Annotated in this window: 47 protein-coding genes; 23 read left to right on the plus strand and 24 right to left on the minus strand. The window is 68.7% G+C overall.

The window, feature by feature from the left end; all coding sequences use genetic code 11:
• A partial coding sequence (locus VEC04_RS11310) for a hypothetical protein (protein WP_324776883.1) occupies positions 1–251 on the plus strand: 251 nt, incomplete at its 5' end.
• Positions 252–255: 4 nt separating this feature from the next.
• Here VEC04_RS11310 and VEC04_RS11315 read toward each other — a convergent pair.
• The 4 genes from VEC04_RS11315 to VEC04_RS11330 form a co-directional block, all read right to left on the minus strand.
• Entirely contained in the window at positions 256–714 is a 459-nt protein-coding gene (locus VEC04_RS11315) for an HK97 family phage prohead protease (protein ID WP_324776885.1), read from the minus strand.
• A 32-nt stretch (positions 715–746) separates the two neighbouring features.
• Positions 747–974, minus strand: coding sequence for a hypothetical protein (locus VEC04_RS11320; protein WP_324776968.1), 228 nt, complete (start codon positions 972–974; stop codon positions 747–749).
• A complete protein-coding gene (locus VEC04_RS11325; RefSeq protein WP_324776887.1) occupies positions 974–2134 on the minus strand; it encodes a phage portal protein in 1161 nt (386 codons plus the stop codon). The genes VEC04_RS11320 and VEC04_RS11325 overlap by 1 nt, the downstream gene beginning before the upstream one ends.
• 224 nt (positions 2135–2358) lie before the next feature.
• Positions 2359–2886: a YcgN family cysteine cluster protein gene (locus tag VEC04_RS11330; protein ID WP_324776888.1), complete on the minus strand. Its 528-nt coding sequence runs from the start codon at positions 2884–2886 to the stop codon at positions 2359–2361.
• On the opposite strand from VEC04_RS11330, the gene VEC04_RS11335 reads away from it, so the two are divergent.
• From VEC04_RS11335 to VEC04_RS11365, 7 genes are all read left to right on the plus strand, one after another.
• Positions 2885–4726 carry an ABC-F family ATP-binding cassette domain-containing protein gene (locus VEC04_RS11335; protein ID WP_324776890.1) on the plus strand — a complete coding sequence of 614 codons (1842 nt, stop codon included), beginning with the start codon at positions 2885–2887 and terminating at the stop codon, positions 4724–4726. The two genes, VEC04_RS11330 and VEC04_RS11335, sit on opposite strands and share 2 nt — an antisense overlap.
• Positions 4727–4898: 172 nt before the next feature.
• Positions 4899–5780 carry an alpha/beta hydrolase gene (locus VEC04_RS11340; RefSeq protein ID WP_324776892.1) on the plus strand — a complete coding sequence of 294 codons (882 nt, stop codon included), beginning with the start codon at positions 4899–4901 and terminating at the stop codon, positions 5778–5780.
• Positions 5781–6352: 572 nt separating this feature from the next.
• Entirely contained in the window at positions 6353–7393 is a 1041-nt protein-coding gene (locus VEC04_RS11345; protein ID WP_324776894.1) for an ABC transporter substrate-binding protein, read from the plus strand.
• The gene (locus VEC04_RS11350; RefSeq protein WP_414642675.1) at positions 7386–8162 is read left to right on the plus strand and encodes an ABC transporter ATP-binding protein; all 777 of its coding nucleotides are present in this window, start codon (positions 7386–7388) and stop codon (positions 8160–8162) included. Before VEC04_RS11345 ends, VEC04_RS11350 begins: the two co-directional genes overlap by 8 nt.
• Positions 8159–8911, plus strand: a complete 753-nt coding sequence (locus tag VEC04_RS11355) for an ABC transporter permease (protein ID WP_324776897.1) — start codon at positions 8159–8161, stop codon at positions 8909–8911. Before VEC04_RS11350 ends, VEC04_RS11355 begins: the two co-directional genes overlap by 4 nt.
• A gap of 81 nt (positions 8912–8992) precedes the next feature.
• Complete coding sequence (locus VEC04_RS11360) at positions 8993–9862, plus strand: hypothetical protein (protein ID WP_324776898.1); 870 nt, start codon at positions 8993–8995, stop codon at positions 9860–9862.
• Entirely contained in the window at positions 9859–10965 is a 1107-nt protein-coding gene (locus VEC04_RS11365; protein ID WP_324776900.1) for a DUF2336 domain-containing protein, read from the plus strand. Before VEC04_RS11360 ends, VEC04_RS11365 begins: the two co-directional genes overlap by 4 nt.
• 63 nt (positions 10966–11028) lie before the next feature.
• Here the strand turns inward: VEC04_RS11365 and VEC04_RS11370 are convergent, their stop codons facing one another.
• From VEC04_RS11370 to VEC04_RS11390, 5 genes are all read right to left on the minus strand, one after another.
• Positions 11029–11460 carry a MucR family transcriptional regulator gene (locus VEC04_RS11370; protein WP_324776971.1) on the minus strand — a complete coding sequence of 144 codons (432 nt, stop codon included), beginning with the start codon at positions 11458–11460 and terminating at the stop codon, positions 11029–11031.
• 158 nt (positions 11461–11618) lie between these two features.
• Positions 11619–12839, minus strand: coding sequence for a DUF2336 domain-containing protein (locus VEC04_RS11375; RefSeq protein ID WP_324776902.1), 1221 nt, complete (start codon positions 12837–12839; stop codon positions 11619–11621).
• Between the two features lie 58 nt (positions 12840–12897).
• A complete protein-coding gene (locus tag VEC04_RS11380; RefSeq protein ID WP_324776905.1) occupies positions 12898–13770 on the minus strand; it encodes a hypothetical protein in 873 nt (290 codons plus the stop codon).
• A 123-nt stretch (positions 13771–13893) separates the two neighbouring features.
• Entirely contained in the window at positions 13894–14880 is a 987-nt protein-coding gene (gene cysK / locus VEC04_RS11385) for a cysteine synthase A (RefSeq protein ID WP_324776907.1), read from the minus strand.
• Between the two features lie 136 nt (positions 14881–15016).
• Positions 15017–18382 carry a matrixin family metalloprotease gene (locus tag VEC04_RS11390; RefSeq protein WP_324776909.1) on the minus strand — a complete coding sequence of 1122 codons (3366 nt, stop codon included), beginning with the start codon at positions 18380–18382 and terminating at the stop codon, positions 15017–15019.
• Positions 18383–18710: 328 nt separating this feature from the next.
• Here VEC04_RS11390 and VEC04_RS11395 point away from each other — a divergent pair, with 328 nt between their 5' ends.
• From VEC04_RS11395 to VEC04_RS11410, 4 genes are all read left to right on the plus strand, one after another.
• Positions 18711–19928 carry a DUF418 domain-containing protein gene (locus tag VEC04_RS11395; protein ID WP_324776911.1) on the plus strand — a complete coding sequence of 406 codons (1218 nt, stop codon included), beginning with the start codon at positions 18711–18713 and terminating at the stop codon, positions 19926–19928.
• 69 nt (positions 19929–19997) lie between these two features.
• Positions 19998–21338: a flagellar protein export ATPase FliI gene (gene fliI / locus VEC04_RS11400; RefSeq protein WP_324776913.1), complete on the plus strand. Its 1341-nt coding sequence runs from the start codon at positions 19998–20000 to the stop codon at positions 21336–21338.
• Between the two features lie 13 nt (positions 21339–21351).
• Positions 21352–21762: a flagellar export protein FliJ gene (locus VEC04_RS11405; RefSeq protein WP_324776915.1), complete on the plus strand. Its 411-nt coding sequence runs from the start codon at positions 21352–21354 to the stop codon at positions 21760–21762.
• A complete protein-coding gene (locus VEC04_RS11410) occupies positions 21752–22840 on the plus strand; it encodes an endo-1,4-beta-xylanase (protein WP_324776916.1) in 1089 nt (362 codons plus the stop codon). Before VEC04_RS11405 ends, VEC04_RS11410 begins: the two co-directional genes overlap by 11 nt.
• On the opposite strand, the gene VEC04_RS11415 is transcribed toward VEC04_RS11410, so the two are convergent.
• Positions 22837–23601 (minus strand): competence/damage-inducible protein A, encoded by a 765-nt coding sequence (locus VEC04_RS11415; protein ID WP_324776918.1) that lies wholly within the window; start codon positions 23599–23601, stop codon positions 22837–22839. The genes VEC04_RS11410 and VEC04_RS11415 overlap by 4 nt on opposite strands.
• A gap of 104 nt (positions 23602–23705) precedes the next feature.
• On the opposite strand from VEC04_RS11415, the gene map reads away from it, so the two are divergent.
• The 8 genes from map (at position 23706) to VEC04_RS11455 (ending at position 29003) form a co-directional block, all read left to right on the plus strand.
• Positions 23706–24527: a type I methionyl aminopeptidase gene (map, locus tag VEC04_RS11420; protein ID WP_324776920.1), complete on the plus strand. Its 822-nt coding sequence runs from the start codon at positions 23706–23708 to the stop codon at positions 24525–24527.
• Positions 24528–24593: 66 nt separating this feature from the next.
• A complete protein-coding gene (gene radC / locus VEC04_RS11425; protein ID WP_324776922.1) occupies positions 24594–25367 on the plus strand; it encodes a RadC family protein in 774 nt (257 codons plus the stop codon).
• A gap of 89 nt (positions 25368–25456) precedes the next feature.
• Positions 25457–26362 (plus strand): N(4)-(beta-N-acetylglucosaminyl)-L-asparaginase, encoded by a 906-nt coding sequence (locus tag VEC04_RS11430; protein WP_324776924.1) that lies wholly within the window; start codon positions 25457–25459, stop codon positions 26360–26362.
• Complete coding sequence (locus VEC04_RS11435) at positions 26359–26877, plus strand: GNAT family N-acetyltransferase (RefSeq protein ID WP_324776926.1); 519 nt, start codon at positions 26359–26361, stop codon at positions 26875–26877. The genes VEC04_RS11430 and VEC04_RS11435 overlap by 4 nt, the downstream gene beginning before the upstream one ends.
• An 82-nt stretch (positions 26878–26959) precedes the next feature.
• Complete coding sequence (locus tag VEC04_RS11440; protein WP_324776928.1) at positions 26960–27214, plus strand: BolA family transcriptional regulator; 255 nt, start codon at positions 26960–26962, stop codon at positions 27212–27214.
• 3 nt (positions 27215–27217) lie between these two features.
• Entirely contained in the window at positions 27218–28135 is a 918-nt protein-coding gene (locus tag VEC04_RS11445; RefSeq protein ID WP_324776930.1) for an aldo/keto reductase, read from the plus strand.
• Positions 28136–28218: 83 nt separating this feature from the next.
• Positions 28219–28575 (plus strand): Grx4 family monothiol glutaredoxin, encoded by a 357-nt coding sequence (grxD, locus tag VEC04_RS11450; RefSeq protein ID WP_324776932.1) that lies wholly within the window; start codon positions 28219–28221, stop codon positions 28573–28575.
• Entirely contained in the window at positions 28575–29003 is a 429-nt protein-coding gene (locus VEC04_RS11455) for an acyl-CoA thioesterase (RefSeq protein WP_324776934.1), read from the plus strand. Before grxD ends, VEC04_RS11455 begins: the two co-directional genes overlap by 1 nt.
• Positions 29004–29007: 4 nt before the next feature.
• Here VEC04_RS11455 and VEC04_RS11460 read toward each other — a convergent pair whose 3' ends face one another.
• The 11 genes from VEC04_RS11460 to VEC04_RS11510 form a co-directional block, all read right to left on the minus strand.
• Complete coding sequence (locus tag VEC04_RS11460; protein ID WP_324776936.1) at positions 29008–29397, minus strand: hypothetical protein; 390 nt, start codon at positions 29395–29397, stop codon at positions 29008–29010.
• Positions 29398–29633: 236 nt separating this feature from the next.
• Entirely contained in the window at positions 29634–30251 is a 618-nt protein-coding gene (gene rpsD, locus VEC04_RS11465; RefSeq protein ID WP_324776938.1) for a 30S ribosomal protein S4, read from the minus strand.
• 147 nt (positions 30252–30398) lie between these two features.
• Positions 30399–31340, minus strand: a complete 942-nt coding sequence (locus VEC04_RS11470) for an MBL fold metallo-hydrolase (protein WP_324776940.1) — start codon at positions 31338–31340, stop codon at positions 30399–30401.
• 82 nt (positions 31341–31422) lie between these two features.
• Positions 31423–32037, minus strand: coding sequence for a superoxide dismutase (locus VEC04_RS11475; RefSeq protein ID WP_324776942.1), 615 nt, complete (start codon positions 32035–32037; stop codon positions 31423–31425).
• Positions 32038–32195: 158 nt separating this feature from the next.
• On the minus strand, positions 32196–32468 hold the full coding sequence (locus tag VEC04_RS11480; RefSeq protein ID WP_324776944.1) for a hypothetical protein: 273 nt from the start codon (positions 32466–32468) through the stop codon (positions 32196–32198).
• Positions 32469–32488: 20 nt separating this feature from the next.
• A complete protein-coding gene (locus VEC04_RS11485) occupies positions 32489–32623 on the minus strand; it encodes a hypothetical protein (RefSeq protein WP_324776945.1) in 135 nt (44 codons plus the stop codon).
• Complete coding sequence (locus VEC04_RS11490) at positions 32605–32739, minus strand: hypothetical protein (RefSeq protein WP_324776947.1); 135 nt, start codon at positions 32737–32739, stop codon at positions 32605–32607. Before VEC04_RS11490 ends, VEC04_RS11485 begins: the two co-directional genes overlap by 19 nt.
• A gap of 42 nt (positions 32740–32781) precedes the next feature.
• Positions 32782–33615 carry an S-formylglutathione hydrolase gene (fghA, locus tag VEC04_RS11495; protein ID WP_324776949.1) on the minus strand — a complete coding sequence of 278 codons (834 nt, stop codon included), beginning with the start codon at positions 33613–33615 and terminating at the stop codon, positions 32782–32784.
• Between the two features lie 48 nt (positions 33616–33663).
• Entirely contained in the window at positions 33664–34047 is a 384-nt protein-coding gene (locus VEC04_RS11500) for a VOC family protein (RefSeq protein WP_324776951.1), read from the minus strand.
• Positions 34048–34121: 74 nt separating this feature from the next.
• Positions 34122–34496: a VOC family protein gene (locus VEC04_RS11505; protein WP_324776953.1), complete on the minus strand. Its 375-nt coding sequence runs from the start codon at positions 34494–34496 to the stop codon at positions 34122–34124.
• A gap of 15 nt (positions 34497–34511) precedes the next feature.
• Positions 34512–35618 (minus strand): S-(hydroxymethyl)glutathione dehydrogenase/class III alcohol dehydrogenase, encoded by a 1107-nt coding sequence (locus tag VEC04_RS11510; protein WP_324776955.1) that lies wholly within the window; start codon positions 35616–35618, stop codon positions 34512–34514.
• 165 nt (positions 35619–35783) lie between these two features.
• Between VEC04_RS11510 and VEC04_RS11515 the strand changes: the two genes are divergently transcribed.
• On the plus strand, positions 35784–36674 hold the full coding sequence (locus VEC04_RS11515; RefSeq protein WP_324776957.1) for a LysR family transcriptional regulator: 891 nt from the start codon (positions 35784–35786) through the stop codon (positions 36672–36674).
• Positions 36671–37405: an NAD-dependent deacylase gene (locus tag VEC04_RS11520; RefSeq protein ID WP_324776959.1), complete on the plus strand. Its 735-nt coding sequence runs from the start codon at positions 36671–36673 to the stop codon at positions 37403–37405. Before VEC04_RS11515 ends, VEC04_RS11520 begins: the two co-directional genes overlap by 4 nt.
• 132 nt (positions 37406–37537) lie before the next feature.
• On the opposite strand, the gene VEC04_RS11525 is transcribed toward VEC04_RS11520, so the two are convergent.
• Genes VEC04_RS11525 through VEC04_RS11535 form a run of 3 tightly spaced genes read right to left on the minus strand, consistent with a single transcriptional unit; the run spans position 37538 to position 39959 of the window.
• Positions 37538–38314: an RNA methyltransferase gene (locus VEC04_RS11525; protein ID WP_324776961.1), complete on the minus strand. Its 777-nt coding sequence runs from the start codon at positions 38312–38314 to the stop codon at positions 37538–37540.
• Between the two features lie 7 nt (positions 38315–38321).
• On the minus strand, positions 38322–39344 hold the full coding sequence (locus tag VEC04_RS11530) for a S1/P1 Nuclease (RefSeq protein ID WP_324776963.1): 1023 nt from the start codon (positions 39342–39344) through the stop codon (positions 38322–38324).
• Between the two features lie 30 nt (positions 39345–39374).
• Positions 39375–39959, minus strand: coding sequence for a glutathione S-transferase family protein (locus VEC04_RS11535; protein WP_324776964.1), 585 nt, complete (start codon positions 39957–39959; stop codon positions 39375–39377).
• Between the two features lie 218 nt (positions 39960–40177).
• On the opposite strand from VEC04_RS11535, the gene VEC04_RS11540 reads away from it, so the two are divergent.
• A complete protein-coding gene (locus VEC04_RS11540; RefSeq protein WP_324776966.1) occupies positions 40178–40789 on the plus strand; it encodes a 3D domain-containing protein in 612 nt (203 codons plus the stop codon).
• Positions 40790–40905 lie beyond the last annotated feature (116 nt).

Here is a 40905-nt window from a genome sequence, read left to right on the forward strand (position 1 = left end):
GAGTCTACGTCCGGACCCGCACCGGCGAGGCGCTCCAGCTGACCGGCCCCGCCGCCTGCCTGGACGCGGCCAGTGACTCCACCATCGGCCTGCGAGCCCTTGGCCTGGATAGCGCCGAGGTTTGCATCGGCGATCCGGCAACTCTGGATATCCGCAGCCACGCGACCATTCTTCGCACCTGCAACGTCCATGTCGACCGGGTGGTGCCGCAGAGCGAAATCGTCCAGTTGTCCGGCCGCCGCGGTCCGTAGTTCGTCACCTCGACCGCGAAGGGCGCCCGCCCGTGCTTTTCACGCCGAACCGGGCGCCCGGCAGCATGGGAAACGTCACCAGCGACACCTCCCACAACTCCACCTCGACCAGCACTCTCAGCCGGCCTTCCCGCCGGGCGCGCTGGCTGCGGAATCCGATTGACAGCCCGTCCAGAGCCCCGGCCCTGGACAGCGCCTGGGCGAACCGCGCTTCGGCGGACCAGTCCATGATTCGCCCGCGCACCCACAGGCCACGCTCATCCTCGCGCATTTCGTCCCAGACGCCGACGGGCGACCGGCTTTCGTGCTGGTGCAGCATCCGCACGCCCGGCGCTCCCGTCCCCGCCAGGGTCTCGCCGAAAGCGCCCTTCGCGACCACGTCGCCGGTCAGGTCGGCGACGCCCCATAACGATGCATAGCCCTCGATCGGGAGACCGCCCTCCCGGCTCGGGACGGGGTCCACAACAACCGATCTCGTCCGGGCCCCGTCCCCGGTCACCGTCCGCGCTCCAGCCGCATCTCCATCCGCTCGACGGCGGCCCGCGTGGCCTTGCTCTGCTCCTCCAGTCGCGCCAGCCGCTCCGCCACCTGCCGATGTTCGCCCATCCGGCCCTCAAGGACCGAAATGCGCGCCGCCGCACCGCCGGCCCAGACCAGCGCCCCCGCCGTCTGCACCGCCAGCGCCGCGATCACCGCCACGGGAACCTTCTTCAGTATCTCCATCACGCACCCACTCCGGCCATGCGCCGCCGTTCCTCGTTCGTCAGGAAGCTGGCCACCTCCAGTCGCGCCCACAGGGCATCCCTTTCCGGTTGCAGCGCCGGTACGCCGTCGAGGTCGGCCTCGATCCTCGCCCCCGGGAACCGGCTGCCCAGCCATCCCGTCAGCGCCGCTGCGGTCTTCCTGACCAGCGGGGCCACCGTGCCGCGCCAGAACGCCCCGTTGGCCTCCCGATAGTTTGAATAGGTGGCGTCCCCGGGGATCCCCAGCAGCTGCGGCGCCACGCCAAAGGTCAGCGCGATCTCGCGGGCCGCCGCATGCTTCCCGGCGATGAAATCCATATCCGCCGGCGTCCAGCTCATGGGCTTCCAGTCGAGCCCACCCTCCAGGATCATCGGCCGTCCGGCGTTGAGAGTCCCGGCATGGGTGTCGTCGATCTGCGCGCGCAGGGCCTCGAACTGCTCGGCGGTCAGCCGCTCGCCGTCCTTGGCGCCGTAGACGAGCGCTCCGCTCGGCCGCGCCGAATTGTCCAGAAGCGCCTTGTTCCAGGCGCTCGATGCGTTGTGCACGTCGATGGCGGACGCCGCCGCCTCCAGCGGTGAAAAGCCGTAATGGTCGTCGGTCGGATGAAACAGCTTCAGCTGCATCACCGGCATCCACCCGTCGGCCTGACGAGCGATCCGCAGTGATCGGCCGTCGACGGAATACTCATAGGCCTCGGGCCAGCCGGCGCGGCCCGGCACGACCTTCACCCGGTCCGGCCGCAACGCCCAGAGCTCCGCCGGCGCCTCGTCGCCCACCGCTTCGGCATAGGCGTTCCCCGCCGTCTGCAGGCCGCCGTACAGCGCCTCCAGCCATTCCGTCCCCGACTGCTCCGGGTTCGGTTGAACCAGCAGCAGGGCGAGTGGGTGATCGTCCCGCCTCACCCCGTCGATGAACACCGCCAGCGGCGTCGAGGCCGCTGCCTCGGCGACCATCCGGACGCATCGGTAAGCGACCGGATTGCGGCCGAATCCCTCCGTCGCCAGGCTGGCGTAATCCCTGGGCGTCCAACGCGGTCGCCCCGCGCTGGTCAGGGCGATCAACGGGCCGGTCCGGCTGTCCTTGATCTCGGGCGCGCCGATGCGCCGCCGCTCCCCGAAGGGGCGCCGCCAGTTCAGCATGGTGATCTCCGGGAGGGGCCGGCGAAGCCGACGGTCGCGTCAGAATTCGCTGGCTGAGCCGCGCGCCTTGGCGGGGCCGCTCACCTGGTTTTCCGACGTACCCACATCATACCCCCGCAGCGCTATCCGGCGGAAAGATAGGTTTGAGAAATGTTCAAGACGCTGATCGGGCGGAAAACTTTTCCAGCAATCGGACTATAAGTCCCCGAAATGCCAGCACAGCGTCACGCCCCGCCGCCCCGCTCGGCGCTCCACTCAGGCGCTTCGAAGTCCAGCGCGTCCTCGGGGTCCTTAAGGGCCAGCTCCGAGACCGTCTGCCCGCGCACCGAGACACCGGCCTCATGCACGCTCTCCGAAGACCCGGAAACCAGCGGGTGCCAATCGGCCAGCCCGCGTCCCTCGTGGATCCGGCGATAGGCGCAGGACTTCGGCATCCACTCCAGCGCCTCGATATTCCACGGCGTCAGCTTGATACAGTCCGGAACGTGCTCTCGCCGGTTGGCGTAGTCGGAACAGGTGCAGCGCACCGGGTCGAACAGGCGGCAGTGCACCCGCGTCGGCACGACTTCGCCCGTATCCTCGTCCTCGAAGCGCACCAGACAACACAGCCCACAGCCGTCGCACAGGCTCTCCCACTCCGCGCGGGTCATCTGTTCGAGACGTTTGGTCTGCCAGAAAGGCTTGGTCGCCGGGTCGGTACGCTCTACATCCACGCGCTCCCCATACTCCGCCTTCCACCCGAAAGCACCCATGGCCGCGAAAGCCTCGGCAAGACCTCCTCTCGTCGCCCTCAAGGAGGTCCGACTTCAGGATGGTCCGCGCCCGCTGTTCGACGGTGTCGATCTCGCTATCGAACCTCGCACCCGCGCCGCTCTCGTCGGCCGCAACGGCGCCGGCAAGTCCACCCTGATGAAGCTGGTCATGGGTCTGGTCGAACCCGACGCCGGTGACCGGACGGTGCAGGCAGGCACCCGTTTCGCCTATGTGCCGCAGGAGCCGGTCATCACCGGCGAAACCCTGCTCGACTACGCCGTCTCCGGGGACGCCCCGCCATGGATCGCCGAAGCCTGGCTGACCACCTTCGGTCTCGACCCCGCCAAGCCAGCGGTCAACCTCTCGGGCGGCGAGATCCGTCGCGCCGCCCTGGCGAGAGCTTTCGCTGAAGAGCCCGACCTCCTGCTTCTGGACGAGCCCACCAACCACCTCGACATCCTCGCCATCGAGCTGCTCGAGAACGAACTGCTCAGCGCCCGCTTCGCCGTGCTGGTGGTCAGCCACGACCGCGCCTTCCTGAACCGTACCACCCAGGCGGTGCACTGGCTGGAAGGACGCCGCGTCCGGACTCTCAACAAGGGTTTCGCCGCCTTCGACGAATGGGCCGCCAAGGTCATGGAAGAAGAGGCGGAGTCCCTGCGTCGCCTGACCAGGAAGATCGAGGCCGAGACCTACACCTTCTACCGCTCCATCACCGCCCAGCGCACCCGCAACGAGGGCCGCGCCCGCGCCCTTCAGGCGATGCGCGCCGACCGCGCCGAACGGGTCCGCGACCTGCCGCGCGACCTCAACCTCGGCGTCGATTCCGGCGTGGCTTCCGGCAAGCTGGTGGCTGACCTCAAGGGCGTGACCAAGTCCTTCGGCGACCGGACTGTCATCAAGCCCTTCACCACGCGCGTCATCCGCGGCGATCGCCTCGCCATCGTCGGTCCCAACGGCGCGGGCAAGACCACGCTGGTGAAAATCCTCCTCGGCGAACTCCAGCCCGACAGCGGCACGGTCCGGCTCGGCGCCAATCTCGATCCCGTCTACCTCGACCAGTCCCGTGAGGGCCTGCGCTCGGACATGTCCCTGTGGGACGCGCTGACGCCCGGCGGCGGCGACTCCATTCTCGTCCGGGGCGTGTCGAAGCACGTCGCCGCCTACGCCAAGGATTTCCTGTTTCAGGAGGGCCAGCTGCGCCAGCCGATCTCGACCCTGTCGGGCGGCGAACGCAACCGCCTGCTCCTCGCCCGCGCCCTGGCGAAGCCCGCCAACATGCTGGTCCTCGACGAGCCGACCAACGACCTCGACATGGACACTCTCGACAAGCTCGAGGAACTGCTCGAGCAGTACGACGGCACCCTGATCCTGGTCAGCCATGACCGCGACTTCGTCGATCGCCTTGCGACGTCCACCGTCGCCATGAACGGGCGGGGCGACATCGTCGAGACGCCCGGTGGCTGGACCGACTTCATCCGCCAGAACCCCGGTTTCCTCCAGCCCGGCGCCAACCCACGCCCGCAGGACAAGGAGGCCGCCCGCCGCGCCGAGGCACAGCCTGCACCGGCGTCGCTCACACCCGCCGTCCCGAAGAAGCCGGCGAAGCTCTCCTTCAAGGATGCGCATCGGCTCAAGGAATTGGAGGGCCTGCTCGCCACGCTCCCCGCCGACATCGCCCGCCACGAGGCCACCCTCGCCGACCCCGATCTCTACACCCGCGACCGCAAGGCCTTCGACCGCGCCACCGCCAACGCCGAGCGCGCCCGCACCCAACTGGCCGCCGCCGAGGAGGAATGGCTGGAGCTGGAAGCAAAACGGGAAGCATTGGCGCGCTGACCTGACGCGTGGCGTTGTCCATCCGCTCCGGTAGACTCGCCCCATGACACTGGCGGTCCATGCCCTATCGCTCACACCCGGCCAAATGCGAGCGGCGGGGCGCGTGAACGCGGCTCTCGCGTTGGCGCCCCGACTGAAGTTGGCTGGATGGCGGCTGGCTCTCGGGCAACGCTTGAACGGTATCGCCGGCAAGGCGGCCGGGGCAGTCACTGAAGCGGCGTTGAAACGGCGAGGTGTCCGGATCTCCTCCGAAAGCGTCCCGACCGCGGCCGGTGCTTTGGGCATGAGGCTGCTCCAGCCCCCCGGATCCGCTCAAGCCCTCGTTGTGGATCTGCATGGCGGAGGTTGGGTGGTCGGCAGCGCGGCCCTCAATGATCGACTGACCGGTCATCTGGCTCGGGCCGGTTTCGCTGTCGCCTCGGTCGACTACCGACTGCTGGACGAGGCGCGAGGCATCTGGATGCACGACGCCGTCGAAGACTGTTCGGCGGCCCTCCGCTGGGCCCTGGACGAAGGAGCGCGGCGGTTCGCGACCGACAAGATCTTTGTCATCGGGGAGTCCGCCGGAGCGCATCTGGCGGCCCTCGCCGTCTTGGCGTTACGGGATCAGGATGCCGGCGTCCGGCCCGCTGGCTGCATTTTTGTGCAGGGCGTCTTCGATCTCTCCGCCACGGCCTCGGCCAGATCAGCGGGGCGTGACGCTCTGCTTTTCGACGGACCAAATCTGGCGCGCGATCTGGCGCGGTTGGCGCCCGGTCGCGACGAGGCCGCCCGCAGGCTCCCGGACGTCTCGCCGCTCTACGCGGATCTGTCCGACATGCCGCCCGCCCTGTTCGTCATGGGCGAGATCGATCCGTTTCGCGACGACAGCCGACTGATGGCGGAGCGTTGGGCTGAATTCGCACCAACGACCCGACTGGATGTGCCGGCGGCTCCGCACGGCTTTCAGCACTTTGGCGCGCCCACAGCCGGGCTCGCTCAAGCCTTCGTTCGCGACTGGATAGCGCACCAACTGGAGAATCGCCCGCTTTCTGTGGAAAACGCAAGCTCCTGATCCGCCTTCGGGAATTCCAGCCGCCCACAGATATGCACAGGGTTATGCACCGGGGCCGGGGCGGTTCCGCACAGCCGGCCAGATTCGGGCGCTTGCCGTCTAACGGATTTGGCGCGAACGTCAACAGGCCGAGGGACACGGCGGCGCGGAAATCCGGGGAGACCCGGGGCTCAAAGCGGACCGGCCCGGCTCTCTGACCCGATGCTACCGGGGGGTTTTCGGACCTTAACGAGCGGGGGGCAGGATCAAGGCCCAAAGGACTGTTCGAAGGCTTCGGCCCCGGAAGACCCTGAGGGAACCGGATCGGGATCGATGGACGGCGCGGGGCTCGACCTCGCGGAACGCCGGAGACCAGGAGCGCGACAGAATACAGCCGACCATCACCGGGGTTCGCCTCGCTGATGCTGAGGCCAGGGTTCTGAACCTCAATGGCCAAGTCCAACCCGGACTTGGCGAGGGGACGAGGAAAACCGGTTCGCCGGGGCTCTTCGTCCCCTCGCTCAATTCCGGAGCCTGCTTTGGGGCGCTCGCTCTCCCTTCCCTTCCCCACGAGCCGGCCGTAAACCAAGGCCATGAACCGTCGCGGGAATCGCCCCTCATCGCCTGACCGCCGCGCCCTGATCGCCGCAGCCGGAGCGCTGGCGGCGACCGGCGCCCTCGCCGGCTGCGGACGATCCGAAGCGCCCGTCGACGACGACGGACGGGTTCGGCTCCGCTTCGCCACCGACTGGCGCGCCCAGGCCGAGCACGGCGGCTTCTACCAGGCTCTGGCCTCTGGGGCCTACGAAAAGCGCGGTCTGAACGTGCAGATCATCCAGGGCGGTCCGACCGTGAACGTGCCGCAGCTGCTGGCGTCCGGCGCTGTCGAGCTGGGCATGGGCTCCAACAGCTTCATCCCGATGAATCTGGTCGCCGAAGGCGCGCCGGTGAAAGCGGTCGCCGCCTTCTTCCAGAAGGACCCGCAGGTTCTGATCGCCCATCCCGACCCGACCCTGAACTCCATCGCCGACCTGCGCGACCGGCCGATCCTGCTCGCCACCGCCTCGCGCGACGCCTTCTGGGTCTGGTTGAAGGCGAAATACGGCTTCACCGACGACCAGGTGCGGACCTACAATTTCAACGTCGCCCCTTTTCTCGCGGACGAGCGGGCGGTGCAGCAGGGCTATCTGACCAGCGAGCCGTACACGATCGAGAAGGAGGCGGGCTTCACGCCCAAGGTCTTCCTGCTCGCCGACGAAGGCTATCCCTCCTACGCGACCATGGTGCTCGCGCCCGACGCCTTCGCCCGCGACAACGCCCGTGCCCTGCGCAGCTTCATCGCCGCCTCGGCCGAGGGCTGGCGTGATTACATCCAGGGGGACGGCAAGGCCGCGAACGCCCTGATCCGGCGCGACAATCCGGATATGACCCAGGACGTCCTCGACCAGGCCCGCGCCAAGCTGAAGGCCAACGGCATCGTCGACGGCGGCGACGCGGCGCTCTACGGCCTGGGAACCATGACCGCCGAGCGCTGGCGGGCCTTCTTCGAGGTTACCTCGGAAGCCGGCGTCTACCCGCCGAACCTCGACTGGCGCCAAGCCTTCACGACCCAGTACCTGCCCGGCCGTGGCTGAGACCGGCCCGGCGGTTGCGGCCGCGCTGCGGAACGTCATCGTCCGCTATCCGGGAAGGGCCCCGCTTGGACCGGTCGACCTGACCGTCGCCCCCGGCGAAATCGTCGCACTGGTCGGCCCGTCAGGAGCCGGCAAGTCCACCCTGTTGCGGCTTCTCGCCGGCCTCGAAAAGCCTTCGGAAGGAACGGTCTCCGGCGGAGCCGGACACGGCCGTACCGCCTTCGTTTTCCAGAACGCCACCCTGATGCCGTGGGCCCACATCCAGGCCAACGTGGCGTTGCCGCTTGAGCTGACAGGCCTGCCCCGGGACGAGGCGCGGCGTCAGGCGGGGCAGGAGTTGACCGGCGTCGGTCTGGGAGACCGGCTGTCGGCGCGTCCGCGGCAGCTGTCCGGCGGCATGGCGATGCGGGTCTCGCTGGCCCGGGCTCTCGTCACACAGCCGGACCTGCTGTTGCTCGACGAGCCGTTCGCGGCCCTCGACAGCGTCACCCGCCGCCGGCTGATCGAGGATTTGCACCGGCTCTGGGCCGGCCGGTCGCCCCGGCCCGCGATCGTGTTCGTCACCCATGACGTCGAGGAAGCCGTCTATCTCGCCCATCGCGCGGTGGTGCTCGACGCGGCCACGGGAAGAGTCTCGGCGACGCTGGATCTGCCCGGCTCCTTACCGCGCGAGACGGGCTGGCGGTCTGAGCCGCGCTATCTAACGGCTGTCGAACGCCTCGCCGCCTCCCTGGCGGGGGCGATGGGCGTGACCGGGTCGGCCCCATGATGCGCCTCGTTCCTCCCGTCGCCCTCGGTCTCCTCCTCCTCGCCGTCTGGGAGATCGCCTGCCGCGCTCTCCAGGTCCCGTCCTACCTGTTGCCGCCGCCGAGCGCCGTCGCCGTGGCCTTGGTCCAGCGCGCCCCGCTGCTGCTCTCGTCCGCCGGCATCACCTTCTGCATGGCCTTTCAGGCGTTGGTCGTGGCTTTCGTGCTCGGCGGCGGTCTCGCGCTGGCGGTTTCGCTCAACCGCTCCGCCGAACAGGCCGTTCGGCCGCTCGCGGTCGCCCTGCAGGTCACCCCCGTGGTAGCCATCGCTCCGCTCGTCGTGATCTGGGCGGGACTGGACCACGCCGACCGGGCCGTAGTTGCACTCGCCGCGGCTGTGGCCTTCTTCCCACTGTTCTCTGGCGTGCTGACGGGTCTCAAGTCGGCTGACCCTGATCTGGAACGGCTGTTCGACCTGTATGACGCCTCGCCTGTCCAGCGTCTGATCCGGCTGCGCCTGCCGTCCGCCCTCCCTTTCATCCTCGAGGGCCTCCGGGTCGCGGCGGGCCTGTCGGTGATCGGCGCCGTCGTCGCGGAGTTCGTCTCGGGCTCCGGAGCGACACAGGGGCTGGCATGGCGGCTGCTCGAGTCGGGCAACCGCCTGCGCACCGCTGACATGCTCGCGGCCTTGCTCTGCCTGATGATCATGGGGCTGGCCCTGCACGCCGCCGTGGGCGCCGCCGAGCGCGCCGCGCGTCGTCTCCTGGCCTGAACCGCGAGCCGCCCGTTAGCAGCGGGTTAAGCCCCGCCCCGCTACCGTGGCGCTCCAAGTTCCCGCGCCCGGAGCCCGCCATTGCGCCGCGCCTCGACCCTCGCCGCCGTCCTCGCCGCTGCTGGCGGCCTGCTGCTGGCCGACGCCGCCGTGGCCCAGTCCAGCCCGCGCACCCTCTCATGGCCCGGACGCGGCGAGGCGACGCCTCCGGGCAGCCGCGTCCCCTCCGGACCGGCCCCGGCCGCCCGCAATCTGCGCCGGCCCAATCCCGTTATTCCGCACGGCGGCGCCGCTGCTCCGGAAGCCCCTCCGCGGGGTTTGGCTCCCGCACCCGGACCAGCCCGGCGAACCCTGACTCCCGCCAACGCCTGGCTCCGCCCGTCCGCGCCGCCGACGGAGCTTGCCCCCGCTCCGGCTCCGACCATCGACGCGGCTCCGCCTCCGGTCGCCGCCCCGTCGCGGCCCGGGCCCGAATACCTGCCCCAGGGTGGAGGCGGTCAGCCTGTGCCCGCTGAGGTGATCTACCCAGCCCCGGCTCAAGGCGATGACGCCGCCGCCGTCGCCGATCCGATGGCCCCACGCCGCGATGCGCTGATCTTCCAGATGCAGCAATCGCCGCCCCCGCCCCCGCCCCAAACCGCGCCGCAATCGCCTCCGGCGCCTCGGGCCGAGGCCGCGCCTCAAGCGCGCGCCGTCATGGAAGTGGCGCACTCCGGCGACGGTCCGACGCGCCAAGGCGGTCGCTACTATTCGGTGCACCGCCAGAACGGCCGTGAGCCGGACACGCTGACGATACCGGAACCGACCTATGTCGACGGCATCGTGGCGAGCGGGATCGAGACCATCGCCTCGCAGGATCTCGCGGCGCCGGAGCAGGGGCCGACCCTGATCCGCGATCGCAACGGCAATATCCGCGCCGCGCCGGCCCCCTCGGACGGGGACCACCAGTGACCGACACGCCGGCCCTGTCGCGCCTGCCAGACCTCATCGCCCTCGCGGAGGAGGAATCCAGCGAGAAGCGGCGGACGCTGTTGCGCGAGCTCACCGAGCATTTCTTCGGCGGCTCGGTCCGCACGCCGGCGGAGGACAAGCTCTACGACGCCGTTCTGGTCAAACTGGCGGACGATATGGAGTCCGCCGTCCGCGCCGAACTGTCCGCCCGCTTCGCCAGCGCCCCGGACGCTCCCCACACCCTCATCCGGCGCTTGGCGAACGACGAGGCCGCCGTCGCCGGCGCGGTTCTGGCCGCCTCGCCGGTGTTGAGCGACGAGGATCTGCTCGGCGTGGTTCGCCGCCACGGCCAGGACCATCTGCGCGCCGTCTCGGCCCGCCCTTCGGTGTCGGAAGCGGTCTCCGAGGTGATCGTGGAACGGGGCGACGACGAGACGCTCGGAACACTGCTGCGCAACGACGGCGCCCGCCTGTCGCGCAAGGCCTCCGAGGTCGCGGTGGAACGGGCCAGGAGCAATCCCGCCCTGCACGAGGCCACGGTTTCGCGCGCCAGCCTGCCGCCCGATCTTCTCAATGACATGTATTTCGTGGTCGAGGCGCGGCTCCGCACCCGCATTCTCGAACAGAACGCCAGCATGGACACGGCCCTGCTCGAAAGCGCTCTGGCGGCGGGTCGGGCTCGCGTAGCCACCGATGACGGCGCCCTGCCGGCCGACTACGCCGAATGCTCCGCCTATGTGGAGGAGCTCCGGGCCGCCGGCCAACTGACCCCCCAGATGCTCGCCCGCTTCCTGCGATCCGGTGACAAGACCGGTGGTCGGACCTCATTCCTGATCGCCCTGGCGCAGCTCGCCGACATCGACTTTCACACCGCCCGCCAGATCGTCGAGCGGCGTGAACTCGACGCCCTGGCCGTGGTGTGCAAGGCCGCCGATCTCGACCGGGCCCTGTTCCTGACCTACGCGGTGGTGCTGCTAAACGATGACGGGGACGCTATGGCCAAGGCGCACTCCTACGCCCGGATGTATGCGGAACTGACACGCGGGGCGGCGCTGCGCACCCTGCGCTTCTGGCGCATGCGCCGGGGAGCCCAGGCGGCCTGACCCCAAACGGAAAACGCCCACCCCCGGTGAGGGGCGGGCGTCCCGGCCAGTCCTGAGGACGGACTATTTCTTGGCGGCGCGACCAGCGCGGGCGGGTTTGCGGCCGCCCTGGCCGAGGCCCATCTGCTTGGCCAGGTCTGAACGCGCCTTGGCGTAGTTCGGCGCGACCATCGGATAGTCCTTCGGCAGACCCCACTTGGCCCGGTATTCTTCGGGGCTCATGTTGTACTTGGTGCGCAGGTGACGCTTCAGCGACTTGAACTTGCGCCCGTCTTCCAGGCAGATCAGGTAGTCCGGCGTGATCGACTTGCGCACCGGAACCGCGGGCTCCTTGGGCTCGGGCTCCGGCTCGACCGCGCCGCTCGAAACCTGCGACAGCGCCGCATGAATGCTGGAGATCAGTCCCGGGACTTCCGCGGCTTGAACATTGTTGTTGCCGACATAGGCCGACACGATGTCGGCGGTCATCTCGAGCAGTTGCGAGTTGTCTTCCATGCGCGGCCTCACCTTGTGATCTGATCGTTTCAGCCGAACGTTGACCGTCAGCCCGTCGCACGGGTGAATAGAGCCGAACATCGATTCACGCAATAGCGTATTCGTCGGTTCGGCGGGCTTCACTTATCAGACTAGACGGCCGTAATTCGACGCGTAGATCAGCGGCCGAAGTTCTCCGCCAGCGCCAGCATCGCCGCCCTCTCAGGCGCCGAATACTCGTCCACGTCGTCTTCCTCGCCGTGACGGATCGCCCTGAGTAGAGCGGGCGTCAGCGCAGATGACAATGACCAGTTCCAGTAGCGCAGCACCGTCTGGGCCCGATCCACAGCCAGCATGTCATAGGTGACCTGAACCCGCTCCCACACCGGATCGGGCGAGCCGTCCTCCGCCGTCTCGGGGCGGCGCATCGAACGCCACAGGCCGGCCAGGTCCGACTTGGCCAGCCCGGTGGCCTTGCACAGGATGGCCAGCGGCTCGCCGCCCGGATCGCCAAGGATTTTTGCCCCGGTGATGGGCTTTACGCCAGAGAGATAGGCGATCTCCGTCGCCACTTCCCGCGTCAGGCCGTTGCGGGCGGCCGCCTCGACGGCCTGCTCCAGCCCGCCGTAGGGGCTCTTGTCGATCGCGGCGCGGTTTCTCTGCCGGCGCTCGATGAACTGCAGGGCCTTGCGGGAGACCGGGTCCTGCCAATTCTCCTCGGCGGCCATGGCGAAGACGTCCTCCACCACCTCCTGCATCACCTCGCGCGACACTGCGAACCTCTGCAGGATCGTGCGCCGGTCGTCAGGGCCCGACCACCAGAACATCACATAGGCTCCCGACGGGCGCAGTTCGGGTCGCTTCAGCAGGTGGGCGCATAGTTGGCGTTCGGTTCGGCTCAGGCTGACCACGCCCTCGACCGCGACCTGGCTGAGCCGGGCGGTGCCGTTTCTCAACACCGCCTCGATCACCTGGCTTTCGCCGAAGCTCATCAGCGTTTCCGTGACGACTTCCGAAAGGCCCCGTCGATTGGCCATCAGGAAACGGTGCTCGACCGTCGCATCGCGGGCGCAGGCGACCAGATCAGCGTCGGACAGGGAAGCGCACTGCTCGATCAGCAGACCGGCGATGTCGGGCGCGTCCCGCAGCAGCATCCGGGCGATGGCGTTTGGGACCTCCGCCAGGGGCGCCAGACGCGCGGCCACGCGCTTGCGGTCGTCATGAGAGGCGAGCCGCAGCATCTCGACCAGCAGGTCGCCGGTGACGGAGCGTTCGAAGGTGTTGACCCGGCTGCCCGGCAACGACACCAGATCCGCCAGGCGCTTCAGCAGCGCATGGCGCGAGCGAAAGCCGCCTCGCGGGGCGGCCTCCTCCTCGGCTGTGAGAGCGGGCTCGGACATATCGGCGGAAAGGTTAAGTGGTCGCCGGTTAACCGCCTGTGACGGTCAGCAGTCGAACCTACGTCCCCAGCGCCTCCAGCAGATCGGCCTCTGGCAGATTCGGATCAGCGAGGGGATTGGCGCTGACCTGGCCGTACCAGTCGCCCGGCGTCCGCGGGAGCGGCCGGCTGAAACGTATCCAGTCGACTTCCAGCACCATATCGACCCGCGCTTCCCGATCGACAGTCCGGTTGATCGTCTCGGAGTTCTCTGGCCCCGGTCGAATATCGTCGCTGGTGGTGTAGGCGATGAGGCCCACCTGCATCACCGGGTTGTTCTCCATTCGATAGAACCGGTCCCGTACCTGCCAGCGGGGTTCGCCTTCCGGCCGGGCGAGCGCGATCAGAACCATGCCGACCCGGACCAGCCTGAGTTCGACCCAGCCGGTCGGGAACGGCCGCAGCTTAAGCGACGAGTAGCTGTTGAACGTCGACTTGGTCTCGGTCATCGGCTCGCCCGCGACCTGACCCACGCCGGTGGTGAGGAAATGCCAGTTCTCGGATCTGGGCGCCCATCGCTCCGCGGTGGTCCGGGCCGGCACGCGCGCCATCAGTCCGCCCAGCGACCAGGTCCCACCGGGAATTTCACCCTCGTGGCCTCGCACACGGACCCGCGCCCTGACATCGAAGTCGCCAGTCACCTCCCGGAACAGGAACGGCGCATTCAGATCGCGCACCCAGGCCGAGTGATAAGGCTCGATGTGCAGAACCCCCGGCGTGGTCTGGCCGACATCCAGCGCCTTGATCTTGTCGGGCCAGCCGAACGCCTCGTCGAAACGGGTCCAGCCGGTCAGGGCGCCGCTGTTGAACTCGTCGGAGAAGGAGGCCAGTTCGTCCTGCGCCGGCGCCGGCGTGGCGGCGAGCAGGCTTAGTGAGGCGATCAAGGCGCGCATGGCGGCTCCGCAGTTGCAAGCCGCCAATGCGCCCCGTCCTGCGCAGCCTGTAAAGTTGAGCTTCCTTAAGTGAGCGCCCGCGCGGCTCCACAGTTGCGAAACACGCCTGCAACAAGCCCGTGCCTACAGCCCCTCGAACAGCGCCGTCGACAGGTAGCGCTCCGCGAAGCTGGGAATGATCGCCACGATCATCTTGCCGGCGTTCTCGGTCAGGGCGGCCTGCCGGAACGCCGCCACCAGCGCGGCGCCGGAACTGATGCCGACCGGAATGCCTTCCAGCCGCGCCGCCTTGCGAGCCATGTCGAAAGCGTCATCGTTGGAGACCTGCTCGATTCCGTCGATCACCGAGCGGTCGACGTTGGCGGGGATGAACCCGGCTCCGATGCCCTGAATTTTGTGCGGGCCCGGCTCGCCCCCGGAGAGCACCGGCGACGCCGTCGGTTCGACGGCTACCATCCGCACCGAAGGCTTGCGGCTCTTGAGGACCTGCCCGACGCCCGTGATGGTGCCGCCGGTTCCGACGCCCGAGACGACGATATCCACCTCGCCGGCCGTGTCGTTCCAGATCTCCTCGGCCGTGGAGACGCGATGGATGGCCGGATTGGCGGGGTTGTCGAACTGGGCCGGGATCACCGCCCCCGGGGTGCGCTCCTTCAGCTCCATGGCCATGGAGATGGCGCCCTTCATGCCCTTCTCGGCGGGGGTCAGCACGAGTTCGGCCCCGAGCAGCGCCAGCATCTTGCGCCGCTCCATGGACATGCTCTCGGGCATTACCAGGATCAGGCGATAGCCCTTGGCCGCGGCGACGAAGGCCAGGGCGATGCCGGTGTTGCCGCTGGTCGGTTCGATCAGCACCGAGTGCGGCCCGATCCGGCCCGCCTGCTCCAGAGCCTCGATCATCGCCACCCCGATCCGGTCCTTGACCGAGCCGATCGGGTTGAAGAACTCCAGCTTGGCCAGCACGGTGGCCTTCGGCTGATACTCCTCCGACAGCCGCGGCAGGCCGACCAGAGGGGTGTCGCCGATGGTGTCGAGGATGGACGGGTAGATCTTTCCGCGGCCAGACTTCAGATGGCGCGACGGATCGTAGGCGGGGGCTGCGTCGGACATGGCGGGGTCTCTCCCGGGGACGGCGGAAGACTACAAATAGGCGTTCAGACCCGACCGCAAGACCAGTCTATGGAATTTGGCCGTGGACGCCGGGACGGATCGTCTCCATCCCGGCGTCCGCAGCCTTGCGTATCGACTACATCCAGTCGTCGAGGCCATCCGTCGGCTTGAGCAGACCCACGGGGTCGGCGAGGAAACCGCCGTCGTCGTCGAACAGGCTCAGCATCCGGTTGGAACCGCCGCCGAACCGCCCTTGCGGAGCCGCCTCGTCCATCATGAACTCGCTGGGCAGGCCATCGCCCGGCAGGACCAGCGGCTGGTCCGCGGTCTTGGTGACGATGAAGTCGTCGTCGAGGAGTCCTGGCAGAATCTGGGCGTCGTAGTCCTTGGCCGAGGCGGCCATCGGGGCAGCCGGCGTCGCCAGATCGGACAGCAGGGCCGTGGTCCCGTCCGCGAAGCGGACCCGCTCCACGCCGTTGGCCAGATCGACCCCGTCGCGCCCGCCGACACCATCGGTGATCCGGTAGACGCCGTCCGCCTCCTGCACCACCGTATAATCGGCGCGGTCGCCGGACAGCACGGCCAGGTCGTTGCCGGCGCCACCTATCAGATCGTCGTTCCCGCCTCCGCCCCTCAGGACATCGGCGCCGTTTCCGCCGCTGATGACGTTGTTGAGCTCATTGCCCGTGCCGGTGAAATTCCCGGCCCCGGTGTAGGTCAGGTTCTCGAAATTGGCCCGCAGCGCATAGGCTCCAAGCGTCGTCTCGACCGTGTCGGTTCCTTCCCCGGCCGCCTCCACCAGCGTGTCGTTCGTCGTCACCACATAGCGGTCGTCGCCCATGCCGCCCTGCATCTGGTTCGCCGCGCCAGCGCCGCCGATCAGGACGTCGTCCCCGTTCAGGCCCAACAGCACGTCGGCGCCCAGACCGCCGTTCAGGACATTGGCTCCGCCGGCGCCGATCAGGACATCGTTGAACGCAGACCCGGTCACATTCTCGAACCGGCTCAGCGAGTCCGACCCGCCGTCGCCGTCGTTCGAGGCGACACCGGTGTTTAGCTGCGCCCGCATTCCTGCGGCCGCGGCGCTGTAGTCGGCCGTGTCGACACCGGCTCCGCCATCCAGGGCGTCAATGCCGCCGCGGCCGCTCAGCACATCGTTCCCGACGCCGCCGGTGATGGCGTTGGCCCCGGCGTTGCCGACGCCGGTCGCGCCGCCGGCGCGGGTGAGGACGAGGGCCTCGAACTCCGCCTTGAGCGTATACGCGGCTAGGTCTGTCTCGACCGTGTCCACGCCTTCCCCGGCGAATTCCACCAGGGTGTCGCCGGCGAGGCTGACCACATAGCGATCGTCGCCCAGTCCGCCCTGCATCTGGTTGCTCAATCCGCCGCCGCCGATCAGGATGTCATTCCCGGCCAGGCCGGCCAGCACATCGGCCCCCAAACCGCCGTTCAGGACGTTCGCCCCGCCGGAGCCGATCAGAACGTCGTCGAACGCCGAGCCGGTCAGGTTCTCGATCCCGCTCAGCGAATCCGATCCGCCGTCGCCGTCGATGGACGCGGCGCCGCTGTTCAGTTGCGCCCGCATTCCGGCGGCCGCGGCGCTGTAGTCGGCGGTGTCCACCCCGTCGCCGCCGATCAGGACGTCGACCCCGCCGCGTCCGGCCAGGATGTTGTCGCCGGCGTTGCCGGTGAGCCGGTCGTCGCCGTTGCCGCCGGTCGCCCTCTCGATGGCGACGCCGTTGGCGATGGTGAAGCCGGTCCAGGCGCCGAACGCGAAGGACATCCGGCCACCGCCGCCTTCTTCGTACTGAAGCGTGGCCGCCCGCAGATCGATGGTCGCGTCGCGGTCGCCGACGTAGCGGATCTCGTCGTCACCGCCGCCGTCCCAGATCGTCGAATAGAAGTTGCCGGCCTCGTTGACGTCCGAGATCGTGTAGACGTCGTCGCCGGTCGCCCACTCCTCGTTGACGCCGTATTTGTCCTGCAGCACGGCGATGTCGAGCGCGGCCAGGGTACCCATCCAGCCGAAGTGGTCGGCCTGCATCTGGAGACCGCCGGAGCGGGGGCCGCCGTGGCCGTCCGGCCGGCCGCCGACGCCGTCGGTGTCATTCCAGCCGTCGTTGTAGGACATGATGGTGTAGACCTGCTGGCTCAGGTCGAAGTCGCCGTGCTGGCCGCCGATGGCGCCCTCGACCGGATCCTCGCTGGGGCCCGCTCCGCGCATGATCGACGAGCGGCCGCCATTGTCGTGCGGGTGCGCCATGCCGTGGCCGTGACCAAGCTCGTGCAGCAGGGTCGGGAAGTAGAAGCCGCCCGGGCTGACGCCCTCTTCGGTCCAGCGATAGTCGCCGGAGTTGATCTCCATCTGCCCTTCGTTGGACGTGTTGGGCGGACTCATGCGGCCCAGCAGGCTGGCGCCCGCGCCCGGCGTACCTTCGTAGAGGATGATCTTGATGTCGGCCTCTTCGCGCGAGTTGACCCGGATGTACTCGAGGTCGGCGACCTGTTCGTAGAGGTTGAAGGCGGCGAGGAAGGCGTCCTGCTCCCATTGCTCCATGTTGCGGGCCTGCAGAGTGGTCTCCAGGCCCGGGTTGAGCGGATCCTCGCTCACGAACACGTCGCCCTGCTCGGCAAAGTAGTAGGTGATGACGTTCTTGCCGACGACGCCATAGGTCGGGTTCACGATCACCCCGGTGTCCGGCACGCCGTTGTCACGGGTGCCGTTGTCGCCATCCGGATTGCGGACGGTCCGGTCGAACTGGGTGCCCCAGTCGATCGAGTGCAGGGGGCTGTTCGGGGAGTAGAACGGCACATAGGCAGCCGGGTCGTTCTCGTCCACCGAGGTGACGAAGACCTCGTAGTCGCCGACGAAGTCCCCACGGGTCCCGTTGCTGGCCTCCTGGTCGTAGGCGCGGGCATTGATGTAGAAGGTGCCCGAGCTCTCGGCCGTATAGGTCAGGATGGCGTCCAGCCCCGAGGGCGTGTTGGGCCCGCCGCCGTCTGCGCTGACAAGGAAATTGCCGGCGCTGTCGTAGAGCTCGATGTAGGCGTCGGCGAGCGGAACTCCGCTGGGGCCGCCCATCACCAGGAACATGCTGATATCGTAGGTCTGACCGGCGACCAGCTGCACGGCGAAGAAGTCCTGGTCACCGATAGTGTCGAGCGTTGACGTGACGTGGGCGCCGTCGACGGTCAGGGTCTGGTCCGTCGAGGTGTCGTCGGCGATGATGTCCGTCGTCACCAGCAGCACCGGCGGCTGCACGGGACGGGGACCGTCGCCCACGCCGTCCTGGAAGAAGTCGGTGTAGCGCTTGCCGCAGCCGCAGCCGCAGCCGACGCTCCAGCTCGCGAGCGCATCAGCGTTATCGTTCGCGGCGAACGACAGGGGCGTGGGCGACACGCTGTGAAGCGTCTCCGCCAGATTGATTTCGGCGAAGGCGAGGGGGGACACGAGGCGCGTGTCGGACGCAGCCGCGCGCGCGGCTCCGGAAGAAGCAGCCATGGGAATAGCCTCCTGGTTGGGGCGCTAGCCGGCGCCAGCCGCAGGCTTCACCCTTGTGGGCTCAACGACCGGCGGTCCGGGTTTCATCCCTGCCGTGCGTCGGGCATCGAAGCGTCCGGGGAGGCGGACGCGCGCCAGCCGCTTCGATCGCCGCCCCTCCCGGGCGGTTGGTCGATCGGCGCTATCCAGCGGCGACTTTAACCATGTCGGCAATGGTTGGTTCCCCGACGGCTTCTCCGACGGCGGTCCGATCGCCGGCACTGGACATCCGGCCAAGGTTGGTTACGCCTGTGCATCCGGGGCGCGGGGGACGCCGGGGGATGCTCGCATGACAGACGCCGCACTGCCGACTGCGCAGGCCGACCGCATCGGGGAGCTCGACATCATTCGCGGCTTCGCCCTGTTCGGCGTGCTCTGGATGAACGTCTTCGGCATGGGCGGCTTCCTCGTCCCGGAAGACAAGATCCACGGCCTGACCCAGCTAGAGACTCTGGAGAAGGTGGTTGGCTACCTGTCCGGCCTGCTGATGGCCGGCAAGGCCCAGGCGCTGTTCTCCCTGCTGTTCGGCTTTGGCTTCGCCATCATGATGGACCGGATCGGCAAGCAAGGGGGCGATGGACCGAAGGTCTACCTGCGCCGGGTTCTCATTCTGCTGGCCCTGGGCGTGGCCCACGCCTCCCTGATCTGGGCGGGCGACATCCTCAATGCCTACGCGGCCATGGGCCTGCTGCTCATGCTGACCCGGCGCTGGTCCGCCCGATGGCTCCTCGCCACGGGGATCACCCTGGCGATCCTCGCGCCCATGGCCGTGATGATCTTCTACCAGTTGACGACGCCCGTCGGACAGCCCCCGGCTTTCGTGCCGATGTTCGAGGCGGCCTCCGAAGCGCGCTGGCCGATCGTGATGGGGCGGGACTATCCCGCCTTCGTCGTCGCCATGTTCAAGGCCCTGTTCACCGAATACTACACCCAGCCGATCGCCCTCGGCTATTTCGGCGCGATCCTGGGCCGGTTCGTGATCGGCAGCTGGATCTACCGGCAAGGCTGGCTCCAGCAGCCCGGCCGGTATGTGACCGGCTTCGCCATCGTGGCCGCGACCTTAATCCCGCTCGGCCTGCTGATCGGCCTGCGCCGCTCGATGATGGTGGCCATGGAGATTGAGCCGGCGCCGTGGGCGATCGGATTCGTCCGCGGCCTCGGCCCCACATCCGAACTGCTCCAGGCGATCGGCTACGGGGCCCTCCTCGTCATTCTTTGCCAGTCGCCGCCGGTGCGCCGCTTCCTGTCTGGTCTCGGTTCGGTTGGCCAGATGGCCCTGACCAACTACCTGGGCCAGAGCGTCTTCTTCTTCGTCTTCCTCTACGGCTTCGGCTTCGGCCTGCTGCCGTGGATGGGTCCGACCCTCAGCCTGGCCTTCGCGATTGTCGTCTTCGCCCTGCAGATCGTATTCAGCCGCTGGTGGCTGGCGCGCTACGCCTACGGGCCCGCGGAATGGCTGTGGCGCTGGGCCACCTATGGGGCGAAACCCGCGCTGAGACGGGCGTAGGATCGGCGACCTTCACCCCCCGTTAACCATGTCAGCGCATCCCTGAACCCCTGTTCCCGGGGCTTTCATTTGCGCAATCTCGCCGCCGCTGTCGAAGCGATCGACCCGCTGGTCGTGACCGGCAAGGTCGCGGGCGTGAACGGCCTGCTGATCGAGTCGAAGGGCGGCCTGTCGCGCCTCGCCGTCGGGGCCCGCGCCGAGATCGAGCGCCGCCACCTGTCGCCCCTGCCGGCCGAGGTCGTCGGCTTTCGCGATGCCAAGGCCCTGCTCATGCCCTTCGGCCCGGTCGAGGGCGTGGCGCCCGGGGCTGACATCCGCATCATCGACGCCGCCGCCGCCGTGCGCCCCACCACCGCCTGGCTGGGGCGGATCATCGACGCGTTCGGCAATCCGATCGACGGCAAGGGCCCCTTGCCCCCGGGGCCCGCCGCCTATCCTCTTCGCGCCCCCCCGCCTCCGGCCCATTCGCGCGGGAGGGTCGGCGAGCGGCTCGATCTCGGCGTCCGCGCCATGGACGTCTTCACCACCACCTGCCGCGGTCAGCGCCTCGGCATCTTCGCCGGCTCCGGCGTCGGCAAATCCGTGCTCCTGTCGATGCTGGCGCGTCAGGCCACCTGCGACGCCGTCGTCGTCGGTCTGATCGGCGAACGGGGCCGCGAGGTCCGCGAGTTCATCGAAGAAACCCTCGGCGAAGAGGGCCTGAAACGCGCCATCGTCGTCGTCGCCACCTCGGACGAACCCGCTCTCAAGCGCCGCCAGGCCGCCTACATGACCATGGCCTGCGCCGAATTCCTGCGCGACCAGGACCTCGAGGTGCTGTGCCTGATGGACTCGGTCACCCGCTTCGCCATGGCCCAGCGCGAGATCGGCCTCGCCGCCGGCGAGCCGCCGACCACCAAGGGCTACACCCCGACCGTCTTCACCGAACTGCCCAAGCTGCTGGAGCGCGCCGGCCCCGGCCCGGTGCGCCCCGACGGCACCACGGCCGGCCCGATCACCGCCCTGTTCACCGTCCTGGTCGACGGCGGCGACCATGACGAGCCGATCGCCGACGCCGTGCGGGGCATCCTCGACGGCCATATCGTCATGGACCGCAAGATCGCCGAGCGCGGCCGCTTCCCGGCCATCGACGTGCTCAAGTCGGTCAGTCGCACCCTGCCGGCCTGCCAAACCCCGCCCGAGCGCGAGCTGAACCGTCGCGCCCGCCAGTGCCTGTCGGCTTACGCCAACATGGAAGAGCTGATCCGCATCGGCGCCTACCGCACCGGCGCCGATCCGATCGTCGACCGCGCCATCGCCCTGAATCCCGCGCTTGAGGCCTTCCTCGGACAGGATCACCATGACGTGACGCGGCTGGCCGATTCCTTTGACCGTCTGGAAACCATTCTCAACCAGGGAATGATGCAGTGACCGGAGACGCATGATGACCGCCTGGGCCCAATCCCTGATCCGCATCTCCAGCTACGAGGTCGAGACGCTGCAGAAGCGCCTCGCCGAGATCACCGCCCGCAGAGCCTCCGCCGAGATGCGTATCGCCGTGCTCGAGGCCGAAGCCGAGATCGAACAGGAACGCGCCCGCGGGGACACCGAGGCCGGCCTGCTGCTGCAGGCCTATCTGAACGGCTGGAAGCTGCGCAAATCCGCCGCCGAGGCCGATGTGATTGAGATCAGCGCCGAGGAGGAAGGCGCCCGCGACGCCCTCACCGGCGCCTTCGAGGAGCTCAAGAAGTTCGAGCACGTGGCCGAGACCACCCGCCTCAATCGCCTCATCGCCGCCGGCAAGCGCGAGACCGCCGCCTTCGACGAACTGGGCCTGAGGCGCCGTGCGGGCTGACCCGCCCGCTCTGAATCGCCGCGCCATACTCGCGGCTCCGATAGCCCTCGCCGCCTGCGACCGCTTCGCCGCCGCGCAGCCCGCACCCGGAGCGCTCGCCCGGCCGCTGAAGTCGCTCGCGCCCTTCCCGATCGGCGCCACGGGCATGACCTGGCAACTCGACCAGTCCGACTGGGTCGAACAGATGCTGCGCCACTGCTCCCAGCTGACGCCGGAGTGGGAGCAGAAGATGGAGCGCACGCTCCGGCCCGGCTTCACCTACGATTTTTCGGCCTCGGACCGCGTCGTCTCCTTCGCCCGCGATAACGGCCTGCGCGTCCATGGCCACACCCTGATCTGGTACGCGCAGGGCGCCGACGTCTTCAAAGACGAAGTCCCCCGCGCCCGCTTCGCAGCCGAATACGACCGCTACATCTCCACCTTCGTCGGTCGTTACCGGGAGCAGATCGCCGGCTGGGACGTGATCAACGAGCCGGTGGCCGAGGATGGCGACGGCCTGCGCGACTGCCACTGGAGCCGCGCCCTCGGCATGGAAGGCTACATGATCCGCGCCTTCGAACAGGCCCGCGCGGCCGATCCCGACGCCGTCCTGTTCCTCAACGAATACAACCTCGAAAACCTCCCCCGGAAGGGCGCGACCTTCCTCCGCCTCATCGAGCGGCTGCTGAAGCTCGGCGCCCCTGTCGGCGGCATCGGGACCCAGTCGCATCTGAACATCGACATCCCTGCCGGCCAGATCACCGCCTTCATGCGCGACGCGGCCTCGCTTGGCCTGCCCATCCATGTCTCCGAACTGGACTTCCCGATGCAGCGCGACGGCGGCGGCCTGCCCGACCTGCGCTCGACCGCCGAACGCCGCGCCCGGCAGGTCGCGCGCGTCGGTGAACTGGCCGAGGCCTTCATGGCCCTGCCGGAACGCCAGCGCTACGCCTTCACCACCTGGGGCCTGCGCGACATCGACAGCTGGCTGGTTCGCGAGGACGGCAGGAACCGGCGCGACGAGAGTCCCCTCCTCCTCGATGCCGCCGGCCGTCCCAACCCGGCTTGGCAGGCGGTCGCCGACGCCTTCAGGGGCTAGCTCGACGCCGGAATCGCCGTCGCGACGATTCCGGCGGTCTCTAGCGTCTCCAGCAGCGCCGCCGTCGCCGCCTCGACCGCGCCTTCGTCCCGTCCGCGCACCACCAGATTGGTTCCGATCTCCCCGACCGTCCCCGCTCCGAAAGGATAGCTGCCGAAGCTGAGGTCCCGGTTCGCCAGCGCCGCCGCCGTCAGGATATCCGCGACGCTCCCTTCGCCCACGCCCGTCACCCGCACCGTCCGCGAATGCACCACCGCGCCGGTCCTCAGCCGCGGCGCGACATCCTCCAGCATGGCGGTCATGATCTTCGGCACCCCGGCCATGACGAACACATTGCCGATCTGGAATCCCGGCGCGTCCGTCACCGGATTGGCGATCAGCGAACCGCCTGCCGGTATCCGCGCCATCCGCCGCCGCGGCGCGTTGAGCTCCGCCCCATAGCGCCGCTCCAGGATCGCCAGCGCCTCCGGATGCTCCGGCAGCGCCACCCCGAACGCCGTCGCCACGGCATCGGCGGTGATGTCGTCATGCGTCGGGCCGATGCCCCCGGTGGTGAAGACGTAGTCGTGGGCCGTCCGAAGCGCGTTCAGCGCCTCGACGATCTGCGCCTTCCGATCGCCGACCGTCCGCGCCTCCAGCAGGTCGATGCCCAGCGCAGCCAGAAACCGGGCGATGGTGTTCAGATTGGTGTCCTGCGTCCGGCCGGACAGCACCTCGTCGCCGATGATCAGGACGGCGGCGGTGGGAGAGGATTTGCTCATCGGTTCACGCTAGACTGTCGCTGGCCCGCGGTCATCGTAACGCCTTGAGCTTGTGTGCTATGATGGCCATCTGCAAACCGCGCCGACCCGCCTGAAAGCCCCCGATGTACGAGACCCCCGAACTGGACACCGACGCCTTCGTCCGCACCCACGAGATCCGCGTCCACGACGCCGAGGCTTTCGAGGGCATGCGCAAGGCTGGCCGTCTGGTCGCCGAGGCGCTCGACATGATCACCCCCTTTGTGGTTCCCGGCGTGACCACGGGCGAACTCGACGACCGCATCCGCGAGTTCACCCTCGACCACGGCGCCCTGCCCGCCTGCCTCGGCTACAAAGGCTATGAGAAGACGATCTGCACCTCGATCAACCACGTCGTCTGCCACGGCATCCCGGGCGACAAGGTTCTCAAGGACGGCGACATCGTCAACATCGACCACACCGTCATCGTCGACGGCTGGCACGGCGACTCCAGTCGCATGTATCCGGTCGGAAACATCAACGCCCGCGCCCGCAAGCTGATCGACGTCACCTATGACTCGCTCGAGGCCGGCCTGGCGGTCATCAAGCCCGGCGCCACCTTCGGCGACATCGGCTACGCCATCCAGCAGGTGGTCGAGGCCAACCGCATGTCGGTCGTGCGCGACTTCTGCGGCCACGGCATCGGCCGGCTGTTCCACGACAGCCCCAACGTCCTCCACTACGGCCGCCGCGGCGAGGGCGCGACGCTGAAGGCCGGAATGTTCTTCACGGTCGAGCCGATGGTGAATCTGGGCAAGCCGCACGTGAAGGTGCTGTCCGACGGCTGGACCGCCGTGACCCGCGACAAGTCGCTGTCGGCCCAGTGCGAGCACTCGATCGGCGTCACCGAGGATGGCTGCGAACTCTTTACCGCCAGCCCCGCGGGGCTGTTCCGTCCAAAATTCTGATCTCCCGCGCGGGTAGACGTTCCCCTTACGTTCTGACATGGTCCGACGGCTGAGCTGGAGGCCGCCATGTCCGCCGTGTTGCCCTTCCCGACGCTGGCGCCGCCTCGCCCCGCGCCGTCCGCCGAAATCCGACCCCTCAGGACTGCCGGTCTGACCGGGCATCGCGAGCGGTTGCGCGACCGCGCCCGAGGCGCCGGCCTCCATCACCTCCCGGATTACGAACTGCTCGAACTCTTCCTGTTCCGCAGCCAGCCGCAGGGCGACGTCAAACCGATCGCCAAGGCCTTGCTGGCCCGCTTCGGCTCGCTGGCGGCGGTGCTCGCCGCCCCGGTCGAGGATCTGATGACGGTCAGGACCGAGGACGCGCGGGGTCGCACCAAGGGGATCGGGGCCGAGACCGCCCTGGACCTCGCCGCCCTGCACGAGGTTTCCCGCCGCGTGAGCCTGGAGGAGGCGAGCAAGCGCACGGTCATCTCCTCGTGGACGGCCCTGCTGGCCTACGTCCGCCTGTCGCTCCAGCACGAGCCGCGCGAGCAGCTCCGGGTGCTCTATCTCGACAACCGCAACCAGCTGATCCTCGACGAAATCCAGAATCGAGGCACCGTCGACCATGCCCCGGTCTATCCACGCGAGGTGGTGCGCCGGGCGCTGGAGCTGTCGGCCAAGTCGATGATCATCGTCCACAACCATCCCTCGGGGGATCCGACCCCGTCCCGCCCCGACATTGAAATGACCCGCCAGGTCATCGAGGCCGCCCGCGCCCTCGAACTATCGGTGCACGACCATCTGATCGTCGGCCGCGACGGCGTGGCCAGCTTCAAGCAGCTGGGGCTGATGTGAGCAGCCCCTCGCGCAGAGCCGTTCTGGGCGCCGCTCCGGTCTCCATCGTTGCCGGCGCGGCCGCTGCCCAAACCGCCGCCCCCGCCCTCATGGTCTCGACCTGGGACTTCGGCGCCGCGGCCAACGCCGCAGGTCTGGCGGCGCTTCAGGGCGGCGGCTCGGCGCTGGACATGGTCGAGGCGGGCGGCCGCGTCGCCGAGGCGGACGAGAGCAACTCCTCGGTCGGTCTCGGAGGCCTGCCCGACCGCGACGGGCGGGTGACGCTGGACGCCTGCGTCATGACCTGGGCCGGCGATATCGGCGCCGTCTGCGCGCTTGAGGATGTGGTCCACGCGGTCTCCGTGGCCCGCCTGGTGATGGAGCGCACCCCGCACACCATGCTGGTCGGTCCGGGCGCGCGGACCTTCGCCGTCGAGCAGGGCTTCGAGACCCGCAATCTGCTGACGCCCCGCGCCGAGGCGGCCTGGCGGGACTGGCTTGGGACCGCCGACTACGCGCCGCGACCCAACAGCGAGAACACCGACTGGCGCGCCGTGCCGGGCGGCCCGGGCAACCATGACACCATCGGTCTGCTGGCCATCGACGCCGCCCACCGCATGGCCGGGGCCTGCACCACCTCCGGCCTGGCCTTCAAGATGCGCGGCCGGGTCGGCGACAGCCCGATCATCGGCGCCGGCCTCTATGTCGACGACGAGGTCGGCGGGGCGACCGCCACCGGCGTCGGCGAGGACGTGGTCCGCGTCGCCGGCTCGCATGCCGTGGTCGAGGCCATGCGCGCCGGACTCGATCCCGCCGCGGCCTGCCGCCGGGTCATCGAACGCCTCGCTCGCCTGCGCGGGACGAAAGTCGCGGGATCGCAAGTCGCGCTGCTGGCTCTCGACAAACAGGGCCGCGCCGGAGGTTTTGCACTCCAGCCCGGCTTCACCTACGCCGTCACCGACGCGAGCGGCCAGACCCGGATCGAGCGCGCCGGAGCCTTGTTCGAGACGCCATGACCACTACCCTGATCACCGAACGCCTGACCCTCACCCCGGTGGCCCTGTCCGACTACGACGACCTTCAGGCCATGTGGGGAGACCCCGACGTCATCCGGCACATCTTCCCCGAGCCCCTGAACCGCGAGGACGTGTGGTTCCGGCTGCTGCGCGATCTGGGCCACTGGGAAGCGCTCGGCCACGGAAACTGGACCCTGAGGCTGAAAGACACCGGCGAGCACGTCGGCAGCGTCGGGGTGCTGGACTACCACCGCGTCCTGGAGCCCGCCTTGGACGCCCCGGAACTGGGCTGGGGCCTGCGCTCCGCATTCCACGGCAAGGGCCTGGCCTTTGAGGCCCTGTCGGCTGCCTTGAGCTGGTGCGACGATGCGCTGAACGCGTCCCGGACCGTCTGCATGATCGACCCCACCAACGCCCCATCCCTCGCTCTGGCGGCCCGCGCCGGCTATCGCGAATACGCCCGCACGGACTACAAGGGCGCGCCGGTCATCCTGCTCGAACGCATGGCGGCCTGACGGGCGAGCCGACAGCGTAGCCAGCCATTAAGGTTTACGGGCCATTCTGGCCGGTGAGATTCGAGAGAGAACCGCCCGTCCCATGCCCATGCCCGTCGAAGAGCTTCGCGGCCATCTGACCGAAGCCTTTCCCGACGCCGAGATCGTCATCGACGATCTGGCTGGCGACGGCGACCACTATCGTGCCCGCATAGTCTCGACGGCGTTCGCGGGCCTGCCCCGCGTGCGCCAGCACCAGCTCGTCTATGCGGCGCTGAAGGGCAAGATGGGCGGCGAACTTCACGCGCTGGCGCTCGAGACCTCGGCTCCGGCCAGCGCCTCCCCGGCAGGAGACTGAACCATGCGCTATCGTCCCTTCGGACAGGCGGGTCGGGCGGTCTCGGCACTCACGCTGAGCCTCGGCCCCCGCGATATCACCCAAGGCCCCGAAGCGGGACGCGAGCTGATCTATTCGGCGCTGGAAGCCGGCATCAACAGCTACCGCCTCGAGACGGCCGATCCGGTGCTGGCTGAAATCCTCGGCCAGGCCCTGAAGCACGTCGACCGCAAGCTGGTCCAGGTTTCCTTGATGCTCGGCGCCGGTGACGGCCGCCGCGGGTCGGACCGCGACTTCTCGGCCGAAGGCATCACCTCGGCCATCGACCGGGCCCTGAACATCTCCGGCCTGGGCTGGTTCGACCTCGCCATCCTCGACGAGCCGGCCGATCACGAACTGCCGCAGTCGACCCTCGCGGCCCTGAAGGCGCTGCGGGCCACCGAGCGCGTCCGCCTGCTGGGCATCTCTGGGGACGGCGAGGTGATGGATACCTATGTCTCGACCGGCGCCTTCGATCTGCTGGCCACGCCGTTCCACGTCAATTCCACATGGCAGATTCGGGCCCGCCTGCGAGCGGCGCGCGAGGCCGACATGGCCATCTTCGTCTACGATTATTTCCCGGAGAGCCTCGACACCGCCAAAAAGGCTGCGGCCGTCCACAAGCCCAGGAAGGGCCTGTTCAGCTTCGGCGGCCCGAAGTCGAAAGAGGGCCCTCTCGCCCACGCCGGAACCTTCGCCTTCCTGCACCGCACGCCGAACTGGCCGGCCGAGGCCATCTGTCTGGCCTACGCCCTGACTGATCCCTCGGTGTCCAGCGTGCTGATCCGCGCCAGCGACGCGGAACGGCTCAACATGCTGTCGCTGGTGCCCGACCGCGACATGCCGCCGGGTCTCGCCGCCCAGATCGAGATGGCGCGGGTCGCCGGCGCCAAGGCCGCCTGACACCTCCGCCTGAGACCTTCCGGCGCCTTGACCCCGCCCCTTTGGGCGCCTAGCTGACGGCCTTCACCGAAAGGCCCGTTGCAGTGACCGATCAAGCCGTCGCCAATCCCGTCCACGCCTTCATCGCCGATACGGTGAAGGGCCACGACGTCGTCCTGTTCATGAAGGGCACGCCGGACGCCCCGCGCTGCGGCTTCTCCTCGCTCGCAGTTCAGATCCTCGACCACGTCGGGGCGCCCTTCGTCGGCGTCGATGTGCTGCAGGACGAGGCCCTGCGCGAGGGTATCAAGACCTTTAGCGACTGGCCGACAATCCCGCAGCTCTACATCAAGGGCGAGTTCGTCGGCGGCTCCGACATCGTGCGCGAGATGTTCAACGCCGGCGAGCTCCAGACCCTGCTGGCCGACAAGGGCGTGGCTCTCGGCGACGCCGACGCCTGATGGCGAAGGCCCAGCTCGAACCCCGGGCCGACCGCGAGATCTTCGTCGTTCCGCTGAAGGTTCGACCCGAGCACATCGACGACAACGGCCACGTCAACAATGTCGTCTATGTCGGCTGGCTGCAGGACGCGGGCACGGCGCACTGGAACGCCCGCTTCGACGCCGAAACCCGCGCCCGCTGGTCGTGGGTCGCCGTCCGGCACGAGATCGACTATTTCCGCCCGCTGTTTCCCGACGCCGCCGGGGTGAAGGCTCGCACCTGGGTAGGCGATCCGCAGGGGCCGCGCTTCAACCGCTATGTCCGTATCGAGGACGCCGAGGGCCGCCTCTGCGCCCAAGGCGTTTCCGAATGGGTGCTCGTCGACGCGGCGACCATGCGGCCCCATCGCATCCCCGCCGACATGCTGCCGGCGTTCGAAATCCGCTGAACAATCAGCCTTGCGGCAGCTGGTAGGGATTCTCGACGGACACCCGCGCGCCCGGCGCCAGTCCCATCTCCTGGAAGGTCCAGCGCATCTCGACACCCTGGGCAACGGGCTCGAGGCAGCGATCCTGTTTGAGGCGGCGCAGGGTGATCACCGAGGCGCCGCCCTCCTGACGCACGATCGGGATCAGGTCGGCCTTCTCCGTGCAGCCGTTCGAGCTGACCCAGAACACCGCCTGGTCCTGGACGATGGCGGCGGCATGCACCGCTTCGATCTGCCCCGGGCCTTCGACGAGGGCGGGCGCATCGTCCCGGCCGGTCCAGCGATCGACGAGGGCGCAGGCGGAAAGCGCCATGGCCAGGGCCAGCGCGCCGGCCAGCGTGACGGTCCGTCTCATTTCCGGCCTCCCACGCCGAGTTCCTGAACGCGCACAATGTGCGCCTGTTCGCCGGCAAGGGGAACCCATGGCCGCCGCAAATGGAAAGGGCCCCGGATCGCTCCGGGGCCCTTGATCTTGCGCTATCGCTCGCCGCGCGGCGGCTCGCTGTCTGAGCGCGTTTCCGACTCTGCGCTCAATCCGCGAGCGACCGCGTCACGAGCATAGCGCCAAAAAAGGTCGTGATCGCGAAGCGATTACGACGAGTAGTATTCGACGACCAGGTTCGGCTCCATCTTCACCGGGAACGGCACGTCGGCCAGTTCCGGCACGCGGACGTAGCGGACCGAGAAGCCGCGATCGCCCAGCTCGAGGTAGTCGGGCACGTCGCGCTCCGACGACTGCTGGGCTTCGAGCACCAGCGCCATCGAGCGGGACTTTTCCTTGACCTCGATGACCTGGCCCGGCTTGACCCGATACGAGGCGATGTCGACCTTCTTGCCGTCGACGGTCACGTGGCCGTGGTTGACGAACTGGCGCGCGGCCCAGGGGGTCGGCACGAATTTGGCGCGGTAGACGATGGCGTCCAGACGCGACTCCAGCAGGCCGATCAGGTTCTCCGAGCTGTTGCCCTTGCGGCGCGCGGCTTCCGCATAGGTCGCGGCGAACTGCTTCTCGGTGATGTTGGCGTAGTAGCCCTTCAGCTTCTGCTTGGCCTTCAGCTGCAGGCCGAAGTCCGAGACTTTCGACTTGCGGCGCTGACCGTGCTGGCCGGGGCCGTAGGAACGCTTGTTGACCGGGGATTTCGAACGGCCCCAGAGGTTTTCACCCATGGCCCGGTCGAGCTTGTACTTGGCGCTGTGGCGCTTGGACATAAGTCACTCTCAATATGATGCGGCCCGGTCCCTCCCCAACTGGAGGGACGATCTCAACGGCGGTCCACGCATCGTCCGTAGTGGATCACGCAACGCGGCGAGCCGGTGGCGTGAAGGCGGGGCTTATGACGGTCCGATCGGCCTGCGTCAAGACTCGGGCGTCCAGACGAAGCCGTCGTCGCGACGCCGGAACTCGCCAAGTCCCGGGAAGGGGAAGTGGACGCCGTAGATGCGTTGCCTTCCCGAGGCGCCCCGCTCCAGCAGGCCCTGCCGGGTACGGATCGCGGCCGTGCTGTCGCTGTCCCAGGCGTTGACCAGCTCAGGCCGCTGCACCGAAACCAGCGAACTGTGCATGGCGTCGCCGATATAGAGCAGGCGGTCCTCGCCGGACACGATCTCAAAGCCGCTGTGCCCCGGCGTATGGCCCGCCAGCGCCACCGCCCGGATCGAGGGCGTCACCTGCGCGCCGGGTTCGAACGTCTCCACCTTGGGCGTGATAGCCGCCAGCAGCGGGCCCGCGCCCGCCTCGGCGGCCCCAGCCCTGGCGTAGTCCCACTCCGCCGCGCTCATGCGGATCACCGCGTTGGGGAAGGTCAGGACGCCATCCTTGCCGGCCAGACCGCCGACATGGTCGCCGTGGGCATGCGAAATCAGCACGTCGGTGACCTGCTCCGGCTCCACGCCTGCCGCGCGCAAGGAGGCGAGCAGCTTGCCCTCGGTGCCCATCTGTCCGCCGGCGCCGCTGTCGATCAGCACCACCCGGTCGCCGTCCCGGACCAGCAGGGGCTGGATGGACAGCCGGATCTGCCCGTCCCCCCGTCCCGCCGCGGTCAACAGCGACGCAACCTCCGCGCTGTCGCTCCACGGGCTCATCTCCCGGTCGGCGGCCGGAAAGGCCAGCTCCCCGTCCTTCAGCGCAACAGCCTGAATCTGGCCGATCCGGAAGGCGTGAATGTCGGAATGCGCGAGGGCCGCCGGGGGCGTCGGCGCCGCTTCCCGCTTCTTCGCCTCCGGCTCCGGAGAACAGGCCGTCGCCCCCATGGCGGCGAGGATCAGGCTGGCGGCGGCGAGGCGGGCGAAGAAGGTCATCTCGATCTCCGGCGAGGGTTCGTGGCTACGCTTACTTGGGAACCGCGACGCCCGGCGCCACCGCACCGGGCCCGTTTCCGCGTCAGGCCATGGCGGCGGCGAACAACTCGTTGGCCTTGTTCCAGTTCACCACCGACCAGAAGGCCTTCAGATAGTCGGCCCGCCGGTTCTGGTACTTCAGGTAATAGGCGTGCTCCCAGACGTCGGCGGCCAGCACCACGGCGCCTTTTTCATCCGCGACGTCCATCAGCGGATTGTCCTGGTTAGGCGTCGAGGTGACCTTCAGCTTGCCGTCCTGCACGATCAGCCAGGCCCAGCCCGAGCCGAACTGCCCGGCGCCCGCGGCGTTGAACGCCTCCTTGAACATGTCCATGCCGCCGAGGTCACGGTCGATGGCGGCGGCCAGTTCCGCCGATGGCTGGCCGGTCTGGTCTTGGGGGGCCAGCAGCTCCCAGAACAGGCTGTGGTTCCAGTGGCCGCCGCCGTTGTTGCGCACCGCCTTGGGCGCCTTCGAGATGATGGCGAAGATCTCCTCCAGAGACTTGCCCTGCAACGACGGATCGGCGTCGATCGCCTTGTTCAGGTTGTCGACATAGGTCTGGTGGTGCTTGTCGTGGTGGAAGGTCATCGTCTCCCTGTCGATGGCCGGCTCCAGCGCGTCATAGGCATACGGGAGAGGCGGAAGCGTAAAGGCCATGGGGAGGCTCCTTCGACGGGTTTCGGGGGAGCCCTCATCTAGGCGCCCGTTCACCGAACCCAAGCCCGGCGGCCGAATTCCCTTCCTCTTCCTCCCCCTCTGGAGGAGGGGGTCCGCGTGGCGGTGGAGGGGTCTTGTCCAGCCGCTGGCGAAGGGGGTTAGCCCCCTCCACCCCCCTTCGGGCGGTCCGCGTCCCCCCGCGGGTGAGGAATGTTGGCCTTCAGACAGTCGCGCACCGCCCGCCGCAGATCGCCGGACGCGGAGACGAAATCCACCCCCTCCGCCTCGAACACCGCCCGCGTCGCGGCGTCGAGCCCGTTCGGCAGCGCCGCCAGCACCCGCTTCTCACCCTTGGGGTGCAGGCAGAAGCCGATCTCCCGGCACAGGGCGGCGAACATCTCGTCGTGGGCGGCGCTGGAAGGATCGGTCATGGCCGACTCTTAGCATGGCTTCAGGGCAGCAGGCCGCTCAGCCAATGCATTATGTTGAGCCGGAACCGGCCGTTGCCCGGCTCCGCATTCATCCCGAAGCGGCGGTCGGCCTGACCGCTCTCCGCCGGATAGCGGATCAGCTGGGCCGACAGCAATCCGGCCTCCCCAGCACCGCATTGGCGATCACCAGCACGTCCACGCCGTTCAGCCCCCCGGCGTCGAACGCCAGCGTCCAGGCCATCAGGCTGAACGCGAATGCAACGAACCGCACGAGACGCCCTCCATATCCCGCCGCGACCGTGCCACGGGCGGATCAGGACTTCAGCCGCGCGGCGTGGAAGGCGACGTGGTCGGAGATGAAGCTGGCCATGAAGAAGTAGGAGTGGTCGTACCCCGGCTGCATCCGCAGCGTCACCGTCTGCCCCGCCGCCTCCGCCGCCGCGGTCAGCAACTCCGGCTTCAGCTGCTCCGCCAGGAACGGATCGGCGTCGCCCTGGTCGATCAGGATGTCATCATAACAGCCCGCCCCGACGCCCGCCTCGATCAGCCGCGCCGCGTCGTGCTCCGCCCACGCCTCACGATCCTCGCCCAGATAGGCCGTGAACGCCTTCTCCCCCCACGGGCAACGCGTCGGCGAGGTGATCGGCGCGAAGGCCGAGACCGACCGGAACAGATGCGGATGCCTCAGCGCCAGCGTCAGCGCCCCGTGCCCGCCCATCGAATGGCCCGAGATCGCCCGCGCCTTCGTCGTCGGGAACGCCTCGTCCACCAGCCCGATCAGCTCGTCGACGACATAGCTCTCCATGCGGAAATGCGGCGTCCACGGCCCTTGGATCGCATCGACATAGAAGCCCGCCCCCTGCCCCAGATCATAGGCCGGATCGTCCGCCACGCCCTCGCCGCGCGGAGAGGTGTCGGGCGCGACGACGATCACGCCATGCCCGGCGGCCGCGCCGTACGCGCCGGCCTTGGTGGTGAAATTGTCCTCGGTGCAGGTCAGGCCCGACAGCCAGATCAGCACCGGAAACGGCCCCTCCCCCGGCGGAACGAACACCGACAGCGTCATCGGTGTCCCGGTCGTCCGGCTGTCATGGCGCAGATAACGCAGGGTTCCGCCATGCACGGCGTGAGACTTCAGTGTTTCCATACCCGGACCTCTACCGCCCTCATCGTCATCCCGGAAGCCGCGCAGCGGCTATCCGGGACGGTGCAGGGCGCAGACCTTGTTGCCGTCCGGATCGCGCAGATAGGCCAGATACAGCTTGCCGAAGGGGCCCTCGCGCAGGCCCGGCGGGTCCTCGATCGACCGCCCGCCCGCCGCCGCGCCCTGGTCATGGAAGGCGTGAACCATCTCCGGCGTCTTCGCCGCGAAACCGATCGTCCCGCCGTTGGCGTGGCAGGCCGCCTCGCCGTCGATCGGCTTGCCGACGGCGAAGGCGCCCCGCGCCGTGCGCCACCAGTAGCGGCCCTTGGGATCCGGCCCGCTCGCCGGCTCGATGCCCAGCGCGCCCAAGGCGGCGTCGTAGAACCGGCGCGACGCCTCGACGTCATTCGCGCCGACGGTGATGTGGGTGAACATTGGCGGCCTCCCTGCCCCGAAATTCTCCAGTCCGTTTCTTTAGCGAACGGACGGAACGGCGCAAGAGGGGTGGGTCAGTCTGATCCTCCGCCGGGGTCCTCCGGATCCGGGAAGTAGAGTTCGTTCCCGTCCGGGTCGGCGACGATCAGCGTGCGATAGCCCCACCAGCCCCGGGTGAAAGCCACGTCCTTGCTTTCCAGCGCCGCCGGCAGCGCCTGCCAGTCGGGCGCCGTCAGTTCGATGAACAGCATGCCCTTGCCGACCTTCCCGGGCCACTGGCTGCACAGGATGATCTCGGCGTCATCCCGATCGACTTGCGAGACGAACTTCCTGCCGGCGTCGTCAGCGAACGACCAGGCCTCCCGAAAGCCCATCCGGTCGACATAGAAGGCGACGGCCGCCTCCACGTCCGCCACGTGCAGCATAGGACGCGAGTACCACATGCCCATGGGCCGACTCCTCCGTCAGTAGACCACCACGCTGCGGATGCTCTCCCCCGCGTGCATCAGTCCGAACGCCTCGTTGATCCGCTCCAGCGGCAGGGTGTGGGTGATCATCGGGTCGATCTCGATCTTGCCGTCCATATACCAGTCGACCACCTTCGGCGTATCGGTCCGCCCGCGCGCGCCGCCGAAGGCCGAGCCGCGCCACACCCGGCCGGTGACCAGCTGGAACGGCCGGGTGGCGATCTCCCTGCCCGCCTCGGCCACGCCGATGATCACGCTCTCACCCCAGCCCCTGTGGCAGGCCTCCAGCGCCTGGCGCATGACCACGGTGTTGCCGGTGCAGTCGAAGGTGTAGTCGGCCCCGCCGCCGGTCAGCTCGACCAGATGCGCCACCACGTCCGGCACGTCCTTCGGATTGACGAAATGGGTCATGCCGAAACGGCGGCCCCATTCCTCCTTCGTCGGATTGATGTCGACGCCGACGATCATGTCGGCCCCGACCATCTTCAGTCCCTGGATGACGTTCAGGCCGATCCCGCCGAGCCCGAACACCACGCAGTTGGCGCCCGGCTCCACCTTCGCCGTGTTGACCACCGCGCCCACGCCCGTGGTCACCCCGCAGCCGACGTAGCAGGCCTTGTCGAACGGCGCGTCCCTGCGGATCTTCGCCACCGCGATCTCGGGCAGCACCGTGTAGTTCGAAAACGTCGAACAGCCCATGTAATGGGCGATCGCCTGCCCCTTGTAGCTGAAGCGGCTGGTCCCGTCCGGCATCACGCCCTTGCCCTGCGTCGCCCGGATGGCGGTGCACAGGTTGGTCTTGCGGCTCAGGCATGACTTACACTGGCGGCATTCCGGCGTGTACAGCGGGATCACGTGATCCCCCACCGCCACCGAAGTCACGCCCGGCCCCACGTCGACCACCACCCCCGCGCCCTCGTGGCCGAGGATCGACGGGAAGATGCCCTCCGAGTCCAGCCCATCCAGCGTATAGGCGTCGGTGTGGCAGATGCCCGTCGCCTTGATCTCGACCAGCACCTCCCCGGCGCGCGGCCCCTCCAGATCGACCTCGACGATCTCCAGCGGACGTTTGGCCTCGAACGCGACGGCGGCGCGGGTTTTCATGATCAGGGTCCTCCGGTGCCCCCCGCTCGCCGCGCGACGCGCGACGGCTTGCTGCTCGAGGAGTCTTTTTTCAGCAGCCTTGATACGCCCCTTGCGGCCATGCCCAAACGACGACGAGCGCAAAACATTATTGTCGTGCAGCAACAATCATGGTCGAACGTCCCGATGAGCCGCTGGGACGGGATAGACGAGTTCACCGCCGTCGCTGAACAGGCCAGCTTCTCGGCCGCCGCCCGGCGTCTTGGGCTGTCGACCTCCGCCGTCAGCCGCGAAATCGCCCGGCTGGAGGACCGGCTGCAGACCCGCCTGCTCCACCGCACCACCCGCCGCGTCGAATTGACCGACGCGGGCCGGGATTTCCTGGTCCGTTGCCGCCGCCTGATCGACGAGCGGGATGAGGCACTGGCAGCCGTCCAGCCCGACGACCAGGCCCCGCGCGGCCTGCTGCGCATGACCTGCTCCGTCTCCTACGGCGAGCGCTTCGTTGCGCCTGCTGTAAACGCCTTCGCGCGCCAGAACCCGGAACTGAGGATCGAGCTGGATCTCGATAACCGGCTGCGCGACCTGGTCGGCGACGGCTATGATCTGGCGGTGCGGTTCGGGCATCTGACAGACTCCCGCCTGATGGCGCGGCGGCTGACCTCGCGACGGCTGATCCTCTGCGCCAGCCCCGGTTATCTGACGCGGCGCGGCGCCCCGCGAGACCTGTCCGAGATCGCCGGCCACGACGCGCTGATCGGCTCGTCCGAGCACTGGCGGTTCACCGAGGGCGGTCGGGAAGTGACTCACCGCCCCACCGGCCGCTGGCGCTGCAACTCAGGCGCAGCGGTGCTGGACGCCGCGCTGCAGGGTCTCGGCCTATGCCAGCTGCCCGACTTCTACGTGGCCGAGTCCCTCGCATCGGGCGCTCTCGTCTCCCTTCTGGACGAGTCCCGGCCACCGGACGAAGGCGTCTGGGCCGTTCACCCCCATCCCCGCCACGTCCCTCCCAAGGTGCGCGCCATGATCGACTGGCTTCACGAGCGCCTGTCCGGCGCGCAAACACGTCACGCATGAACCTCGTCATCCTCACCGGCTCCGGCATCTCGGCCGAGTCCGGCGTGCCCACCTTCCGCGCCAATGACGGCCTCTGGATGGGGCGCCGTGCGGAGGATGTCGCCACCCCCGAAGCCTTCGCCCGCGACCCGGCCCTGGTGCAGGACTTCTACAACCTCCGACGCCGCCAGTTGGCCGAGGTTCACCCTAACGCCGCCCACCGCGCCCTCGCCGACCTCGCCGCCCGCTGGGTCGGCGACCTGCTGCTGGTCACCCAGAACGTCGACGACCTGCACGACCGCGCCCACGCCGCGACCCCGCCCGCGCCCGGCTTCGACCTGATCCACATGCACGGCGAACTGCTGAAGGCGCGGTGCACCGTCACCGGCCGCGTCTGCGACTGGCCCGGCGACCTCGCCCCCGAGGAGCCCTCGCCCTTCCATCCGCGCGGGACCCTGCGCCCGCACATCGTCTGGTTCGGCGAGTGGCCGCTGCAGATGGACCGGATCGAACGCGCGCTCGCCGCCTGCGACCTGTTCGTCTCGATCGGCACGTCGGGTTCGGTCTATCCGGCGGCGGGGTTCGTCCAGCAGGCCAGTCGCGCCGGGGCCAGCACGGTTGAACTCAATCTCGAGCCGTCCCTCGGCCGCCACCTGTTCGACGAAGGCCGCTACGGACCGGCGACGGAGGTTGTGCCGGCGTTCTGCGAGGCGCTCGGAACCCCACCCTTCAGCCGTCATCCTCGGGCTTGACCCGAGGATCAGACCATCCGGTGCTCGGTGGAGGAAACTGTGGTCGCACGCGCGGGGCCGTCTGAGCCGCACATCCCGGCTCCCGCCTCTGATCCTCGGGTCAAGCCCGAGGATGACGGGCGGAGAGAGGACTCACCCCTCCCCCGCCGCCTTCTTCGCCGCCAGCTTGGCCAGCACCCGTCCCCGCCCCTTGGCCAGCGCGTGGATGACGCCTCTGAAGGTCGCCACCTCCTGCTCCGTGAACTGCGCCCGGCCCAGCATGACCCGCAGGTTCTGGCTCATCGACCGCTTCTTCTCGGGCGGGTGGAAGAAGCCGCCCTCGTCGAGCTCCCTCTCCAGATGCTCGTACATGCCGATCAGCAGTTCGTTCGACGCCGGCGGATCGCCCTCCCGGAACCGCGGCGGCGGCGCGTCGAGGATCAGGGTGCGCCACTCATAGGCGTTGATCGCCACCGCCTGCGCCAGATTCAGCGAATGGTGCTTCGGGTCGATCGGAATGGTGACTATGCCCTGCGTCAGGGCGATGTCGGTGGTCTCCAGCCCGGCCCGCTCGCCTCCGAACAGCAGGCCCACCGTCAGTCCCGAAGCCCGGTCGTCATACAGCAGCCGCGCCGATTCTCGCGGCGTCCGCACCGGCATCCGCGTCTCGCGCGGCCGGGCCGTGGTGGAGAACACGGTGTTCAGGTCCGCGATGGCCTCGGCCACGCTGTCGAACACCTTCACCCCGTCCAGGACCCAGTCGGCGCCCGAGGCCGTGGCCCAGGCGCGGTCCTGCGGCCAGCCGTCGCGCGGCGCGACCAGCCGCAACTCGGACAGACCGAAATTGGCCATCACCCGGGCCACTGCACCGATGTTGTCGGCCAGCTGCGGCTTGTCGAGGATGACGACGGGCGGGATCAGATCGGCCAAGTCCGCCTCAGTCGTCGCCGTACATGGCCAGCCATGGATCGGCCGTCCCGGCCTCGACCTCGGCCACCTTGACCGCCGGCCAGCCGATACTGTCGTCCGCCGAGTCCCGCCACGCTAGGATGAACAGGTCGCGCAGCTCCGAGGCGCCCGCGGCCAGCCGGGCGGTCACGAACGTCCCGCCCCGCGCGTCGCTCTCCGTGAATCCGCCGGCCTTCTCCAGCCGGTAGAAGGGCAGCACCTCGGCCAGCGTCGTCTTCAGATAGGCCGGCACCCGCGCGCGCAGGTCGAAGCCCTCCAGCTTCGGCGCCGCCATCGCCGCCTCGACCGCGTCCAGCCGCGCCACCCGCGCGGTGAACGCGCCCTCGAAGGCGCCGTGCGTCTGTCGCGAGGTCGTGAAGCCTTCGGGGTTCGGGGTGTCCCGGTTCCAGCCGTTGTAATGGATCGTCGTGTGGTGCGGCTGGCTGCCGTCGCCGACGTAGTGGCCCAGATAGCCCATGTCGCGCAGGATCAGCGCCTCGCGCCGCAGCCGGTCCTCGCGGTACCAGGCGCGTTTGCCCGGATCGGTCTCGCGCGCCTCGGCGGCGTTCAGCACCCGCCACGTCGCGAAGTCGCGCACCAGCTGCTGATAACCGTCCATGATCGCGTACGGCAGGTAGCCGGCGTCGTCCACGTCCAGCCCCGCTGCGACCAGAGCCGCGTCGTATTCCGACTTCAGGCGCGGCAGGGCGTCGATCGACATGCCTCGCTCGTTCATCACCCGCGCCTGGTCGTCCATGTCGATGAAGTGGGCGGTGTCGCGTTCGCGGTCGTGCGGCTGGCCGCCGCCCTTGGTGCGGTCCGGCTCGCGGGCCAGTTCGCCGACCTCGGCCGCCGCGCCCGGCGTGCGCAGGAAGGCCGGCAGCTCCTCCGGCAGGCCGCGCACCGCGGCGACCCCGATCAGCCGGTGGCCGGTATTGCCCCAGGCCGAAGCCTGCAGGGCCACGCCGCCGACGGCGACGGCGGCGAGGGCGGCGGTGAGGATGCGCTTCATGGGACGGCTCCGGCGAACGACGCCGATGCTCTAGCTGATCCCGAACGCCGTCTCCACCCGTCCGATCCACCGACGGATCGCCGGACAGGGGGTCAGGTCGAAATCGCCCTCGTGCGCCCACCGGGTATAGGCGACCAGCGCCAGATCAGCGAGCGTCGGTCCGCCCCCGACCAGCCAGTCGGCCGTCGCCAGCGCCGCCTCCATCCGGTCCAGCGCCGCGCGCCCCCGCTCCATCAGCCGCGGCTCGATCTCGGCCGCCGGCCTGCCGAGAAGCGCCCGCTGAAAGCGCACCACCGCGATGTAGGGCTCATGGCTGTACTGCTCCCAGAACAGCCACTCGTACATCTTGGCCCGATCCCAGGGATCCGCCGGGACGAAGGCCGTGCCCTCGCCGAAGAACCCGATGATCGCATTCGACTGCGCCAGCGCCCTGCCGTCGTCGAACACCACGGCCGGGACCTGCCCTGCGGAATTCATGGCGAGGAATTCTGTGGATCGCGTCACACCCGACATGACGTCCGTTTCGATCCAGCGATAATCATGGCCAAGGCGGTCGAGCAACCACTTGACCTTCAAACAGTTGCCGGAGCGAACATCTCCAAAGACAGTAAGCATCTTGCCCCAGCAAAGTGTTTCTGATCTGCGAATACAGCTTACAGAATTGCGCGCGCTGGCCCAACGAGATTCGGCTTAACCATCACAAGCCCCACTTATCCACCGCTCGACCGGACAGGTGGTCGCACCGCGGTCCGAATGTCTGGTTTTCGCCGCATTTGTTGACGACAAGCGCCGCGCCGGACGCGACAGGGGCCGGTGCTTACGTGAGTCGAAATATGCTCGGTGCAGCCGCTGCAGTCGCCCTCGTCTGGGCGATGGCCTTCCCCGCCCATGCGGCGGAACAGGGTGATCCCGTATCCTACGAAGCCGCGGTTGCATCCGGCCTCGGCGAGGAATCAACGGCCCCTGCCGATGAAGGTTCCGACAGCGGCGTGACGGGTCTGACCGCCGAGCAGCAGGCCCTGATGGCCGAGGACGCGGACTGGACCGCCCGCGTCAATCTCTACCATGCGGGCGGCGGCGGAGCGACGGGCAACGACAGCCTCGGCTGCCGGCCGATCCCCATGCGCACCATGGCTGTGGACCCGCGCTACATCCCGCGCCGCACCCGCCTGTTCATCCCCGAGACGGTGGGAATGCGCATGCCCGACGGCACGCTGCACGACGGCTACTGGTACGCTTCCGACACCGGCGGCGCGATCAAGGGCCAGAAGATTGACCTCTACACCGGTCACGGCCGCGGTTCGATGCAGCCCGCGATGCGCTTCAATCAGCGCCGCCTGACCCTGATCGACGCCGGCCGCTTCGATGGCTGTCCGCCGTCCTGGGATGCCCAGCCCAGCCAGACCCTGATGGCCTCCGCCCCGACCAGCGTCGGCTCCAACTAGCCCCGACGGTCACGTCTGACCGATTGCCGTTCTCTGAAAGCGGCGTAGTCTGCCTTGGCGGCGGCCAGGGCCATCGCCAGATCCTCTGGATCACCTTTGACCGCGAACCCCTGTCC

Origin of the sequence: Brevundimonas sp. (assembly GCF_035626535.1) — a bacterium.
In the GTDB taxonomy this organism is placed as follows: Bacteria; Pseudomonadota; Alphaproteobacteria; order Caulobacterales; family Caulobacteraceae; genus Brevundimonas.

Bases quoted from the DNA above. Each gene is read 5' to 3' on its own strand.
- VEC04_RS11430 (WP_324776924.1), top strand. From the start codon at position 25,457: ATGGTCTCGACCTGGGACTTCGGCGCCGCGGCCAACGCCGCAGGTCTG.
- VEC04_RS11345 (WP_324776894.1), top strand. From the start codon at position 6,353: ATGAACCGTCGCGGGAATCGCCCCTCATCGCCTGACCGCCGCGCCCTG.
- VEC04_RS11395 (WP_324776911.1), top strand. From the start codon at position 18,711: ATGACAGACGCCGCACTGCCGACTGCGCAGGCCGACCGCATCGGGGAG.
- VEC04_RS11390 (WP_324776909.1), bottom strand. From the start codon at position 18,382: ATGGCTGCTTCTTCCGGAGCCGCGCGCGCGGCTGCGTCCGACACGCGC.
- VEC04_RS11405 (WP_324776915.1), top strand. From the start codon at position 21,352: ATGACCGCCTGGGCCCAATCCCTGATCCGCATCTCCAGCTACGAGGTC.
- VEC04_RS11330 (WP_324776888.1), bottom strand. From the start codon at position 2,886: ATGGGTGCTTTCGGGTGGAAGGCGGAGTATGGGGAGCGCGTGGATGTA.
- VEC04_RS11510 (WP_324776955.1), bottom strand. From the start codon at position 35,618: ATGAAAACCCGCGCCGCCGTCGCGTTCGAGGCCAAACGTCCGCTGGAG.
- VEC04_RS11415 (WP_324776918.1), bottom strand. From the start codon at position 23,601: ATGAGCAAATCCTCTCCCACCGCCGCCGTCCTGATCATCGGCGACGAG.
- VEC04_RS11335 (WP_324776890.1), top strand. From the start codon at position 2,885: ATGGCCGCGAAAGCCTCGGCAAGACCTCCTCTCGTCGCCCTCAAGGAG.
- VEC04_RS11460 (WP_324776936.1), bottom strand. From the start codon at position 29,397: ATGAGACGGACCGTCACGCTGGCCGGCGCGCTGGCCCTGGCCATGGCG.
- VEC04_RS11320 (WP_324776968.1), bottom strand. From the start codon at position 974: ATGGAGATACTGAAGAAGGTTCCCGTGGCGGTGATCGCGGCGCTGGCG.
- map (WP_324776920.1), top strand. From the start codon at position 23,706: ATGTACGAGACCCCCGAACTGGACACCGACGCCTTCGTCCGCACCCAC.
- VEC04_RS11375 (WP_324776902.1), bottom strand. From the start codon at position 12,839: ATGTCCGAGCCCGCTCTCACAGCCGAGGAGGAGGCCGCCCCGCGAGGC.
- VEC04_RS11515 (WP_324776957.1), top strand. From the start codon at position 35,784: ATGAGCCGCTGGGACGGGATAGACGAGTTCACCGCCGTCGCTGAACAG.
- rpsD (WP_324776938.1), bottom strand. From the start codon at position 30,251: ATGTCCAAGCGCCACAGCGCCAAGTACAAGCTCGACCGGGCCATGGGT.
- cysK (WP_324776907.1), bottom strand. From the start codon at position 14,880: ATGTCCGACGCAGCCCCCGCCTACGATCCGTCGCGCCATCTGAAGTCT.
- VEC04_RS11470 (WP_324776940.1), bottom strand. From the start codon at position 31,340: ATGACCTTCTTCGCCCGCCTCGCCGCCGCCAGCCTGATCCTCGCCGCC.
- VEC04_RS11505 (WP_324776953.1), bottom strand. From the start codon at position 34,496: ATGGGCATGTGGTACTCGCGTCCTATGCTGCACGTGGCGGACGTGGAG.
- VEC04_RS11520 (WP_324776959.1), top strand. From the start codon at position 36,671: ATGAACCTCGTCATCCTCACCGGCTCCGGCATCTCGGCCGAGTCCGGC.
- VEC04_RS11355 (WP_324776897.1), top strand. From the start codon at position 8,159: ATGATGCGCCTCGTTCCTCCCGTCGCCCTCGGTCTCCTCCTCCTCGCC.
- radC (WP_324776922.1), top strand. From the start codon at position 24,594: ATGTCCGCCGTGTTGCCCTTCCCGACGCTGGCGCCGCCTCGCCCCGCG.
- VEC04_RS11440 (WP_324776928.1), top strand. From the start codon at position 26,960: ATGCCCATGCCCGTCGAAGAGCTTCGCGGCCATCTGACCGAAGCCTTT.
- VEC04_RS11455 (WP_324776934.1), top strand. From the start codon at position 28,575: ATGGCGAAGGCCCAGCTCGAACCCCGGGCCGACCGCGAGATCTTCGTC.
- VEC04_RS11435 (WP_324776926.1), top strand. From the start codon at position 26,359: ATGACCACTACCCTGATCACCGAACGCCTGACCCTCACCCCGGTGGCC.
- VEC04_RS11540 (WP_324776966.1), top strand. From the start codon at position 40,178: ATGCTCGGTGCAGCCGCTGCAGTCGCCCTCGTCTGGGCGATGGCCTTC.
- VEC04_RS11535 (WP_324776964.1), bottom strand. From the start codon at position 39,959: ATGCTTACTGTCTTTGGAGATGTTCGCTCCGGCAACTGTTTGAAGGTC.
- VEC04_RS11500 (WP_324776951.1), bottom strand. From the start codon at position 34,047: ATGTTCACCCACATCACCGTCGGCGCGAATGACGTCGAGGCGTCGCGC.
- VEC04_RS11370 (WP_324776971.1), bottom strand. From the start codon at position 11,460: ATGGAAGACAACTCGCAACTGCTCGAGATGACCGCCGACATCGTGTCG.
- VEC04_RS11530 (WP_324776963.1), bottom strand. From the start codon at position 39,344: ATGAAGCGCATCCTCACCGCCGCCCTCGCCGCCGTCGCCGTCGGCGGC.
- fghA (WP_324776949.1), bottom strand. From the start codon at position 33,615: ATGGAAACACTGAAGTCTCACGCCGTGCATGGCGGAACCCTGCGTTAT.
- VEC04_RS11380 (WP_324776905.1), bottom strand. From the start codon at position 13,770: ATGCGCGCCTTGATCGCCTCACTAAGCCTGCTCGCCGCCACGCCGGCG.
- VEC04_RS11480 (WP_324776944.1), bottom strand. From the start codon at position 32,468: ATGACCGATCCTTCCAGCGCCGCCCACGACGAGATGTTCGCCGCCCTG.
- VEC04_RS11475 (WP_324776942.1), bottom strand. From the start codon at position 32,037: ATGGCCTTTACGCTTCCGCCTCTCCCGTATGCCTATGACGCGCTGGAG.
- VEC04_RS11445 (WP_324776930.1), top strand. From the start codon at position 27,218: ATGCGCTATCGTCCCTTCGGACAGGCGGGTCGGGCGGTCTCGGCACTC.
- VEC04_RS11325 (WP_324776887.1), bottom strand. From the start codon at position 2,134: ATGCTGAACTGGCGGCGCCCCTTCGGGGAGCGGCGGCGCATCGGCGCG.